The following is a 55,397-nucleotide window of genomic DNA, read 5'->3' as shown; positions in this document are numbered from 1 at the left end:
TCGGCGAGCCGTGCGAGAGATGGGTGTGGGTCACCAGGCCGAGCCGTTCCAGCAGCTCCAGCGTGCGGTAGATGGTGGTGATGTTGACGCCGGCGGCGACCTCCCGGACCGCGGTGTGCACCTGCTCCGGGGTGGCGTGGCCCAGATCGAGCACCGCCTGGAGGACGAGCTGCCGCTGGGCCGTCAGCCGCAGCCCACGGGCCCGGAGCATTTCCGCGAGGGAGGATTCGGACACGGTCCGATCATAGTTCGGCAACCATGCCGACCCCGCACGCCGACGGACCGCCGCTAGGCTCGACGGTCATGGTGATGTCGTCCGTCGGAAAGGTCGCGGCCGATCCGACCGCGCGGATCGCCGTGCTCGGGCGCGGCCCGGTCCCGGCCGGCGAGGCCGTGCTCCGTGGCGACGACCTCGGCGTGCTCCGCGGCGACGGCCTCTTCGAGACCATGCACCTGCGCCAGGGCCGGCCGTGGCTGCGCGACGAGCACCTGGCCCGGCTGGCCGTCGCGGCCGCCGCCGTCGAGCTGCCACTGCCACCCACCGCCGCGCTGATCGAGCTGCTCGACGCGGTGCGCGCGGGGTGGCCGGCGCAGGTGGAGGGGGCGCTGCGGCTGGTCTGCACCCGCGGGCCGGAGACCGGTGGCCCGCCCACCGTCTACACCACCCTGACCGCGGTGCCGGCCTCGTCCCGGGCGGCCCGCCGGAACGGGATCAGCGTGGCCACCCTGCCGCTGGGGGTGCCCGCCGACGCGCGCACCGGGCTGGACTGGCTGCCGGCGGGGATCAAATCCACGTCGTACGCGGTCAACAGCGCCGCCCGCCGCTGGGCCCACCGGGCCGGGGTGGAAGACGTGCTCTGGGTCTCTTCCGACGGGTACGCGCTGGAGGGGCCCACGGCCAACGTGGTGTGGCTCACCGGCGGCACGCTCTGCACGGTGCCCGCCGCCACCACCGGCATCCTGCCCGGCACGACCGTCGCCTGGCTGCTCCGCCACGCCGGCGAGCTGGGCCTGACCGCCGCCGAGCGGATGGTCACCCCGGCCGAGCTGCACCGGGCCGACGGCATCTGGTTCAGCTCGTCCGTGCGCGGGATCACCGAGGTGCACACGCTGGACGGGGTGCGCCGCGACCGTAGCCCGCGCACGCCCGCCCTGCACGCCCTGCTGGGCTTCTCCGTGTCCTGAGGGTCAGCCGCCGACCCGGACGAGCCGGGCGGAGAGGTGGGGGCTGAGCGGGTGCCCCATCGCGGCCATCTCCTGGGCGTAGAGCAGCGCACCCTCGACGATGCCGAAGAGCCGGTGCCCGCCGGTGACCTCCTTGGCGGTCGCCGTACGGACCACCGCGTCGGTGGCGAACTCGACCTGGGTGCCGGTGCGCTTGCCGAGGTGCAGCTCCATCACCCCGCTCGGGGTGGTCAGCAGGGCCTCCAGCTCGTCGGTGGCCCGACCGTCCACCAGCACCGGCCGCCACCAGCCGACCTCGCGCCCGGCCGGGCGGACCGGCTGGCTCTGCTCGTCGAGGATCCAGGCCCGCGACTCGTAGTGCAGGAACGGCCGGCCGTCGTGGCTGATCCGGATCTCCTGCGCGTAGTCGAAGTCCTCGATGGTGGGGAAACCCCCCTTACCCCGGCCGCGCCACAGCCCGATGTAGGGCAGCAGGCCGTCCAGCGCGGGGTGCAGCTTCGGCCCGACCCGCAGGTCGTGGCTCTCCTCGAACGGGTACTCCTCGACCGGCGGCGCGTTCAGCCACGGGGGCTGCAGCGGGTTCTCGTCGCTCACCAGCGTCCTCTCGAAATGCGTACGGCGAGGTAGACCAGGCCACCGGCGAGCCCGCCCAGGCCGGCGACCAGCAGGCTGACGAACCCGATCTCGGTAACCATCCCGGCCATCCTATGCTGGGCCCCATGGCCCGCACTCTCGTCGTCAAGGCCACCGCTGGGGCGGACGCCCCGGAGCGGTGCGCGCAGGCGTTCACGGTCGCCGCGACCGCCGTCGCGGCCGGGGTGGACGTGTCGCTCTGGCTGACCGGCGAGTCGACCTGGTTCGCGCTGCCCGGCCGCGCCCAGGAGTTCGAGTTGCCGCATTCCGCGCCGCTGGCCGAGCTGCTGCACGTCATCCTGACCGGTGGCAGGGTGACCGCCTGCACCCAGTGCGCGGCCCGCCGGGAGATCGGCCCGGACGACGTGCTGCCCGGCGTCCGGATCGCCGGCGCCGCGGTCTTCGTGGAGGAATCCCTGGCCGAGGGAGCGCAGGCGCTGGTCTACTGACCAGCGGAGCGGCTCGGTGACCGGTCCGGGCGGAGTGCGGATACCGACCCGACATCTCGGACGGCTGCCTACGATTCGGTTGTGACCGAGGTGACGGAGAGGTTCTTCGAATCACTGCCGGCGCGCGCCCCGGACGTCCTCGGTGGCCTGGCAGACGGGACCCTTCAGATCGACCTCACCACCGACGACGTGACCGAGCACTGGCAGGTCCGGATGCGCCCGGGATCGGTCCACGTCAGCCGGCACCGGGGGCCGGCCGACGCCATCTGGTACAGCAGCGTGGCCCTGTTCGACCGGCTGGTGACCGGCGAGGCCCAGGGGGTCGCGGCGGTGCTGCGCAACGAGAGCACGTTCAGCGGGAACGTGGTGCTCTTCCTGGCCTTCCGGCGGTTCTTTCCGGACCCACCGGGCACCCGCGACCCCCGTGAGGTGGCTCGGAAGCAGGCCGGGCGGCAGGCGTGAGGGATCTCGTCAGCATCCTGGACGGCAACACGTTCATGGTCAGCGACCGGACGGGGGACATCGAGCCGTCCTACGACTTCCCGACCGGGCTGTTCTCGTTCGACACCCGCTTCCTGTCGAACTGGGTGCTCACCCTCAACGGCCAGCGGCTGCACGCCCTCTCGATGGACAACTCCGAGTCGTACCGGACGAGGTTCTTCCTGGCCCCCGGTGAGCCCACGCACTACCTGGACGCCAAGGCATCGGTGCTGCGCCGCCGGGCGATCGTCGGCAGCTTCCAGGAGGAGCTGACCTTGCTGAACCACTCCGGTGAGGAGGTCGAGTTCACCGTCCGGGTCGAGATGGGCGCCGACTTCGCCGACCTGTTCGAGATCAAGAACGCCCTGCAGAAGCGCGGTCGGACGACGGTCACGGTGGCCGACCGCGAGCTGCGGCTGACGTACCGGCGGGAGGCGTTCCACCGGGAGACGGTGATCACCTCCAGCATGCCGGCAATGGTCGACGCCAGCGGGATGACCTTCCATATCCGGGTCCCCCGCAACAGCGAGTGGACCACTCGGCTGCACGTGTCCACCGTCGTCTACGGAGCACGGGGCGAGGACATCCGGGCCACCCTGCCGTACGGGGGCAGCCGGAGCGCGGACGCCATCCGCGCCGAGCAGCAGGAGCTGATCGACCGCGCCCCGAAGCTCGGCTGCGACTGCGAGCCGCTGGCCGGGGCGTACCGGCGCAGCCTCAACGACCTGGCCGCGCTGCGCTACGAGTCGATCGCCCTGGGCGTGCGGCTGCTCGCCGCCGGGCTGCCCTGGTTCATGACCCTGTTCGGCCGGGACAGCATCATCACCTCGTTGCAGGTGCTGCCGTTCCTCCCCGAGCTGATCCCGCCGACCATCCTCATGCTGGCCGGATTGCAGGGGCACCGGGTGGACGACTTCCGCGACGAGGAGCCGGGCAAGATCCTGCACGAGCTGCGGTACGGGGAGACGGCCGGTTTCGAGGAGCAGCCACACTCGCCGTACTACGGGTCCGCCGACTCGACGCCGCTGTTCATCATCCTGCTCGACGAGTACGAGCGTTGGACCGGCGACACCCAGCTGATCCGGCGGCTGGAGCCAAACGTGCGCGCCGCGCTGAAGTGGATCGACACCTACGGCGACCTGCTCGGCACCGGGTACCTCTGGTACCAGACCCGCAACCCGGAGACCGGCCTGGGGAACCAGTGCTGGAAGGATTCCCCGGACGCCATCTCGTACGCCGACGGCCGGTTGCCCGACTTCCCGCGAGCCACCTGCGAACTCCAGGGCTACGCGTACGACGCGAAGATCCGGGCCGCGCGGATGGCCCGGAGGTTCTGGGGCGACCCGGCCTTCGCCGACCGGTTGGAACGGGAGGCCGTAGCCCTCAAGCAGCGGTTCAACCACGACTTCTGGATCGCCGACCGGGAGTACTACGCGCTCGCCCTGGACGCCAACGGCCAGCAGGTCGACGCGTTGTCGTCGAACATCGGGCACCTGCTCTGGAGCGGCATCGTCGACGAGTCACGGGCCGGCAAGGTGGTCGAGCACCTGCTCGGGCCGCGGCTGTTCTCCGGCTGGGGGGTACGGACCCTCGCCGAGGACCAGAGCCGGTACAACCCGATCGGCTACCACGTGGGCACCGTCTGGCCGTTCGACAACTCGATCATCGCCTGGGGGCTGTGGCGGTACGGCTACCGGGACGAGGCCGGCCGGATCTGCGACTCGATGCTCGCCGCGTCCCGCTACTTCGACGGGCGGCTGCCGGAGGCGTTCGCCGGGTACGCCCGTGACCTCACCGACTACCCGGTGGAGTACCCGACCGCGTGCAGCCCGCAGGCCTGGTCGACGGGCACACCGCTGCTGCTGCTGCGGGTGATGCTGGGCCTGGAACCGCAGGGCGAGCACCTGATCATCGATCCGGCCGTGCCACCGGGCATGGGTCGGATCGAGTTGCTCGACATTCCCGGCCGGTGGGGCCGGGTCGACGCGCTGGGCCGCAGCCGCGGCCCGGAGGAGGCGCCGGGCCGCTGACCGGGCGGATCGCCGGGCTCAGCCCGGGCAGCCGACGGTGGCGGCCAGCCGGGCGGCGTCCGGCGTGAGTTCGGCCAGCACGGTGACCGCGCCCGCGCGGTACGCGTACACCGGCGGGTTGTCCAGCAGCGGGGTGCCGCCGGCCAGCGTGGTGAGCCCGCCCGTCGAAGCGGTCGGGCCGGGACCGGCGGCGGACCGCGCGGTACGGGCCAGCACGCCGCCCGGGCAGGGCGCGGTGACCAGCTCCGGCGCGGCCTCGGCCGGCCGGCCGAGCGCCCGCAGCGCGGCCGTGAGGGCCACGGCCTCCGGGCCCGCGGCGGTGGCGGGTGCCGGGGTGTAGCCGGAGCCGGCCGGCCGGCAGCCGGTGTCGACGGTCAACCGGACCCGACCGTCCCCGGTCGGCCGGCCCTCGACGGCGACGAACTGCCCGGCGTCGGCGCGCAGCTCCGGGCCGTCCAGCCCCGGCCCGACGCCGGCACGCCAGCTCGTGGGCAGTCGATCGGCGATCCCGGACAGCACGGACCGCTCCGTGCCGGCGGGCGCGAGCACGCCGACCTCACGCCGCAGCGTGGCCCCGTCGGCGAACGGGGTGAGGCGACAGCCCGACTCGATCCGCGCCGGACCCAGCTCCAGCAGCCCGGCCGCGCCGGACGCCCGGGCCAGCTCCCCCACCGCCCGGTCGACCACCGGACCGGCCTGGTCGAGTGACCGCTGCTCCCGCACGGTCGGCCGGTCGTCGCGGACCGACGTCCAGGCGAGCGCCGTCAGCAGCACGGCCCAGAGGGCGGTCGCGACCAGCAGCCAGCGCCGCCACCGCCGGGCGGGTGCCGGCGCGGCGGGACCGGTGGACGGGGCCCACCCCGTCCGGACAGCTCCGCTCACCCGGCCATGGTGTCACGCGCAGTCCCGAGGCGATCGGCGGCGTCGGGCGCGCGGAACGACCGCCCGACGCTCAGGCCGGCGAGGGCGGCGGGTCGATGCGGTAGCCGACCCCCCGCACGGTGTGCACCTGCGGGCCGCCCGGCAGCCTGCGCAGCTTGTGCCGCAGCCGCTTGACCGCCGAGTGCAGGATCGCCGTGTCGCCCAGGTACGCGCCGCTCCAGACCGCGGCGAAGAGCTGTTCGTAGCTCCACACGACCAGCGGCGGGCCGATCAGCCGGGCGAGCAGCTCCCGCTCGGTGCGCGTGAGCGGGAGCGGGTCGCCGCACCAGGTGGCCAGGTGCCCAGCGCGGTCGATGACCAGCTCGCCCCACCTGACCGGCCCCTGCTCGGCCGCCGGTGGGCGGACCGGCGCGGCGGCCCCGGTCGCCTCGCCCGGCGGCGACGGGCACAGCATCGCCCGCAGCTCGGTCAGGTCGGCGCAGCTCACCACCGGGCCGACCCCGTCGAGCTGGCGCACCACCCGCTCCCGCACCGAGACGTCCGCGCTCACGCAGACGACGATCGGGACCTCTCCACCGGACACGCCGCCTCCACCCGCACCAACCGTATTGAGCGTGACTTCCACCCGACGATAGTGACGCATGCCGATGGATTACGGGGGGCCGGCCCGCACCCAGCGCGGCCTACGCTCGCTGCTGACGACTCGACTTCGGGCTCGACCCCGCCTCGTCCTGCACGAAAGCCACCGGCATGTGATCAACCGCCGGACGACCGGGGCCGGTCACCCGTGTGGGTGACCGGCCCCGGTCGATCAGAGGGTGGGTTGTCAGGCGACGGTGACGCTGACCTCGTTGATGCCCCGGCCGGCGGTGACGGCGGTGTCGCCGTTGCCGTGCCGGGAGAGCGCCCGCAGCGTCCAGGAACCCGGCGCGGCGAAGAACCGGAACTGGCCGGCCGCCGAGGTGACCACCTCGGCGGTGAACTCACCGGTCGAGTCGAGCAGCCGGACGTACGCGCCCGGCACGACCTCGTCCGCTTCGGAGCGGACGATCCCGGTGATCACGGTTTCCTTCTCCAGGTCCAGGCTGGCCGGCAACGGCGCGGCCTGATCCGGTGCGGCGCAGCCCGCAGCGGTGGGAGCGGTCATGATCAGGCCTCCCCGGGCTCGTCGCCGAGCGCGACCGGCACGCCGATCAGCGAGCCGTACTCGGTCCAGGATCCGTCGTAGTTCTTGACGTTGCGGTGGCCGAGCAGCTCCTGGAGCACGAACCAGGTGTGCGAGGAGCGCTCACCGATCCGGCAGTAGGCGATGGTGTCCTTGCTGTCGTCGAGGCCGGCGTCGCCGTAGATCCTGCGGAGCTCGTCGTCGGACCGGAAGGTGCCGTCCTCGTTGGCCGCCTTGGACCACGGGACGCTGATCGCGGTGGGGATGTGACCCGGGCGCTGCGCCTGCTCCTGCGGCAGGTGGGCGGGGGCCATCAGCCGGCCGGCGAACTCGTCGGGGCTGCGCACGTCGACCAGGTTCTTGGTGCCGATCGCGTCGACGACCTCGTCGCGGAAGGCCCGGATGGACGTGTCCGGCTCCTGCGCGACGTACTGCGTCGCCGGACGGGTCACCGTGTCGGTGACCAGCGGTCGGGCGTCCAGCTCCCACTTCTTGCGGCCGCCGTCGAGCAGCTTCACGTCGCGGTGGCCGTAGAGCTTGAAGTACCAGTAGGCGTACGCGGCGAACCAGTTGTTGTTGCCGCCGTACAGGATGACGGTGTCGTCGTTGCTGATGCCCCGCTCGGAGAGCAGCGCCTCGAACTGGGTCTTGTTGATGAAGTCCCGGCGGACCGGGTCCTGCAGGTCGGTCTTCCAGTCGATCTTGATCGCGCCGGCGATGTGGCCGGTGTCGTAGGCCGAGGTGTCCTCGTCGACCTCGACGAAGACGACGCCCGGGGCGTCGAGGTTCTTCTCGGCCCACTCGGCCGAAACGAGTGCGGTGTCGCGACTCATCGAATCACTCCCTGGTGAGGATGGATGGTGAGCCAACGCGCGAGATCGATGGATTGAACTGTCGCACCACGCGCGGGACCCAGCGGAAGGACGGGATCACGGGTTCGTGCGACGGCGCCGCTGCCGGGCTTTCGGTGGGATCACCGGAGGGTACGAGGACCCTGCGTGCCGGTGGCCGCCGTCAGGCGGCCGGAAACAGCCCCGCCGTCAGATGACGGGGCGACACAGGCAGGTGGCCACGCGGCACAGGTCGACCGCGCGCCGTTTGGTGAGGTGGGTCCCCATGGCCAGGGAGCCTACCAGCCAGTGACCGGGCTGCCACCAGGCCGACCAGCATCCGGGAATCGCCGGAGGGCCGGCAGCGGGCCGCTCAGCCGGCGGAGTTGATGGGCACGTTCTTCGCGTCGGCGGTGACCGCCAGCCCCTCGGGCAGCGGCCGGACCTCCCGAACGGCAAGCTGGAACGGCAGGTCGGGCAGGGGCACGTCGACGGAGATGCCCTTGGCGTAGTTGTTCAGCAGGGTGCGGGCCAGCGGCAGGTTCGGCAGGCCCGCGGCGTCCAGATCGTTGAAACGCAGGGCGACGGCACCGCTCTCGGCGACGGTGACGTCGGCGGTGCCGCTGACGGTGAGCTTCTGGCCGAGGATGTCGACCGGGGCGGTGACGGCGAGCTTGCCGCCCTGCTCGCCGAGAGTGAGCCCGGGCCGGTCCAGCAACGCGGCGAGACTCTCGTAGCTGATCGTGCCGGTGCCGTTGACGGTGTCCGCCACGACGTCGCCCTGCCCGGTACGCAGAGTGTCCAGCGAGGCCCGCACGTTACGGGCGTCCACGTCCAACACCGGCAGCCGGACGGCGTCGCCCTCCACCGAGGCCTGCACGTCCCGCAGCTTGATGGAGATCCGCTGGTAGCGACCGTCGAGCACCTGGGTGAGGAACGGCGTCCCGCCGACCTGCACGTCGGGCTCGGCGGACTGCGCGCCCTGCTTGGTGACCTCCTGGCTGACCCGGTCGGCGATGGCCCGCTCGGCCACCCCGACCGCCACCCGGTCGGCGACCACCAGCAGCCCTGCCACCACCAGGAGCAGGACGACCAGGCCGATGAGCAGCTTACGACCGCGCCGGCGGGGCCGGGCCTCGTCCGCCGGATACTCCTGGGCCACGCTGCCTCCTGTCTCCACCCGTCGCGGCGCGACGGGCCGTCCGTACCGGCGCCGCGGCGCGGCGCACCCGTAGGTACCCGACCGGCTCCGGGCTCAACCGTGGCTCAGAGGAAGAGCATGCACATGGCGTACGCGGCCGGCGCGGCCAGGGCGAAGCCGCCGAGTGGTCCCTGCATGTGCCGGGCGACCCACATGGTGGGTGGCTCGCCGGCCATCAGCCGGCCCGCCTCCGCGTACCCGACGGCGAGGTCGGAGAGCACGGCGGTGACCGCCGCGACCAGGCCGATCACCGCGGCCCGGGTTGGCGTGAAGGGTGCCACCAGGTAGCTGCCGAGGAGCGCGCTGACCAGCGTGCCGACCATCGCGCCCCCGACCACGCCGGCGGCGCCCCGGGGCACCTGCGGGGCCAACCGGGGCCAGGGCAGCACCGCGTCGGTGAGCCGGGCGACGGTCAGCGCCACCCCGCTCGCGGTCAGACAGACCGTGATCGCCTGGGTGCCGGCCGGGATCCGGCTGAGCACGATGAGGGTGCCGAACGCGACCACCCCGACCACGATGAGCAGCGTGGCGCCGAGTGAGTCGGTGACCCGGACCCGGTCGACCCGGCGGACCAACTGACCGAGGATCGCGGCGAGGAACCCGCCGGCGGCCAGGTAGCCCAGCGGCGCCAGGCCGGCGATGTCGGTCTGCACCGCGGCGATGTCGGCGACTGCGGCGACCGCGGCGCTCACCCCAGCGACCAGCAGCAGCGCGGGTGGTCGCATGGCCATCGTCCAGGCGAGCACGAACAGCAACTGGACGCCGAAGATGATGAAGGCGAACGGAAGCCGGTGGCCGGGGCCGGAGGTCTGCGCACCGAGCACCAGGCCGATGCCGAGCAGTGCCGCGAAGCCGGCGATGGTCAGCGCCAGCGGGCGATGCACCGCGACCGGGGGTACGACCTCCTCCTCCGGCTCGTCGGTGTCGTCCTCGGAGCGGCGGGCCGGCTCCCCGGCTCGGCGGGCACGGCGTGGCCCACCCCGTTCACGGCGTTCGCCGTCGACGACGGGTGGCCCGGTGCGCGGCGCGGGCGGGTGGCCACGGGTCGGGGCGGCGGGGCCCGGACGGGGCCCGTCGGGCCACGATTCGCGGCCGGCGTCAGGCGAGGTGGAGGGAAACACGCCCCGATCGTGCCAGACCGACCGCCCGACGCGGTGGTCACGGGTTTCAGCGCCGTTAAAACCTGCGCCACGATCAGGGGCAAGGTGGACAAACGGGAAATGGTCTGACGGCGCAACCGAGGCGATCGGTTACGCTCAACCCGTTACCCGCCCGTCAGCGACGCCGGGACCACGCAATTTCTCAGCGCACTCCCCGCGGGTGCGTCTGGTCGCGTGCGGCCACGCGCCGCCGGGACGGAGGTGATCGTGGAGATCCTGTTGCTGGTGACGACACGCGCAGGGGAACCGTCCGCTGTGCTGCCGGCACTCGACCTGCTGCCGCACTCGGTCCGCACCGCGCCGCGCGACGTCCGCACCCTGGTCGCCGGTCCCAGTCCGGACGCGGTGCTCGTGGACGCCCGGTCGGAGCTGAGCGAGGCCCGCGCGACCTGCCGCATGCTGCACGCCACCGGGCTCGGGGTGCCGCTGGTCGCGGTGGTGACCGAGGCCGGTCTGATCGCCCTGAACGCCGACTGGGGGGTCGACGACGTCATCCTCGCGTCGGCCGGCCCGGCCGAGGTGGAGGCGCGGCTGCGGCTGGCGGTGGGCCGGCTGAGCAACGCGACGGCCGGCGCCGGCGGCTCCATCCGGGCGGGCGAGCTGACCATCGACCCGGACACCTACGCCGCCAAGCTGAAGGGCCGCCCGCTCGACCTCACCTACAAGGAGTTCGAGCTGTTGAAGTTCCTGGCCCAGCACCCGGGCCGGGTCTTCACCCGGGACCAGCTGCTGCGCGAGGTCTGGGGGTACGACTACTTCGGTGGCACCCGGACGGTGGACGTGCACGTCCGGCGGCTGCGCGCCAAGCTCGGCTCGGAGTACGAGTCGATGATCGGCACCGTCCGCCAGGTGGGTTACAAGTTCGTCGTTCCGCCGTCGCGGTCGCTGCCCGAGGCGGAGCACGCGCCGCTGCCCGTCTGACCTGAGGGTCACCTGCGGACGACGATTTCCTATATGCCCTTTTCGCGCATCTCGTCAGTTCTATTCTGACTGCCGGGTTTGTCGGAGGAAGGGGCGACGGTGCGCGCAGTGACCACGGGGGCGACAGGCCGGCATGACCGGTCAGCCGGGCGGAAGCCGTGACGCGGATCAACTCGACAGCCCGCGCAGCGGGAATCGTGGTTCTGGTGGTGACGGCTCTGCTCGGCTCGGCGTACGTGCTGGGCCGCAGTCTCATCCCCGATCAGCCCAAGCGGGCCACCGGGGTCACCGCGAACGCGGACGGTCCGCACTACGCCGATCAGACCAGCGGCGACGAACCGAGCGCGACTCCGACCGCCGGCGGCACCGGTGGCCCCACCGTCGCAGGCCAGGACGGGTCGGAGCGGGACGCCCAGGGCGACCAGTTCTTCGGCGCGCACTCCACCACCGGCACCCAGCGGCTCGCGCTGACCTTCGACGACGGGCCCGACCCGCGCTACACCCCGCAGGTCCTCGCCACGCTGCGCGAGTTCGACGTCAAGGCCACGTTCTGCGTGGTCGGCGAGAACGCCCAGTACCATCCCGACCTGATTCAGGCGATCGTGGCCGACGGACACACCCTGTGCAACCACTCGTGGCACCACGACGTCACGCTGGGCAACCGGTCGCCGGACGTGATCCGAGCCGACCTGCTGCGCACCAACGAGGCGATCCGGGCGGCGGTGCCGGACGCGCCGATCGTCTGGTACCGCCAGCCCGGCGGCGCCTGGACCTACCCCGTGGTGTCGGTGGCGCGGCAGCTCGGGATGACCTCGCTGCACTGGTCGGTCGACCCGTCGGACTGGGAGACGCCCGGCGCCAGCAGGATCGCCACGTCGGTGGTCACCCAGGTCGAACCGGGCTCGGTGGTCCTGCTGCACGACGCTGGTGGGGAACGGCAGGGCACCGTGGACGCACTGCGCCGGATGCTGCCCGACCTGACCCAGCGGTTCGAGCTGGGGGCACTGCCCAACGATCCGACGTGAGCCGGCCCGCAGCGCGGCCGGGGATCACGAAGGACCGACGTTGCAGGCGGCTACGGTGACGGGATGAGCAGCGTCGAGCCGACCAGCGACCAGGTGACCCGGACCGACCGACTGACGCCGACGGAGATCGCCGACGTGCTGGCTCTGGCCCGTTCCGCGGGCGACACCGACGGCGCGGACCCGCTCGACGAGCACGTCCTGCTCCGCCTGCGCGACCCGGACGCACCCGCCGTGCACCTCATCGCCCGCGGCGACGACGACACCCTCACCGGGTACGCGCACCTGGACACCACCGACCCGGTCGGCGGGATCGGGGTGGAACTGGTGGTGCACCCCGCGTACCGGCGACGGGGCACCGGGCGGGCGTTGGCCCGGGGCGTGCTCGCCTCGGCCACCGGGCCGCTACGGGCGTGGGCACACGGCGACCACCCCTCCGCCGCCGCGCTCGCGGTCGACCTCGGGTTCACCCGGGCCCGGGTGCTCTGGCAGCTGCGCCGGCCGCTGACCGCCCCGCTGGCCGAGCCGCGGTTGCCCGACGGAGTGGTGCTGCGTGCGTTCCGGCCGGGGGCGGACGACGACGCCTGGCTGACCCTCAACGCGCGGGCCTTCACGGAGCACCCGGAACAGGGTCGGTGGACCTTGGACGACCTGCGGGTCCGCCTCGCGGAGCCGTGGTTCGACCCGGCCGGCTTCCTGCTCGCCGAGGAGACCGCGACCGGTCGGCTGCTCGGCTTCCACTGGACCAAGGTGCACGAGCGCCCGGGGTCGGCCCGGATCGGCGAGGTCTACGTGCTCGGCGTGGAGCCGACCGCGCACGGCGGCGGGCTCGGCCGGGCGCTGACCACGGCCGGGTTGGCGCACCTGCGGGACCGGCGCGGGCTGGACCGGGTGATGCTCTACGTGGACGAGTCGAACACCGGGGCGGTCGCGCTCTACGAGCGGCTGGGCTTCGCCCGCTGGTCCGCGCACATCAACTACCACCTCGGCTGACCCCCGGACCCGCGGCGACCGGGTCACCGGCGGGTAACGGCCGCGCGTCGGCGGGATAACACCGTACCGGAAATATCACCATACTTCCGACAGGTGTACCCGAGTTCACTTAACGGACAACTCACCCTCAGCAAGCGGTCACCTCCGGGGCCGTACGTGTTCACCCTGCGTTCACTTGCGACCGGCGAACCGGCTACCTGGCACTTCTAACTTTCGTGTCAGCCGGTCAGTGCCGGTCCTCGGGCCCCGGGATCGGGGCGCCAAGTCAGACGCGAAGGGAAACCCCTCAGGTGAAGCTCCAGCGGTACGGCACTATTGCCTGCCTCGCTCTTGCCGCGACGCTCGGCCTCAGTGCATGCGGCTCGGACAACAACGAGCCCGCCACCGGCGCCAGCGCTTCGGGCTCGGCCGCCGCGGTCGACTGCGCTACCGGAACGCTGAACGCCCAGGGCTCGTCGGCGCAGAAGAACGCCATGGCCGAATGGATCAAGGCGTACCAGCAGAAGTGCCAGGGCACCACGATCAACTACGAGCCGACCGGCTCGGGCGCCGGCATCCAGGCGTTCACCGCCGGAACCGCCGACTTCGCCGGCTCCGACTCCGCGCTCAAGCCGGAGGAGCAGCCGGGTGCCGACGCCAAGTGCGTCGGTGGCAAGGCCATTCACCTGCCGATGGTGATCGGCCCGGTGGCCGTCGCCTACAACGTCAGCGGCGTGGACAACCTCCAGCTCAAGCCGGCCACCCTGGCGAAGATCTTCGCCGGCAAGGTCACCAAGTGGGACGACGCGGCGATCAAGGCCGACAACCCGGACGCCAAGCTCCCGGCGACCACCATCCAGACCGTCCACCGTTCGGACGAGTCGGGCACCACCGACAACTTCACCAAGTTCCTCTCCAAGACCGCCGAGGCGGACTGGACCCTGGGCAACGCGAAGGCCTGGAAGGCTCCGGGCGGCACCGGCGCCAAGGGCTCGGACGGCGTGGCCAGCTCGGTCAAGGGCGCCGACGGTTCCATCGGCTACATGGAGTGGTCGTTCGCTGAGAACGCCGGCCTGAAGATGTCCAAGATCGGCAACGGCAACGGCGAGTTCGCCGCGCTGACCGCCGAGGCCGCCGGCAAGACCATCGCTGGCGCCAAGGTCGACGGCCAGGGCGACGACCTCAAGCTGTCGATCGACTACAACACCAAGGAGGCCGGGGCCTACCCGATCGTCCTGGCGACGTACGAGATCGTCTGCAGCAAGGGCCTCGCGGCCGACAAGCTCAAGCTGGTCAAGGGTCTGCTGGGCTACGCCGCCAGCGCCGAGGGCCAGAACTCGCTGACCGAGCTGGGCTACGCCCCGCTGCCGGAGACCGTCCGCACCAAGGTCGAGACCGCGGTCAAGAACCTGTCCTGACCCGACCCCACCACCTCCGCAATCGAATCGAGCGAGCAGATGGGTGAAACCCCCCACCGCTCGGCCGACGCCGGCACCGGCGGGACCCGCGTGACGCAGAGTCACGAGTGGCCCGCCGGTGCCTCGGCGCGTGTGGCCGAGGCACCAGTCAGCACCCGTTCCCCGGGCGGCACCGGACTGGGCGGGGGCGGCGCGCTGCCCCGGTCCCGCAAGTTCGGCGCCGAGCGGGCCTTCCGCGGTCTCACCCTGGCCGCCGGCACCGCCGTTCTGGTCATCATCGCCGCCATCGCGATCTTCCTGATCGCCAAGGCGGTGCCGGCCCTGCGCGCCAACACCGAGAACTTCTGGTCCTACGAGGGCTGGAGCCCCAACGAGGCGCAGCCCAAGTTCGGCATCGGCACGCTCGCCTTCGGCACCGTGCTCAGCTCGGCGCTGGCGCTGCTCATGGCGGTGCCGGTGGCGCTGGGCATCGCGCTCTACCTCTCGCACTACGCGCCCCGCCGGCTGGGCACCACACTCGGCTTCCTGATCGACCTGCTCGCCGCCGTGCCGAGCGTGGTCTTCGGCCTCTGGGGGCGGGACATCTTCATCAACCCGGTCCGGGACTTCTCGGTCTGGCTCAACGAGTACTTCGGCTGGATCCCGATCTTCGGCGGCGACGGCCCGTTCGGTAAGTCGATCATGCTGGGTGCCCTGGTGCTCGCGATCATGGTGTTGCCGATCATCACCTCGCTCTCCCGCGAGGTGTTCCTCCAGACGCCGACCGCCAACGAGGAGGCCGCCCTCGCCCTGGGCGCCACCCGCTGGGAGATGCTCCGCACCGCGGTGCTGCCCTACGGCCGTCCCGGCATCATCGCCGCGGTGATGCTCGGCCTGGGCCGCGCTCTCGGTGAGACCATCGCCCTGGCGCTGACCCTCGGCATCACCTTCGGCGTCTCGTTCAACCTCATCCAGAACGGCGGCAACACCATCGCCGCCAACATCGCCAACGCGTTCGGCGAGGCGAACGAGACCGGCCGTGGCGCGCTGATCGCCTCCGGCCTGGTGCTGTTCACCATCACGCTGATCGTCAACATCACGGCGCGGGCGATCATCTACCGCCGCCGGGAGTTCACGGAGTCGGCCGCATGACCACCACCGTCACCTCCCACCGCACCGGCCCGCCGGCCCAGCCCGCCTCGCTGCGGGCCCGGCGGCTGCCCTGGTACGTCGCACCGGCCATCGCCGTGGCGGCCCTGGCGCTCTCCACCGCGATCGTCTACGGCACCGACATCGGCGGCCCGGTCCTCGTGGTCGTCCTCGGCGCGGTCCTCTACCTGGTCGGGCTCTTCGCGGCGGCCAACGCCGTCGAGGGGCGCCGGTCGGCCCGCAACCGCACCTGGAGCGCACTGATCCACTCCGCGTTCGTGCTGGCGGTGCTGCCGCTCGTGTCGGTGGTCTGGACACTGGTCAGCAAGGGCGCCGAGCGGCTGGACATCAACTTCTTCCAGACCTCGATGAACAACATCGGGGCCCGCGACGCCAACGGCGGCGCCTACCACGCGATCCTCGGCACGCTGGAACAGGTCGGCATCGCCACCCTGATCACCGTGCCGCTCGGCATCCTCTGCGCCATCTACATCGTCGAGTACGGCCGGGGCAAGTTCGCCTTCGCGATCCGGTTCTTCGTGGACGTGATGACGGGCATCCCGTCGATCGTCTCCGGCCTCTTCGTGCTGGCGTTCTGGGTGCTGATCGTGTCGCCGTGGTTCAACGACGGCCGGCCGAGCTTCTCCGGCTTCGCGGCCGCGCTCGCGCTGAGCGTGCTGATGCTGCCCACCATCGTCCGGTCCACCGAGGAGATGCTCCGCCTCGTCCCGGCGCCACTGCGCGAGGGCGCGTACGCGCTCGGCGTGCCCAAGTGGAAGACCATCCTGCGGGTGGTGCTGCCGACCGCGCTGCCCGGCATCGTCACCGGCGTCATGCTCGCCATCGCCCGTGCGGCCGGCGAGACCGCGCCGGTGCTGCTGGTCGCCGGCGGCGGTGCCGCGATCAACACCAACCCCTTCGAGAACAACCAGTCGTCGCTGTCCCTCTTCGTCTACCAGCAGGCCGGTGACGCGTCGAGGTACGCGCCGGCACGGGCGTGGACGGCGGCACTCACCCTGGTCGCCCTCGTGCTCATCCTGACGATCGCGGCGAAACTGCTGGCCCGCCGTAACCGGCTCAGCCGATGAACCCCGGAGGTACCACCATGGCCAAGCGCATCGAAGCCTCGAACGTCACCGCCTACTACGGTGCCTTCAAGGCCATCGAGAACATCAACCTGACCGTCGAGCCGAAGACGGTCACCGCCCTGATCGGCCCGTCCGGCTGCGGCAAGTCCACCTTCCTGCGGTCGATCAACCGGATGCACGAGGTGCTGCCGGGTGCCCGGGTCGAGGGCAGCCTGACCATCGACGACCAGGACATCTACCACCGGGACGTGGACGTCACCGCGGTCCGGCGCACGATCGGCATGGTCTTCCAGCGGCCGAACCCGTTCCCCACGATGAGCATCTTCGAGAACGTGGTGGCCGGGCTGAAGCTCAACGGCGTCCGCCGCAAGTCGATCCTGGAGGACGCGGCCGAGAAGGCGCTGCGTTCGGCGAACCTGTGGGACGAGGTCAAGGACCGGCTGGGCAAGCCCGGCGCCGGCCTCTCCGGCGGTCAGCAGCAGCGGCTCTGCATCGCCCGGACCATCGCGGTCGAGCCGCAGGTGGTGCTGATGGACGAGCCCTGCTCGGCTCTGGACCCGATCTCCACCCTGGCGATCGAGGACCTGATGTTCCAGCTCAAGGACAAGTTCACGATCATCATCGTGACGCACAACATGCAGCAGGCCGCTCGGGTCTCGGACCGGACCGCCTTCTTCTCCATCGAGAAGACCGGCGACCCGGGCCGACTCATCGAGTACGACAACACCCAGAAGATCTTCAGCAACCCGAGCGTGAAGAAGACCGAGGACTACATCACCGGCCGCTTCGGCTGAGCCGCTGGAACCTGGTCCGCGAGGGGCGTCGGTCGAGCTGACCGGCGCCCCTCGGCGTACCCGTGGGCGGCTCAGCCGAGCACGAAGCGGGCCGTGCCGTCGGGCGGCAGCTCCAGGCGCGGGGTGACCGGGGTCGCTGCGTCCCGGTCGGCCGCCGCCCGCGCCACCCCGGCGAGGTCGCCGGCCGCCGCCACCTGGGCCAGCGTGACGAGGGTCGGCGGCAGCATGGTCAGCTCGCCCGCCTCGGCCCGGGCCAGCGCGTCCGCCGGGCGGATCCACAGGGTGTGGTCGGCCTCGCCGGAGACGTCCCGCGTCCGCTGCCCCTCCGGCAGCAGGGCGACGAAGAAGTACGTGTCGAAGCGGCGCGGCTCGAACTCCGGGGTGATCCAGCGGCTCCACGGCAGCAGCAGGTCCGACCGCAGCGTCAGACCCCGGTCGGCGAGCAGGGCCGCGAAGCCCAGCCGGCGCCCCTCCAGGTCCTGCCGAGCCGCCTCCCAGTCGTCGCCGCTGACGTCGCCCACCACGGTCGCCTGGTCCGGACCGGCGAGCAGCACGCCGGCCTCCTCGAAGACCTCCCGGGCGGCGGCGCACACCACCGCCTGCGCGGCGTCCGGCGCCACACCCAGGCGGCCTGCCCACTCGCTCGGCGCCGGGCCGGCCCAGTCCAGGTGTGCCTCCGAGTCGGATCGGTCCACCCCGCCGCCGGGGAACGCGTACATCCCGCCGAAGGTCATCGCGGCGACCCGACGGATGACGTACACCTCGAAGTCGACGCCGGTCGGACGCAGCAGCAGCACGGTGGCCGCGACCCGGGGCACCGCCGGGGTGCCACCCTCGGCCTGGAACCGCCGCGCGTGCTCGACCAGGGCGGCCGGGGCGGCGAAGCCGTCACTGTCGATCGTCATGCCGCGAGCCTAGTTCCCCGACCGGCCGTGCCCGCCCGCCTGGTGTGCCGGTCGGCCCCCACTCGGGCCGCCCTTTGCTCTGCTTCAACCCACGCAACAGAAACGGCTGGTAACTGTTGCGTCCGTGTAAGCAGAGCAAAGGGGGGATGCACAGGGGTGGCCGGCCGGCGCGGCGAGGCGGCCAGGACCCGCCCGGGGTCCCGACGGATGAGCCGGCGGCGGCCGGACGATCGGTCGTTCACCCAGCTCGGCTAGCGTGCCGGCATGACTCGTTGGGGCATCCTGGCCACCGGCCACATCGCCAGCCGATTCGCCGAAGACCTCCGGCTGGTGCCGGACGCCGAACTGGTCGCGGTCGGCTCCCGCGCCGCGGACAGCGCGCAGCGCTTCGCCGACAAGCACGGCGCGAAGCGCGCCTACGGCTCCTGGGTGGAGCTGGCCGCCGACCCGGACGTCGACGTGATCTACGTGGCCACCCCGCACGCCGCGCACCACGAGGCGGCGATGACCTGCCTGACGGCCGGGCGGGCGGTGCTGCTGGAGAAGCCGTTCACCCTCGACCTGGCCACCAGCACCGAACTGGTGGACACCGCCCGCGCCGCCGAGGTCTTCCTGATGGAGGCCATGTGGATGCGGACCAACCCGCTCATCCTCCGGGCGGCCGAGCTGATCGCGGAGGGCGCGATCGGCACGGTGAGCAGCGTCCGGGCCGACTTCGGGGTGTCCGGGCCGTTCCCGCCGGAGCACCGCATGCGTGCCGTGGCGCTGGGCGGCGGCGCCCTGCTCGACCTCGGGGTCTACCCGATCAGCCTGGCCCACCTGCTGCTCGGCATGCCGCAGCACATCCGGTCGTGGGCGCAGCTCGGCCCGGAGGGGGTCGACGAGAACACCGGCATCCTGTTCGGTTACGACACCGGCGCGCTGGCCACCCTGAGCTGCGGCATGGTCGGCTCGAGCGGGGTGTCCGCCTCGATCACCGGCAGCACCGGCCGGATCGACCTGCCGGAGCCGTTCTTCCGGCCCGGGGCGCTGACCCTGCACCGGGACGGCGTCGAGCCGGAGACGATCGCCGCCGACCTGGCCGGCAACGGCTACCAGTACGAGGCGATCGAGGTGCAGCGCTGCCTGGCGGCCGGGCTCACCGAGAGCCCGCTGGTGCCGCACACGGTCACCCTCGAGGTGATGGCTCTGCTGGACGCGGTGCGCGAGCAGATCGGCGTGCGGTACATCTGATCCTGAAAGGGCCCCTTGTCAGCGCGAGGCGTCGACAAGGGGCCCTTCGCAGGATGCCGGGCCGGGTCAGCCGAAGAGCGGCCGGACCAGCAGGTAGGAGATGCAGGCGATCAGCGCGGCGGCCGGGAACGTGATGATCCAGGCGATCACGATGTTGCCGGCGACGTTCCAGCGGACCGCGGAGAGCCGCTTGGTCGCGCCCACGCCCATGATCGCCGAGGTGATCGTGTGGGTGGTGGAGATCGGCGCCTTCAGCACCAGGGCGTTGAAGTAGAGCACCGCGCTGGCCACCGTCTCGGCGGCGAAGCCTTCCGGCGGACCCAGGTCGATGATCTTGCGGCCGAGGGTGCGGATGATCCGCCAACCACCGGCGTACGTGCCCAGCGCCAGCATGGTCGCCGAGGTCCAGAACACCCAGCCGGGGATGTGCGTCTTGTCGTCCTGGAACCCGCCGGTGTAGAGCGCCAGCACCACGATGCCCATGGTCTTCGCGGCGTCCTGCATGCCGTGGCCGACCGACATGGCCGCCGCCGAGGCGGTCTGCGCCCAGCGGAAGCCCCGGTTGAGCTTGCCCGGCTGCCCCTTCCGGAACAGCCAGAGGATGGCCAGCATCAGCAGGTAGCCCAGGGTGAGGCCGACGATCGGCGACAGCACCATCGGCAGGAGGACCTTCTCACCGATGGTGACCCACTGCACGACACCGCCCGTGGAGAGCAGGGTCGCGCCGACCAGGCCGCCGAAGAGCGCGTGCGACGACGACGAGGGCAGGCCGAAGTACCAGGTGATCAGGTTCCAGACGATCGCGCCGAGCACCCCGGCGAAGACCACGCCGAGGCTGGTCACCCCGGTTGGCAGGGTGACGAGGCCGTCACCGACGGTCTTGGCGACCCCGGCGCCGAAGTGCGCGCCGACGAAGTTGCCGACGGCGGCGAGCAGCAGGGCGATCCTGGGTGTCAGCGCGCGTGTCGAGACGCTTGTCGCGATCGCGTTGGCGGCGTCGTGGAAGCCGTTGGTGTAGTCGAACGCCAGGGCCACCGCGATCACCGCCAGCACGGCGATGAGTTCGGGAGTCACTGGCTCAGGACTCCTTGACCGCGATGGTCTCGACTGTGTTGGCCACGTGCTCGAAGGCGTCGCAGGCGGCCTCCAGCTCGTCGGCGACCTCCTTCATCTTCAGCACCGTCAACGCGTCGTACTCACCGGAGAAGAGGCGGACGAGCAACTGCCGGTTGATCCGGTCGCCCTCGTTCTCCAGCCGGTTGCACTCGATCCAGTAGTCCTCGAGATCCTTCATCGACTTCAACCGCGGCATCGCCTCGGCGGTCAGCTTGGCCTGCTGGTCGAGCACGTTGACCATCTCGTGCAGCTCGCGGGGCAGCGCCGGGAGCTCGGTCAGCCCATACAGGTAGAGGAGGTCACCGACCGCCTCCAGGTGGTCCATCACGTCGTCGAGGAGCGAGCCGAGCCGGTAGATGTCCTCCCGGTCGAACGGCGTGATGAAGGTCGAGTTGATCTTCTTGAACAGCTCGTGGGTGATCTGGTCGCTGTCGTGCTCGACCTCGGTCAGCCGCTCGCTGACCGACTGCACGTCAACGCCGGGCAGGGCCAGCTCGTTCAGCAGCTCGGTGCCCCGGACCAGGTTCTGCGCCGCCCTGGTGAAGAGCTCGTAGAAGGCGCCCTCGGTGGGGCGGAAGGAAAACTTCACAGCACAGACCTCGTCGCGTCGGTGGAAGGGTGGCGGGCACCCGTCGGGCGGCCGCTCGGTGAATGCTAGGAAACGCCAGAACCGCGAATTCGTCGGCCCACCCCTGGCCAAGCCTCATTCACCGGTCGTTCACCTGCCGTTCATCTCGGGCGTCCCATCCGCCCCCGCTCCCCCAGCGCGGAGCCGTTCACGCTCGCGCGCCACGTCGAAATCGGCAGGCGGATACCCCAGATCGAGGGTGTCGAACGTCTCCCGCAGCAGGTGGGCCACCGCCCAGTCGCGGTACCACTTGCGGTCCGCCGGCACCACGAACCACGGCGCGGCGTCCGTGCCGCACCGGCTCAGCGCCTCGGCGTACGCGGCCTGGTAGTCGTCCCAGCGGGCCCGGGAGTCGACGTCCGAGGGGTTGTACTTCCAGTGCTTGCGGGGGTCGGTGAGCCGCTCCAGCAGGCGCTCGCCCTGCTCGGCGTACGAGATGTGCAGCATCACCTTGACCAGGGTCACGCCGCCCTCGAGCAGCTCCCGCTCGAAGGAGTTGATCTCGTCATAGCGGGCCCGCCAGGTCGCCTCGGGGACCAGCGAGCCCACGCGGGCGATCAGCACGTCCTCGTAGTGCGACCGGTTGAACACCCCGACGTACCCGGGCGGCGGCAGTTCCCGGCGGATCCGCCACAGGAAGTCGTGCCGCAGCTCCTCCGGCGTGGGCGGCCCGAACGAGCGGATGTGCAGGCCCAGCGGGTTCATCGCGCCGGCCACCCGCTTGATCGTGCCGTCCTTGCCACCGCAGTCCATCGCCTGGAGCACCAGCAGCACCCGGTGCGCCGGCCGGTCCAAGCCGGCCTTGGCCCTCGCGAAGAGCATCTCCTGCTGCCGACCCAGCTCGCCGCCGACCAGCTCCACCTGCGCGCGGGCCCAGGCCTTGCGGTGGTCCCCGCTCGCCTCCGTCGCCGGCAGTCCCGGCGTGGACCGGGGGTCGATCGCGCCGAGATCCACCGGTGCGGTGACCCGCAGCAACTCCCGCACGGGGCCACCGTCGGGCGCCACGATCCGCGCTTCCTGGGGTGCGCTCATCCTCGGATCATCGCCCACCGGCCGCCCAACCGCCCGCCGAGCGCCCGCCTCCCGGCCGGGACGTCACGTTCGGGGCTGCCGGCGCGTCCGGTCGGCGGGAGGATGTACGCCGGGAAGGCGCCGACCGGGGAAGGGTGGTGGGGTCATGCGGGACCTGGCGACGGAGTTCGAAGCCGAGCGGGGCCGGCTGCTCGCGGTGGCCCACCGGATGCTGGGCAGCCGCAGCGAGGCCGAGGACGCGGTGCAGGAGACCTGGCTCCGCTATGCCGGGGCGCTCGCCGACCCGGCGGCCCGCGCCGAGATCCGCGACCTCTCCGCCTGGCTGACCACCACCTGTGCCCGGATCTGCCTGGACGTGCTCCGCTCGGCCCGGGTCCGCCGGGAGGCGTACCACGGGCAGTGGCTGCCGGAGCCGGTGGTGAGCCAGGTGGGCGGCACGCCGCCGACCGACGGGTACGCCCCCGACCCGGCGGAGCGGGCGGTACGCACCGACCAGGTCGGCACGGCGCTGCTGCTGGTGCTGGAGCGGCTCGCGCCGGAGCAGCGGGTCGCCCTCGTGCTGCACGACGTGTTCGCGGTGCCGTTCGCCCGGGTCGCCGACGTGCTCGGCACCACCGAGGTGGCCGCCCGGCAGCTCGCCTCCCGGGCCCGGCGGGCGGTCACCGCGCCCGACGTGCCCCGGCACACCGCCGACCCGACCGAGCAGCGGCGGGTGCTCGAAGCGTTCGTCGCCGCCACCGAGTCCGGCGAACTGGACCCGCTGCTCCGCCTGCTCGCGCCGGACGTCGTCTTCGTCGGCGACTCGGGTGGGCACTTCCCGGCGGCCCGCCGGCCGGTGGTCGGCGCGGAGGCGGTGGCCCGCTTCACGCTCGGCCTGTTCGGCCGGGCCGGGCGGTACACCGAACAGGTGCTGGCCCGGCCGGTGCTGGTCGACGGCGTGCTCGGCCTCCAGCTGGAGACGGTGTACAACGACGGCCGGCCGATCCGCATGGTCACCGCGTTCACCGTGCACCAGGGCCGGATCACCGGGCTGTTCAACCAGCTCAACCCGGAGAAGCTGACCGACCTGTCGCCGTTGGGCGACGACGACCGGTGGCCGCCGCGCTGGTGAGCCGGCCGGTCGGGCCGAGCCCGCGCGGGCTCAGACCACCAGGGCCAGCCACTTGCGGTACGAGGTGGCGAACGGTTCGCTGCCGTCACCCAGCGCGCCGTACAACCAGCGGGCTGCCGCCTCCGCCTCGACCACCACGTCCTCCGGGTAGCCGTACCGGGCCCGGTGCTCGGCGAACTCGTCCTCGTCGAGCAGCTCCACCAGGCCGGTGGCCCGGCGCCGGACCACGTCGAGGTCCAGGTCGATCAGATGGACGGTGTCGTCGGACTCCCAGTGCGCCGGGGTGGCGATGTCGCAGTAGACCTCGCTGGTCCGCGGTGGTGGGTTGAACATCCCGGTCCACCACGCGTGGTGCGGCACCAGCAGGACGAACGGGATCTTCTCCACCGAGGGGCGGCCGTGGTAGACCGACTCGGTGCCGGCCGGCACGCCGAGCCAGATGCCCAGGTCGTCCTCGGCCAGCCGGCGGGCCGGGTAGTCACGGTGGGCGCTGCCGTCGTACTTGCGGTAGATCACTCGGACCACGTCGCTCGGCATGATTCGCACCCTAACCGATACTGCCCACGCGTCGTAGCACGGCCGTAACCGGACGGCGCCGGACGCACCGGCAGACCGATCGGCACCGCGCCACGCGGACGGATGGGCGCAACCCGTGTCGGCCGCGGCGGGTACCGTCGCACGGTGACTCCGCCCCGCACCGCCACCGGTTCCGCCACCCCGTCGGCCCGTGCCGGGAGCCGGCGACGGGGCGCGCGGCCCAGCGGCGCGGAGCTGCTCGCGGCGGCGGTCGGCGCGGTGCCCGGTGGCGCGGCACGCCCCGGCCAGCAGGAGATGACCACGGCGATCGAGGAGTGCGTGACCAGCGGCGAGCACCTGCTCGTCCAGGCGGGCACCGGCACCGGCAAGTCGCTGGCCTACCTCGCGCCGGCGCTCACCGTGGACGGCCCGGTGGTGGTCTCCACCGCCACCCTGGCCTTGCAGTCCCAGCTGGTCGACCACGACCTGCCCCGGCTGGCCGACGCGGTCGAGCCGCTTCTCGGCCGCCGGCCCACCTTCGCGGTGCTCAAGGGCCGCCACCACTACCTCTGCCTGGCCCGGCTGGACAACTCCACCGCCGACGAGCCGGAGGACGCGCTCTTCGACGCCCCGGCCACCCGCCCCGGCGGCGGCACGAAATGGCTCGGCGAGGCGGGCCGGCTGGGCAAGCAGGTCGAGCGGCTGCGCGACTGGGCCGAGAAGACCGCCACCGGCGACCGGGACGAACTGGACCCGGGGGTCGACGATCAGGCCTGGCGGCTGGTGTCGATGCCGGCCCGGGAGTGCGTCGGGGCGACCCGCTGCCCGTTCGGGGCGGAGTGCTTCGCCGAGGCGTCCCGGGCGCGGGCCCGTGAGGCCGACATCGTGGTCACCAACCACAGCCTGCTCGCCGTCGACATGCTGGCCGACCGTCACATCGTTCCGCCGCACAAGCTGCTGATCGTGGACGAGGCGCACGAGCTGGCCGACCGGGTCTCCTCGGCGGCCCAGGCGGAGCTGGTGCCGGAGTTGATCGACCGGTCCACCCGCCGGGCCCGCCCGCTGCTGCGGCCGGAGACCGCCGACGCGCTCACCGCGGCCGGCGACGCCCTCGCGGTCGGGCTGGCCGAGGCGCCGGCCGGTCGTCTCACCGCCGGGCTGCCGACGCCGCTGCGGGAGGCGTGCACGCTGCTCGACGCGGCCACCCGCGCCGCGCTGGACGCGATCGGCGAGGTCAAGTCCGACGATCCCGACCCGGTCCGCAAGCAGCAGGCCAAGGCGGTGCTGGACGAGCTCTCCACGACCGCGCAGCGGCTGCTCGAGGAGGCCGACCACGACGTGGCCTGGGTGGAGAAGAACGACAGCGGCACCCGGCGGGCGCTGGTGGTCGCGCCGCTGTCGGTGGCCGGCACCCTCGCCACCCACCTGTACGACGAGCGCACCGTGGTCGCCACCTCCGCCACCCTGGCGCTCGGTGGCCGGTTCGACACGGTGGCCCGCGCTCTCGGGCTGGACGCGCCGCCGGCCCCGGCGTCCCCGGCCGCCGCCTCGCTGGCCGCCCGCACCGGCCCGGGCCGCCCGGCCGCCGAGACGCCGGGCCGCCGGCTGGCCGACGCCGCCACCGTCCCGCCGACCGAAGGCCCGGGTTGGCGGTCGCTGGATGTGGGGTCACCGTTCGACTACGCCCGGCAGGGCATCCTGTACGTCGCGGCGCACCTGCCCCGGCCCAGCGTCTCCGGGCTTCCCGAGGCCGCCGGGGAGGAGCTGCTGGCGCTGGTCGAGGCGCTCGGTGGTCGTACTCTCGGCCTCTTCTCCTCCCGACGGGCCGCGCAGCAGGCGGCGGAGCTGCTGCGCGCGCGGACCGACCTGCCGGTGCTGCTCCAGGGCGAGGAGGCGCTGCCGCTGCTGGTCCGCCGGTTCCGCGAGGAGCGCTCGAGCTGTCTGTTCGGGGTGATGTCGCTCTGGCAGGGGGTGGACGTGCCCGGCGACGCCTGTCAGCTCGTGGTCATCGACCGGCTGCCCTTTCCACGGCCGGACGAGCCGCTGGCGGCGGCCCGCGCCGCAGCCGTGGACGCGGGCGGCGGTTCCGGTTTCGCCGCCGTCAGCGTGCCGATCGCGGCGGTCCGGCTGGCCCAGGGCGTGGGCCGGCTGATCCGGGCGACCGGCGACCGGGGAGTGGTCGCGGTGCTCGACTCCCGGTTGGAGACCGCACGGGGCTACGGGCCCTTCCTGCGTCGCTCGCTGCCGCCGTTCTGGTACACCACCCGTCCCGAGGTGGCCCGGGGCGCGCTGCAACGCCTCGCCGGCTCCTAGAGGGGTCAGGGCGCCTGCGCGGCGACCACCACGGCGTCGGGCGGGGTGTCCGGGACGGTCCGGGCGGCCAGCCGGCGGACCGCCGTGTTCAGCACCGCGATCAGCGGCACGGAGACCAGCGCGCCGGTGATCCCGGCGAGCACCACCCCGGCGGCGATACCGATGATCACGGCGAGCGGGTGGAGTGCCACCGCCCGTCCCATGATCAGCGGCTGGAGCACGTGCCCCTCCAGCTGCTGCACGCCGATCACCGCACCCAGGATGATCAACGCGGTGACCGGACCGCTGTCGACCAGCGCCACCAGCACCGCCACGCCACCGGAGAGCGCCGCACCGACGATCGGGATGAACGCGCCGAGGAAGACCAGCGCGGCCAGCGGGAAGGCGAACGGGATGTCGAAGACGACCAGGAAGATGCCGATGCCGACGGCGTCGATGAAGGCGACCAGCACGGTCGCCCGGACGTAGGCGCCCAGCGTCTGCCAGGAGGCCCGGCCGGCGTCGTCGACCTTCCAGCGGGCGGCCACCGGCAGCAGCCGGACCAGGAAGCGCCAGATGCGGTTGCCATCGCGCAGGAAGAAGAACGTCGCGAAGAGCACCAGGATGGTGCCGGTCAGCACCTCGGCCAGCGTCGCGGCGGTGCTCAGCGCGCCGCTCGTGAGATCGCGGGTGTTGGAGTTGATCCAGCCCTGCGCCTCCTCGATGTAGCGGTCGAGCTGGGTGTCGGAGAGGTGCAGCGGGCCCGTCTTCAGCCAGTTCTGGATCTGCCGGACGCCCTGCGAGGACTTCTCGCTCAGCTCCGGCACCCCCTGGATGAACTCGTTCACCACCAGGGTCAGCGTGCCGATCACCCCGGCCAGGCCGCCGACCAGCACCACCGCCGTCGCCAGCGACCGGGGCAGTCGAGCGCGCAGCAGCCAGCCCACCGCCGGTGCGAGCAGCGCCGAGAGCAGCAGCGCGACGGCCAGCGGGATGATCACGATCTTGATGGTGCCGACGATCCGGAGCAGCGCCCAGGCCACCACGCCGATCACGATCAGCCGCCAGCACCAGGCGGCGGCGATCCGCAGCCCGTGCGGGACGTCGGCGTCGTCCCGGCTGGTGGTCGAAATGTGCACGTCCGCCGGGGGTGGCGCGCCGACCACCGTGGCCGACGGCGGCGCGGCCGGCCCCGGCGCGGCGGGTGAGGCCACCAGGGGCGACTCCGGGCTGTCGCTCGACGCGCTCTGATCGGCGCGTACCGACTCCCGTGACGACTGGTAGGCGCGGCGGAGCCGCCCGCGTACCCGCTCGAAGCGGCTCAAGCGCACCTCCTGGCAGAAACCGGTCCGCCCACAGCGACAGGTCGGACAGCTTACGTCCGCTCCCGACACCATAGGGCAGTTCCGCCACACATTGCCCCGACCGCCTCTGGCGTAACCACCGTCGGCTCGGCCGCCGGCGACCCGGTAGCGTCTGCGGCGTGACCGCCGACCAGGATCTCGACAACGGCCTGCCGATCCGCCTGCTGCACGATCGTGTGCTGGTGCGGATGGAGGGCAGCGAGGGTGAGCGGCGCTCCACCGCCGGCATCGTCATCCCGGCGACCGCGGCGGTCGGCAAGCGCCTCGCCTGGGCCACCGCCGTCGGAGTGGGGCCGAACGTCCGCGCCATCGTCTCCGGTGACCGGGTGCTGTTCGACCCGGACGACCGCTCCGAGGTCGAGCTGCACGGCCGCGGCTACGTGCTGCTGCGGGAGCGCGACGTACACGCCGTGGCCGCCGAGCGGATCGAGAACGACTCCACCGGCCTCTACCTCTGACGCACCTCCCCCGGCCACCAGGCCCCGCCGCGCGCCGTTTGCCGGGCCGCACGAAGGGAAGCCATCCGGCGACCGTGGCCCTGGGGAGGGACGATGCCGGTATTCGTGAAGAAGCTGCTGGCCTGGGGCAGCGTCGCGTTCCTGATCTACTTCATGGCGTTCCGGCCGGACGGCGCCGCGCAGATGTTCAAGGCGATCGGTGCCGCGCTGATGGCCATGGCCCAGGGCCTCGGTGACTTCCTCACCACCCTGATGACCTGAGCGCCCGCCGACCGTCAGTGCTGACCTGGTGGCCAGGGCGCCGGCGGCCGAGGGCCGTACCAGCCGGGCGGGGCGTGTCCCACCGGGGGCGGCGGCGCGGCCAGCACCACCGGGATCGGCACCACCGGCTCCTCCGGGGCGGACACCGGACGCTGCGAGCCGTCCGGGAAGCGCAGGTGGTAGCGGCCGCCGTCCCAGACTCCCGCCGGGGCCTGCGGGTCCCGCCCCACGAAGAACGACCGGTACGCGGTGATCGCCTCCAGCAGCTCCCGCTCCTCGCGGGCCGTCCGCTCCCGGTCGGCGGGCTTGCGGTCCAGGCCGCGCAGCGACCCGTCGCGCAGCAGGGCCAGCCGTGTGGCGGCGAACTGGTAGCCACGCATCGCCCGCACCCCGGCGTCCCCGGCCACCCGGCGCGCCCAGCTGCGGGCCGCATGCCGGCGGCCGAGGCTGCTCAGCGCGGCCACCTCGGGCGGGCTCAGCCAGCCGGCGCGCACGTAGTCCGGCAACGTCCGCTCGGTCAGCCGCCCCTCCCACGCGCGCAGCCACACCGCCAGCCCCACCATGCCGAAGAAGATCGGCACCATCAGGCCCAGGAAGCCGTACAGCATGATCAGTGCCTCGCCGGTGGCCTGGGTGAGCGTCGGCAGCAGGTTCCAGGTGCCGTGCAGCATCATCGCCAGCAGCAGACCGGCGACCGGGGCGAGCACGCGCACGCGCCGGTCGGCGGTACGGGCCGCGACACCGAGCCCCACACCGGTCATCGAGGTGAAGAGGGGATGCGCGAACCCGAACAGCAGGATCCGGACGATGAAGATGGCGATGACCTGCTGGGTGCCCGTGGCCGGACCGTACCGGTCGGCGCCGGTCGCGTAGCCGTACCCGCCCAGGTAGAGGATGTTCTCCACCATGGCGAAGCCGACCGCGGAGAGACCGCAGTAGACCAGGCCGTCGGTGATCCCGGACCACTCCCGGCGGCGGAACACCAGCAGCAGGATCGGCCCGAGGGCCTTGGTCAGCTCCTCGATGAACGGCGCCACCAGCACTCCGGTGAGCGCCGCCGGCAGCCCCCAGTCGGAGAACCGCGCGGCGGCGAACTCGTTCACGGTGAGCGAGGCGGCGGTGGAGACGAAGGCCCCCCAGGCGAAACAGAAGATCAGATACTTCAGCGGCTCCGGCTCGTACCGGTCCAGCCAGAGGAAGCAGGCGACCAGCACCGGCACCGGCAGGATGGCGGCGACCACCCCGATCAGCAGCGCCCGCACGCCGAGCGACTGGCCGAGCGTGAAGACCATGAACACCGCGCACGCGGCGATGAACAGCACCACCCCGGCCAGCACCAGGAACCGCCGCCAACCCAGTCGGCGCAGCGGCATCCGGGGTGCCTCGCCCGCGGGCGGGGCTGCGGGCGCGGGCGGCGACGGCAGGGGTGCACCGGACGGGGTGTCGGCCATGTGGTCAGCGTAGCCATCCGCCGCCGGCTGGTCCGGGCGCATCCGCAGCCGCTATGCTGCCGGCAGGTCACGAGCGCCAGCGTCAAGCCCCGGCTTGCTGGCCGGCAACCCTCGTCGAGTTCGCGGTGGGGTGCCCCGGGTGATGACCGGGCCCAGCCCGATCGGCGTGCTGGGCAAGCGCGGACCCCGTCCCGACATCGCACCCGGGGTCCCTGACCCCGGAGGTTCCGGCGTGTCCGTCACCCTCGTACCCTCGCTGCCCACCCTGCCCGGCGCGACGCCCGCGCCGGCCCCGTCGCGGCCGCTCGACGTGCTCGGCGTGCCGGGTCAGATCAACCTGGACTACGCGGCCAGCGCACCGTGCGCGCGGGCTGCGGCCGACGCGGTGGCCGAGCTGCTGCCCTGGTACGCGAGCGTGCACCGCGGCGCGGGAGCGCTGTCCCGGCGCTGCACGCTGGCCTACGAGCGGGCGCGGCAGACGGTGGGCGACTTCGTCGGCGCCCGCTCCGACGACCACGTGATCTTCACCCGCAACACCACGGACGCGCTCAACCTGCTGGCGCGGGCGGTGCCCGCCGGCACGACGGTGGTCACCTTCGCCGGCGAGCACCACGCCAACCTGCTGCCCTGGCCGCGCGGCTCGGTACGGCTGCCGGTGCCGACCGATCCAGCCGGGGCGGTACGCGCCCTCGCCGCCGCCCTGACCGAGCTGCGCCGGGACAGCAACCCGGCGCTGCCGGTGCTGGTCGCGGTGACCGGTGCGAGCAACGTGACCGGCGAACTCTGGCCGGTGGCCGAGCTGGCCCGGGTGGCACACCGGCACGGCGCGCGGATCGTCGTCGACGCCGCACAGCTCGCCCCGCACGTCCCGGTCGAGCTGCTCGCGCTCGACGTGGACTACCTGGCCGTCTCCGGCCACAAGCTGTACGCGCCGTTCGGCGCCGGCGTGCTGGTCGGCCGGGCGGACTGGCTGGACGCCGCCCCGCCGTACCTGGCCGGTGGCGGCGCCACCAGCCACGTCGGGCCGGCGACCCACGACGTGACCTGGGCGACCGGCCCGGCACGGCACGAGGGTGGCACCCCGAACCTGCTGGGCGCGGTGGCGCTGGCCGCGGTGTGCGCGGCGCTGGCCGGGGCGGACCGGGCCGCGCTGGCCGCCAGCGAGCAGGCGCTGCTGGCCCGGCTGCGGACCGGCATCGCCGCCCTGCCGCACGTGGTGGAGCTGCGCACCTTCGGCCCGGACACGCCCCGCGTCGGCATCGTCTCGTTCGTGGTCGCCGGGTGGGACTCGGCCGAGGTGGCGGCCCGGCTCGCCGCCGACCACCGGATCGGCGTACGGGACGGGCTGTTCTGCGCCCACCCGCTGGCCCGGCGGCTGCTCGCCGAGGCCGCGGGGCGCACCGGCCGGCGGGATCTGCCGCCCACCGCGCTGCGCGCCAGCATCGGCCTGGGCAGCACCGCCGCACAGGTGGACCGGCTGCTCGCCGCGCTCGCCAGGCTGGGCTGAGCCGGGCCGTCCAGCGGATAGCGGCCCCGGTCAGCCGATCGGCGGGGCGGTGGGGGGTTTCGGCGCCTCGCTCGGCTCGGCCGGTTCGCCGATCGGCCGCTCCTGCTCCCCGAAGGTGGAGCGGATACAGCGGTTCGCCTCCTCCTGATCGATCCCGGAGGCCACCAGCAGGTCGCTCGCCGTGGTCCGGATCTGGGCGATCACCACGCTGCCCGAGAAGCCGACCCCGGCGGCGTACGCCCGACCGGCCTCGCTGACCGCCCGCAGCGACCGTTCCCGGGCCTTCTGTGGCTCCTCGCCGACGGCGAACTCGTGCTTGAGCAGCCGGACCGACTCGGCGAGGTGGTTGACCGCGTCCGGCATCGGATCCGGCACCGGCTCCTCGTCCTCGACCAGCGTGACCGAACGGCGGATCAGCGTGCCGCTGTTGCGCATCGCCCGGTCGATCGGGTCGGCCGCCTCCGCGTAGTGGGTCAGCTCGTCGCGCCGGTGCCAGCGGGCCGGGGAGAGGGTGGCGGTCTCCTTCGCCCCCTGGATCGCCTCGGCCAGCGTGGCCAGCTCCTCCTTGTTGTTGCGCAGCCGCTCCAGCGCCTGCTGGATGAGGGTGCGGTCCCGGTTGCGCAACCCGTCGGCGGTGGCGTCGAGCTGGGCGGCGAGCAGGTCCAACGCCGGCCGGGCGGCGCGGTTGAGCACCCGGAGCGGGTTCAGCGGCAGCAGCACCGCCGTGACCAGCAGCGCGATCCCACCGCCGAGGAACGCGTCGACGAAGCGCGGGATCTCCAGGTTCTGCGTGGACGGGCTCAGCGTGACGATCAGCACCGCCGTGGCCGCCGCCTGGATGACGATGGCCACGCTGGCCCCGGCGAAGATGGTGAGCAGGATCGCCACCGTGACCACCAGGCCGAGCTGCCACGCCCCGGTGCCCAGCAGGTAGATCAGCAGGTCGCCGATGGCGACCCCGATCCCCACCCCGATGATCAGCTCCACGGTCCGGCGGAACCGCTGGCCGACGGACGCCGCCAGGGTGCCGACCGCGGAGATCGGCGCGAAGACCGGCTGCGGGTTTCCGAGCACGCGGTGCGAGATGAAGTACGCCAGCCCGGCGGCGAGCCCGGCCTGCACCGCCAGCCCCCCGGCCATCCGCACCCGGTGCAGCCGGTCGTGCAGGGTGGCCCGGCCGCGGTGCCGCAGTTCCTCGGTGGCCTCGGCGATCCGTGCGCGGTCGACGTCCATCAACCCTTCACGCAGCGCGGTACGCCGCACCAGCGGAGCTCGCTTGTCCCGGGCCACGGCCATGGGCGCGACTACCCATGGCGGGCCTGCTGAATCCTCCCGATCCGCGCCGCGACGGCCGGATGCGGCAGACTCGGGCGGTGGCCGATCTGCTGGACCGGTGGCGGGCGGCGGCCCGGGGCGCCGGGGCGAAGGCCGGCGCGGGCTCGACGCGGGCCGGGGAGCACCTGCTCGCCCGCTGGCGGGAGCCGCACCGGCACTACCACACGGTGGCCCACCTGACCGCCGTGCTCGACGTGGTGGACCGGCACGCCGGGCTGGCCGACCGGGCCGACCTGGTCCGGCTGGCGGCCTGGTGCCACGACGCGGTGTACGACCCGCGGGCGGCGGGCGACGCCAACGAACGCGACAGTGCCACGCTGGCCGGGAGCGTGCTCACCGGGCTCGGCGTGCCGGCGCCCGCGGTGGCCGAGGTGCGGCGGCTGGTGCTGCTCACCGCCGGGCACGCGGTGGCGCCGGGCGATCCGGACGGCGCCCTGCTCTGCGACGCGGACCTGGCGGTGCTGGCCGCGCCGCCGGCCGCGTACGACCGCTACGCGGGTGCCGTCCGGCGGGAGTACGCGCACGTGCCGGAGCCGGCCTTCCGGGCCGGGCGGGCCGCGGTGCTCACCGGCCTGCTGGCGCTGCCCGCGCTGTTCCGGCTGCCGCCGCTGGCGAGCCGGTGGGAGCAGCCGGCCCGGGCCAACCTGCGCCGCGAGCTGGCCACGCTCAGCGGTCCCCCGGCCGACTCGGACTGACGAGGTGCTTCGGGCGGCGCAGGCCGGCGTCGCGGAGCAACCGGACCAGCTCGCGGCTCGGCACCACCCGGGCCCCGAGCCACACCGCCGCCGCGAACCGGTCGGCCGGGATGTCGTAGTGGTCCCGGTCGAAACCGCGCCGGGGCGCGCCGAGCGCCTCGGCGAAGGCGTGCAGCTCGGCATACGAGACGTCGCTGATCAGATGCGACCAGAGCCGACCGCGCCACGGCCAGGCAGGCCGGTCCAGGTAGAGCATGGCGCCCAAGCTAGCCCGCCCAGTCGATCATGTTGATGATCGGCGGCCGGCGACCTAGCCTCAGCTGCATGGCCCCCACTCCACTCATCGACGACCTACGCGCCGCGCTGGGCGAGAACGCCGTGCTCACCGACCCGGACCTGCTGCGCATGCACGAGCGGGACGAGGCCGACCTGTGCGCCGCCGGCACCCCGCTCGTGGTGACCCGCCCGCGCAGCACCGAGCAGGTGGTGGCGGTGGTGCGGGCGGCGGCGCGGCACGGCGTACCGGTGGTGCCGCAGGGCGCGCGGACCGGGCTGGCCGGCGCGGCGAACGCGGTGGACGGCGCGGTGGTGTTGAGCACCGTCGCGATGGACGAGATCCGGGAGATCGACCCGGTGAGCCGGATCGCGGTGGTCCAGCCCGGGGTGGTCAACGCGACGCTGGCCGCGGCGGTCGCCAAGCAGGGGCTGTGGTATCCGCCGGACCCCGGCTCCTGGGAGTCGTCCACCATCGGCGGCAACGTGGCCACCAACGCCGGGGGCATGTGCTGCGTCAAGTACGGCGTCACCACCGAGTACGTGCTCGGCCTGGAGGTGGTGCTCGCCTCCGGCGAGGTGCTGCGCACCGGCCGGCGTACCGCCAAGGGAGTGGCCGGCTACGACCTGACCCGGCTCTTCGTCGGCTCGGAGGGCACCCTCGGCGTGATCACCGAGGTGACCGTGGCGCTTCGGCCCGCCCCGGCCGACTCGCTGACCCTGGTGGCGGTCTTCCCGTCCACCGCGGCGGCCGGCACGGCGGTGGCCGAGATCGCCGCCCGGGGGCTCACCCCCAGCCTGCTGGAGCTGCTCGACCAGACGCACCTGCGGGCGATCGAGGCGTACCAGCCGATGGGGCTGCGGACGGACGCGCAGGCCCTGCTGCTGGCCGCCGCGGACACCGGCAGCCGGGCCGCCGACGACCTGGCCGGCCTGGCCGAGGTGTGCGAGGCGGCCGGCGCCGACGAGGTCTACGCGGCCACCGACGCGGTGGAGGCGGCGGCGCTGTTGCAGGCCCGGCGGCTCGCCCACCCGGCCATGGAGAAGTTCGCCGCCGACGCGTACCCGGGCGGCAACGGCGGTCTGGTGATCGACGACGTGGCGGTGCCGCGCGGTTCGCTCGCCGCGCTGCTGGACGGCGTGGCCCGGATCGCGGCGGACTGCGACGTGCCGATCGGCGTGGTGGGGCACGCCGGGGACGGCAACATGCACCCGAACATCGTGGTCGACCGGGCCGACCCGGCGAGCGTGGAGCGGGGTCGGCGGGCCTTCGACGAAATCATGCGGCTCGGCCTGGACCTGGGTGGCACCTGCACCGGCGAGCACGGGGTGGGGTTGCTCAAACGCGACTGGTTGGCTCGGGAGATCGGCCCGGTCGGGGTCCGGGTGCACCAGGCGATCAAGTCGGCGCTGGACCCGGCCGGCCTGCTCAACCCCGGCAAGGTGCTCTGACCGGGGACCGGGCGCCCCGTGCGGGGATCAGCCGACGACCTCGGCCGGGGTCGCCTGGGTGAGCAGCAGCAGGATCTCCCCGGCGACCGGCGGGCGCTCCTCGCCCGGGCAGTCCTGCGAGGTGATCAGCCCGGCGGAGGTGAGCAGGCTGGAGGTCAGCGCGTCGATGCAGGTGACGCGGTACTGCCGGACCTGATCGGTCTCCCCGGGCAGTCTCGGGTCGGCGAGCAGCACCTGGAGCCGTTCGGTCTGCTCCGGGGCGAGCGTGCCCCGGGAGGTGACCCCGTCGCCGGCGCAGTCGAGGCACTGCCAGGTGCCGTCCCGCTCGACGCTCAGCGTGCGTAGCGGGCCGTCGGCGCCGAGCCGCTGCAGGAGGCTGACCTGACCCGCGGCGACGGTCGTCGGGATCTCGGGGGCCGGCCCGCCGGCTGCCGCACCGACCTGCGGTTGTGCCGCCGGTGGGTTCCGGGTGTCGCCGTCGAACAGCGAGCATCCGGTGAGGGCGGCGGCGAGCGTCGTGGCGAGAAGCGGAATGAGCAGGCGGGTGCGCGCGCGGGAAAGCACGCGCGGAAACCTACCCCACCGTAGATAGCAGCCGAAACCACCAACCGGGCCGGTATCGATGGTTACCCTTCGGTAACGTTTCTTTTCGTCACCGAGCGGACGGACGCAGCTCCGCCTGATCGTCGTCTCCCCGATCGGCCGCGTAGCCCCGTACATCCGGGGCGCCCAGCCGGGCCGCGTCCGCCGCCGCGTCGTCGGGCATCAGCTGAGACTGCCGTTCCGCCTCCACCCGGGCGCGGTAGTGCTCGACCTCGCGGGCCCGGGTCGCCGCGTCCCAGCCGAGCACCGCGCCCATCAGCTCGGCGGCGTGCTCCGCCGACTCCAGCCCCCGGTGGCTCGTCTCGAAGGAGATCCGGGTCCGCCGGGTCAGCACGTCCTCCAGGTGCAGCGCGCCCTCGGCGCGTGCGGCGTAGGCGACCTCCGCGGCCAGGTACTCCGGGGCGCCGGCGAGCGGGGAGGCGAGCAGCGGGTCGGCCTCGATCAGCGCGAGCAGATCCAGGGTGAGGGTGCCGTACCTCTCCAGCAGGTGCTCCAGCACGCCCACCGGTACGCCGTGCCGCCGGGCCAGGTCGGCCCGGTCCCGCCACATGGCCGGGTACCCGTCCGCGCCGAGCAGCGGCAGGTCGGCGGTACGCGACGGGCGGGCGCCGCCCAGCCGGCGGGCGGCCCGGTCCACCACGTCGGAGGCCATGACCCGGTACGTCGTGTACTTGCCACCGGCGACCAGCAGCAGCCCGAGCATCGGCTCGAAGACCGCGTGCTCGCGGGAGAGCTTCGAGGTGGAGTCGGCCTCACCGGCCAGCAGCGGCCGCAGCCCGGCGTAGACGCCCTCGATGTCGGCGGTGGTCAGCGGCCGGTCCAGCACGGCGTTGACCTGCTGCAACAGGTAGTCGATGTCGCTGGCCGAGGCCGCCGGGTGGGACCGGTCGAGTCGCCAGTCGGTGTCGGTGGTGCCGATGATCCAGTGCCCGCCCCAGGGGATGACGAAGAGCACCGAGGTCGCCGTGCGCAGGATGAGCCCGGTCTCACCGGTGATCGCCGAGCGGGGCACCACCAGGTGCACCCCCTTGGAGGCGCGCACCCGGATCCCCGGTCGCAGGCCCACGTCGTTGAGCATCCGGGACATGTCGTCGCTCCACACGCCCGTGGCGGCGATGACGGTGCGGGCCTGCACCTCGAACTCGGCGTCCGGAGAGCCGGCCGGCGCCTCCAGGTCCCGGACGCGGACGCCGGTGACCTCGCGCGCCTGCCGGATCAGGCCGACCGCGCGGGCGCTGCTCACCACCGTGGCACCGAGGCTGGCCGCGGTGCGGGCCAGGGTGACCACCAGCCGGGCGTCGTCGACCTGCCCGTCGTAGTAGCGGATCGCTCCGGCCAGCGCGTCGGCGCGCAGGCTCGGGAAGATCCGCCGGGCGCCCTCGCGGGTCAGGTGCCGGTGCAGCGGCATGCCCCGGCCACCGCCGAAGACCCCGGCGAAGGCGTCGTAGGTGGCCACGCCGGCGCCGTAGTAGGAACGGCGGAAGATCCGGGCGGGCAGACCCCGCAGGCCCGTGCCGGCCGGCAGCGGCACCAGGAACGGCACCGGGCGGACCAGGTGCGGCGCGAGGCGGGTGGCCAGCAGGCCGCGCTCGGTGAGCGCCTCGTGGACCAGATGGAACTCCAGCTGCTCCAGGTAGCGCAGGCCACCGTGGATCAGCTTGCTGGACCGGCTGGAGGTGCCCGCGGCGAGGTCACGCGCCTCGACCAGTGCCACCTTGAGACCCCGGGACGCCGCGTCCAGGGCGGCGCCGGCACCGGTCACCCCACCCCCGATGACCAGCACGTCGAAGCGCTCAGCGCGGAGTCGGCGCAGGTCGGCGGCCCGGCGCACCGGTGAGAGCTGCCCGGCGACGGAGCGGGAGATGTTGGGGTCTCGCACCTGTCCACCGTAACCGCCGTGGCCGACGTGTCGACATGTGCCGCCCGACCCGTACTGTGCGAGTCATGCAGGTCGGCTTCCCGTCACCCGCTGGTCAACCACCGCCCTACCAGCCGTCACCGCCGGGCCGGTCCAACCCGTGGCCGGTGGTCGCGGCCGTGCTGGCCGGTGGCTGGACGGTGGCCGTGACCGTGGGCACCCAGGCGGGTGGCTGGCTCACCGACCAGGTGCTGCTGGGCTTCGGGCGGGACCGGCTGGGCTGGCTCTGGCCGCTGCTGGGCCTGGTCACCGTCGTCCTGGTGGGCACGCCGGCGCTGCTGCTGGCCATGCTGCCCCGGTCGGCCGCGGTCCGGGCCACCGGGCGGGCCTGGCTGGCTGCCGTGCTCGCGCTCGGGGCGCTCACGCTGCTGCGGATCGTGCCGCCGGTGCACCACGAGGCGTACCTCGCCGCGCTGGCCGGCACGGCGGCGCTCACCGCGTTCGTCCTGCGCTGGTGGGCACGCCGGTCGGTGTCCACCGGGCCGGCCGGCTCGGCGGTCCGCGCGACGACGCGCCCGGTGCCGCTGCTCGCGATCGCCGCCGGGCTGGCGCTGCTGCTGCCCTGGGCCTGGCTGGGCGCGCTCGGCGGGCTGCTGGAGACCACGCTCGCCGTGCTGGCGGCGGCGGCGCTCGGTGCGCTCGCCGCGACGCTGCTGGATGCCACCTTCTGGTCCCGGTTCGCGGTCGGCGAGCCGCCCCGGCCGGCCCGGTTGGTGCTGGTCGGCGGCCTGGTCGCCGGGGTGGCGCTGCTGCTGCTCTCCGCCGGTGCCGGCCAGTCCGGTGCGCAGTTACCCGCGCTGCTGACCCTGCCACCGGCTGGTTTCGCGCTGGCCGCCCTGTGGGCCGCGGCCTGGCGTCCGGCCGCCGGCGTGACGGACACGCCCGACCGGACGACCGACGCCGTGCACGCCGGGCGGGCCGCGACCGGCTGGCTGGTGGGCCTGGCCACGCTCGGCCCGCTGGCCTTCACCGATCCGGAAGAGATCACCCTGCTGCTGGTCGGCACCCGCGACGTGCCGTTCTGGGTGGCGGCCGCCGCCGGCGCCGGGTTCGTCGTCGCGGTCCTGGTCGCCATCGGGTACGCGGTGCTGCTCGGCCGGCCGTCGGCCCGTACCCCGAACCGACGGGTCGCGGCGCTCAGCGCGGCGGTGCTGCTGGTCGCGGTGGGCGTGGTCGACCTCGGGCCCGGTCAACCCGGCCTGCACGGCGAACGGCTGCTCGTGGTGCTGCGCGAGCAGGCCGACCTGACCGGCCTGCCGGCGGGCGCACCGGGCCGGGCCGGACGGGACGCCCGGGCGGCGGAGGTCTACCGGCGGCTCGTGACCACGGCCGACCGGAGCCAGGCCGACCTGCGCCGCGAGCTGGGCCGGCTGCGGCTCGATCCGGTGCCGTACTACCTGGTGAACGCGGTCGAGGTGGACGGGGGCCCGGCGGTGCGGGCCTGGCTCGCGCGCCGTCCCGAGGTGGCCCGGGTGCTGGTCAGCCAACGGCTGCGGCCACTGCCGGCCCCGGCCGGGCAGACCCGGGGTACGGCGGCCGCGCCCACCGGCCCGGAGTGGAACATCCGCCAACTCGGCGCCGACCGGGTCTGGTCGCAGCTCGGCGTGACCGGCGCGGGCATCGTGGTGGGCAGCTCGGACTCGGGTGTGGACGGCACCCACCCGGCGCTGCGGGCCGGGTTCCGGGGCGGGGACGACTCCTGGTACGACCCGTGGGACGGCACCCGGACCCCGACCGACCAGGGCGGGCACGGCACCCACACGGTGGGCAGCGCGGTCGGGCGGAACGGCATCGGGGTGGCGCCGGACGCGCAGTGGGTGGGCTGCGTCAATCTGGACCGCAACCTGGGCAGCCCCGGGCTCTACCTGGACTGCCTCCAGTTCATGCTGGCGCCCTTCCCCGCCGGCGGGGACCCGTTCACCGACGGCCGGCCGGAGCGCGCCCCACAGGTGCTGACCAACTCGTGGGGGTGCCCGCCGATCGAGGGCTGCGACCGCAACGTGCTGCGGCCGGCCACCACCGCGCTGGACGCCGCCGGGATCTTCGTGGTGGCCGCCGCCGGCAACACGGGCCCGTGGTGCGCGTCGATCGACGACCCGCCCGCGCCGTATCCGGACGTGCTGACCGTCGGCGCGGTGGACGCGCAGCGGCGGGTGGCGGAGTTCTCCTCGCGCGGCCCGGTGCCGGGCAGCCCGAACAAACCGGACGTGCTGGCGCCGGGCGTGGGCGTGGTGTCGGCCATGCCGGGCGGCGGGTACGCCGCGCTGGACGGCACCTCGATGGCGACGCCGCAGGTGGCCGGGGTGGTCGCGCTGATGTGGTCGGCGAACCCGGCGCTGGTCGGCGACCTGCCCCGGACCCGGCAGATCCTGCGGGACACCGCGACGCCGGCCGTGGCGACCTACCGGTCCAGCAATCGGAGCGACGCCTGCGGCGGCCCGGCCAACGTCACGGGCGCCGGCCAGGTCGACGCGTACGCCGCCGTCCAGGCCGCTCGGCGGTAGGCAAGGGCGGGAGCACGAACCGACACCCGGTGATCTAGGGTCGGCGACCATGGACGCCGAGATCACCGTCACCGAGCTGACCTCTGACCTGGCCCCCGCCGTGGTGCGGCTCTGTGCGCAGGCGCTCGACCTGCCCGAGGACGCCGCAGAGGCAGCGCCCATCGTGGACGTGCTCTGGCCCCGGGCCGCGGCCGACCGTCCGGTGGTCGGGCTGGGCGCGTACCGGGGGGCGGACCTGATCGGGGTGCTGCTCTGTTCGGTGTCGCAGGCCGACCCGGCTCTCGGGCACGTGGACCTGGTCGCGGTGCTCCCCGAGCAGCGTCGACGGGGTGTCGGCCGGGCACTGCTGGAGCGGGCCGAACGGGTGCTCGCCGAGCGCGGGGTGACCGAGGTGCTGCTGGCGGGGAACCCGCCGTACTACGCCTGGCCGGGCATCGACGTGCGCTACACGCCGGCGGTCTGCGCCGCCCTGGCGCTCGGCTACCGGCAGGACCGGACCGCGTGGAACATGACCGCCGACCTGTCGTACGACGGGTCGCCGGCGTTGCGGTCGACGGAGGCGGCGGAGCGGCGGCTCGCCGGGGCGGGAATCACGGTACGCCGGGCGGAGCCGACGGACCTGCCCGCGCTGACGGAGTTCGCCCGGTCCACCTTCGGTGGCTCCTGGGACGGCGAGTTGGCCGGGTCGGTGGGTCGTGAGGGGGCCGGTTGCCACCTGGCGGAGCGGGCCGGTGAGGTGCTCGGCTTCGCCGCCTACGGGTCGTCCCGGCCGAGCTGGTTCGGGCCGATGGGCACCGCGCCGGCCGCCGAGGGCTCGGGCATCGGCGGGGTGCTGCTGCGGCGCTGCCTGCGCGACCAGCGGGAAGCGGGGCTGGACCGGGCGGAGATCGGCTGGGTGGGGCCGGTGCCGTTCTACTCCGGCAGCGCCGGCGCCCGGATCGAGCGGGTCTTCTTCCTCTATCGGCGGACGCTCGACACCAAATTAGGGCGAACAGGATATAGACCCAGATAATGCCATTCGCCCGCGTCAGGCATCGACGCCCCCTACCGTTTCGGTAGAGGAGGCAGCCATGACCACGGATGACGACCAGACCGAGGACGGCCCGCAGGTCACCTGGAAACCGGTCGGCGAACTCCCCGGCCAACTGCCGTTCGACCGGCTCGACTACGGCGACGCCGAGCAGCTGGCCGAAATGACCACCAACGGCGAGCCGGCGCTCGACGAGCCGCAGGAGATGGTGGACGCTCCGATCCAACTGCCCCCGCCGTACGACCGGGCGCAGAAGCGGCGCAACCAGCGTCCGCTACCCACCTGACGACGAACGGGGCGGACCGCGTCAGCGGCCCGCCCCGTCACGTGTCGGAACTGGACTCAGAAGTCCATGTCCCCGCCACCCGGGCCAGCCGGGGCAGCCGGGGTCTTCTCCGGCTTGTCCGCGACGACGGCCTCGGTGGTGAGGAAGAGCGCCGCGATGGAAGCGGCGTTCTGCAGCGCCGACCGGGTCACCTTGGCCGGGTCGATGATGCCCGCGGCCAGCAGGTCGACGTACTCGCCGTTGGCGGCGTTGAGGCCGTGACCCGCTTCGAGGTTACGGACCTTCTCCACCACGACGCCGCCCTCGAGGCCGGCGTTGACGGCGATCTGCCGCAGCGGGGCGTCCAGCGCGACCTTGACGATGTTGGCACCGGTCGCCTCGTCGCCGACCAGGTCCAGCTTGTCGAAGGCGGTCTTGCCGGCCTGCACCAGCGCGACGCCACCACCCGGGACGATGCCCTCCTCGACGGCAGCCTTCGCGTTGCGAACGGCGTCCTCGATGCGGTGCTTGCGCTCCTTGAGCTCGACCTCGGTGGCCGCGCCGACCTTGATGACCGCGACGCCGCCGGCCAGCTTGGCCAGCCGCTCCTGCAGCTTCTCCCGGTCGTAGTCGGAGTCGCTCTTGTCGATCTCGGCCCGGATCTGGTTGACCCGGCCCTGGATCTGCTCGGCGTCGCCGGCACCGTCGACGATGGTGGTCTCGTCCTTGGTCACCACGACCTTGCGGGCGCGGCCCAGCATGTCGACGCCGACGGCGTCCAGCTTGAGGCCGACCTCCTCGCTGATGACCTGGCCACCGGTGAGGATGGCGATGTCGGCGAGCATGGCCTTGCGGCGGTCACCGAAGCCCGGCGCCTTGACGGCGACCGACTTGAAGGTGCCCCGCACCTTGTTGACGACCAGGGTGGCCAGAGCCTCGCCCTCGATGTCCTCGGCGATGATCAGCAGCGACTTGCCCGACTGCATGACCTTCTCCAGGATCGGGAGCAGGTCCTTGACCGACGAGATCTTGCTGTTGACGATCAGGAGGTAGGGGTCGTCGAAGACGGCCTCCATGCGCTCCGGGTCGGTCATGAAGTAGGCCGAGATGTAGCCCTTGTCGAAGCGCATACCCTCGGTGAGCTCCAGCTCCAGCCCGAAGGTGTTGCTCTCCTCGACGGTGATGACGCCTTCCTTGCCGACCTTGTCCATCGCCTCGGCGATGATCTCGCCGACGGTGCTGTCGCCAGCGGAGATGGAGGCGGTGGAGGCGATCTGCTCCTTGGTCTCGACGTCCTTGGCGAGCTTGGACAGCTCCTCCGAGACGCTCGCGACCGCGGCCTCGATGCCCCGCTTCAGGGCCATCGGGTTGGCGCCAGCGGCCACGTTGCGCAGGCCCTCGCGAACCAGGGCCTGGGCCAGGACGGTCGCCGTCGTCGTGCCGTCACCGGCAACGTCGTCGGTCTTCTTGGCGACCTCCTTGACCAGCTCAGCGCCGATCTTCTCGTACGGGTCCTCGAGCTCGATCTCCTTGGCGATGCTCACACCATCGTTGGTGATGGTGGGGGCACCCCACTTCTTCTCGAGCACGACGTTGCGGCCCTTCGGGCCGAGGGTCACCTTTACGGCGTCGGCGAGCTGGTTCATGCCCCGCTCGAGGCCGCGGCGCGCCTCTTCGTCGAACGCGATCATCTTGGCCATACGGCGTTGTCCTCCTGGACACTCACGGGCCACCCGAGATGTGCCCCGGATGGGCCGCCTGGTGTACGCACCTTGGGACGTCGCCACCTGGCGACGACGACGTCCTTCGGCCGGGCCGGATAGCCCGCGACGACCGGCCATGTGTCACCCCGGCGTCTCCGCGCCGGCGCGACCCTGGCCCCACCGTCCCGACCATTGGCACTCACGGTATGCGAGTGCCAATGACTTGTTTAGCACTCTCCCCTGCCGAGTGCAAGCACGACCGCCTCGGTCAGCCGAGTTCCGCAGCCAGTCCGGCAGCGTTCACCGGCCTCTCATGGGCACGCTGCTCGGCGTACGTCACCAGCAGCCCCACCAGTTGCGCGAGGTGGGCGGGGAGGGCCAGCACCGCGCTGACGGCGATCACCAGCACCACGCCGATCGCGGAACCCGGGGAGGCCAGCGGGTCGACCCCGAACGGGGCGCTGCCGACCCCCTCCAGCACGCTGGCGACCAGGGTGCCGACGATCACCGCGGCCGCCACCAGCGCCACCCGACCGAGCAACAGCCCCAGCCGGTCGTGGAACATCCGGAACGACCGGCCGATCGGGTTCTCCCGCTCGAAGAGGTAGACCGGCCCGACCATGCTGAGCGCGAAGGCGAGGTAGATGCCGGGCAGGACGCAGAAGCAGACGCCCAGGCCGATGATCACGCCGGTCAGCAGCGTCCAGCCCCAGAGCCCGAGCGCGCGACGCAGGCCGTAGCGCAGCGCCGGACCCAGGCTGACCGACTCACCGACCGCCTGGCGGGTGATCACCCAGGTGCCGGCGGCCCAGCCCACGGCCTGCACCAACCCGATCAGCAGACTGCCGCCGATCAGCACCAGGAACACGGTGGCCAGGTCGGTGAGGAACGTGTCCGGCAGCGCGGCCGACTCCCCGACGGCGGTCGTCTCCCACTTCGCGGTCGGGTCCAGCCCGAGCGAGAGCACCGACAGCACCGCCGCCGGCAGCACCTGGGTGAGCAGGAGGATGGGCAGCAGCAGTCTCCAGCCGCGCCGGACCGCGCCCACGCACCGCTCGAACCAGCCACTCAGCCCGGCGCCGGGCAGGGTGACCAGCCGATCGGCCGGATCGACCCCGGGCGGGTACCACCCGGTGCTCGGCGGCCCCGGGTACCAGAGCTGCCCACCGTACGGACCGGCACCGACCGGGTAGCCGCCGGTGGGCGGGAACACCCACCCCTGCGGGGGCGGGCCCGGTGGCGGCCCCCACGAGGGCGGCACGCTCGGGTCCCAGCCGGGGGGTGGCGTGCCCGGCGGAGGGCCTCCGGCCGTGGACACGGTCGGGTCCCAGCCCGGCGAGGTGGCCGGCGGCGGGCCCCAGGGGGACGGCGCGGTCGGGTCACCAGCGGGAGGCGGACCGGGCTCGGCCGGGTGCGGGCCGGACGGGTTGACGCCGCCCGAGTGCGGACCGGACGGGTCGGGCTGACCCGGGGGTGGGGCGGCCGGGGGCGGCTGGTCGGACATGAACCCTCCTCAGCGACGGCTGGAATGGTTCACGATCTTCCAGGGTCCGATCGTGTGGCGCAGCCCCGGCCCCTCAGGGCCTTACCGGCGGCCCACTCAGGCGATGACGCGCACCCGCTCCGCCTGCGGACCCTTCTGGCCCTGGGCGATCTCGAACTCCACCCGCTGACCGTCGTCGAGCGCCTTGTAGCCGTCCATCTCGATCGCCGAGAAGTGGACGAACACGTCCTGCCCGCCGTCGACGGCGATGAAGCCGTAGCCCTTTTCCGAGTTGAACCACTTGACGGTGCCCTGTGCCACGGTGCACTTCCTCACTCTGTGCGGCGTCGCCTGCCCCGGCGCACGGCACGGCCGACGCCTTCGGGCCACCGCTCCGGCGATCGATGACGGCCGCTGAAACGGGTGACCGAAATCGCACGCTACACGAGGAGTGACGGCCACGCACGACCACAAATCGGGCATATTCCGGAGCCGTGACGGGTACGGCGGCATCGCCATCCGTCGCTGTGATAGGCATGCCGCATGACGAGCGCGCCCGGCCGGGCTCACGGCAGCGCCGGCGCGCCCGAGCGGCGCGACGACACCGGGGCACCGACGCCGCGTGTCCCGATCCGGCGGGTACGCCCCGCGGACGCGGCCCGGATGCGGGCACTTCGGCTGGAGATGCTGGCCGACGCCCCGCTGGCCTTCCTGGAGACGATCGCCGACGCCGCCGCCCGGCCGCACGCCGAGTACGCCGCCCGGGTGGCGTACACCTCGCGTGGTGCGGAGACCGCCCAGTTCGTGGCGGATCCCGGCGGGCGGTTCGTCGGGCACGCCGGCGGCACGGTCGCGCCGCGCGAGGCCGGGCTGACCGTGATCTACGCCGTCTACGTCACGCCGGCCTGGCGGGGCAGCGGGTTGCTCGGCGAGCTGATCGACGAGGTGGCCGCCTGGTCGCGGGCCTGCGGCCGCCCGGAACTCCTCCTGGAGGTGGTGGTCGGCAACGACCGCGCCTACCGGGCCTACCAGCGACTGGGCTTCGTCGACACCGGCGTGCGCGTCCCCCACCCCACCATCCCGGCCCTGACCGAACTCCAGATGCGCAGACCAGCCTGAAACAGAAGAACGACCGCGCCGACCCGCCGCGCCGGTCATGGCCGCGCCGCGCCGGTGGCCATGATCGTGCTGCAACCAGGATCTAGTGGTAACCCACCAGCGGGAGGCCCCTACATCCTGGATCGAGCACGATCATGGGGTGGTGCGGCAGGGCTCCGGGCCGGACACGTGGACGACCACCGTGCCCACGGCGGGTTTCCGGGGCAGCCCGACCCGCGCAGGGATCAAGCCTGACCGCCCGGAGTGGGGCGGGCTGCCCCGGAAACCCCTAACCGCGACCAAGGATCAGACGTGCCGCCGCGACTGCACGATCCGGAACCGGTTGGCCACGTACGCCCCGTCGGTCAGCGCCGAGTTGGCCGCCGCGTTGGCGCCGCTGCCGTGGAAGTCCGAGAACGCCGCCGACTGGTTCACGAAGACCCCGCCGGTCAGGTTGCAGGACAGGTGCACCCCGACCTCGACGGCCACCGCCTCGGTCGCGTCCAGCACCGTCTCGTCGGTGGAGTAGACACCCGCGGTGAGGGCACCCTTCTCGCCGACCGTCCGGCGCAGCAGCTCCAGGCTGTGCGCCGTTGACTCGGTGGCGATGGCGAACGAGATCGGGCCGAACCACTCCCGGCCGTAGGTCTCCGCGTCGTGCGCGCCCAGCTTCACGATCGTCGGCGTACGCACCACCGCGTCGGCGTACGACGGGTGCGCCACGGCCCGGGACTCCAGCACCGGCTCGCCGACCTTGGTCACCTCGGCCAGCCGCTCCAGCACCCCGTCGTTGACGATGGCGCCGGTCAGCTCCACGCCCCGGGCCGGGTCGGCGGTCAGCTTGCCGACCGCCGCCGCGATCCCGCCGGCCACCTCGTCGAAGCTCTTGTGCCCCTGGTCGGTCTCGATGCCACCGGCCGGGATGAGGATGTTCTGGGAGGTGGTGCACATCTGGCCGCTGTACAGCGTCAACGTGAAGCCGAGGTTGCGGCACATGCCGGCGAAGTCGTCGGTGGAGTCGATCACCACCGTGTTCAGCCCGGCCTTCTCGGTGTAGACCGCCGCCTGCCGGGCGTGCGTCTCCAGCCAGTCGCCGTACTCGGTGGAGCCGGTGAAGTCGACGATCTTCACGGAGCGGTGCAGGGCCAGGTCGCTGGCGAGCTTCTCGCCGGGCGCCTCGGCCGCCAGCATGATCAGGTTCGGGTCGAAGCCCGCCTCGGCGAGCACCTCCCGGGCGTACTTCACGGTGATGGCCAGCGGCAGCACCGCGCGCGGGTGCGGCTTGACGATCACCGGGTTGCCGGTGACCAGCGAGGCGAACAGCCCCGGGTACGAGTTCCACGTCGGGAAGGTGTTGCAGCCGATCACGAGCCCCACACCGCGCGGCACCACGTGGAACGTCTTGGTCATCCGCAGGGGGTCGCCCTTGCCGGCGGCCTTCTCCCAGCCGGCCGTCCCCGGGTGCCGGGTCATCTCGGCGTACGCGTACGCCAGCGCCTCCAGCGCCCGGTCCAGCGCGTGCGCGCCGCCGGCCTGGAAGGCCATCACGAACGCCTGCCCGCTGGTGAACTGCACAGCGTTGGCCAGCTCGAAGATGTGCTTGTGCAGCCGGTCGAGGATCTCCAGGCAGACGCCCACCCGGGCCTGCGGGCCGGCGTCGCGCCACGCCGGCAGCGCGGCGGAGGCGGCGGTGACCAGCTCGTCGGCGCCGGCGTGCGGGTAGCGCACCGCCAGCTCCACCCCGAACGGGCTCGCCTCGGTGGCGACCCGGTCGCCGGTGCCCGGCTGGTCGAGCGGGAAGTCGCCGCCCAGGTACGCCTCGAAGGCGGCCTTACCGTCGGCGGCGGCGGTCTCGCCGTACACGCGGGGGCTGGGGGACTCGGGATAGGCGGACCAGTAGCCCCGCTCCGTGATCGCGGTCAGCGCACGGTTGAGGGTGTCGGCGTGCCTGTCGTACAGGGGATGCGGGGTCTCCGTCATGCCCGCCATCATGCCGCAGCCGTGTCCGGGAGCAGAAGCGCCAATGCCCGACAGCGCGGCAGGCCGGGTCAGAGGGTGAGCTGCCAGTTGTTCCAGGAGTCCACGGGGCGGAAGCCGAGCCGCTCGTTGATCGCCACCATGTAGCTGTTGCTGGCCGCGTTGAAGGTGTCGATGACGCGTACCGCCTGCTCGTGGGTGAGCAGGTGGTGCAGGTTTTCGATCTTGGCGAGCAGACCGAGCCGGCGCCCACGGTGGGCCGGGTCGACGATGGTGATCTGCTGGAACGCGTGCCAGTCGGCGGACGCGCCCACGTCCAGCAGGGTCCAGGCGACCAGCCGGCCGGACTCCTCGTGCCGCACGCCGAGGTGGTAGCGCCGCCGGCCCCGGGCGTCCAACGCCCGCTCGGTGCCCCGGACCCGCTCGGCGTCCACCTGCTCCGGTTCCCACTGCACGTCTCCCATGGGGGCGTCCATGAGCAGCCGGCCGTCCAGGTAGGCGACGTCGGCCACGTACTCCTGCGGGGTCGCCCCCTGCCAGCAGACCGACCGGTAACCCTCGGCGAGGGCGTGGGCCTCGGCCAGCGCCGCCCGCAGCGCCGTCCGGTCGATGGCGCCGACCTCCAGCCGGCGACGCACCTCGGCCAGCGCCGCCTGAGCCCCCGTCGCGGCGGCGAACGCGTCGCCCGCGCCCGATCGGGCCGCCCCGTCGGGCAGCGCCGAGACGGTCATCGCGACCACCCGCTTGCGTCCGTGCTCGCGCAGCAGGCGCACCCCGTACTCGTGCAGTGCCCGGCCGACGCCGCGCCGCCGCAGCTCGGGATGCACCACCAGCTCGACGGTGGCGTTGTCGGTGTTGTCCAGCTGCGGCAGGTCGAGCTGGAGGTAGCCGGCCGGCACGCCGTCCAGCCGGGCCAGCGCCCAGAGCGTGGCGGTGCCGGGCATCGGCGTGTGGAAGAACGCGTCGAAGCGCCGCCGGCAGAAGGGCGGGAAGTCCGGCAGGTCGGCGTCGTTGGCCGCCGCCCCGATTCGGTACGCCTCGTCGACCGCGGCCAGGTCGGCGCCGTCGAACGACGCGATGCTGATGCTCATGCCGCCGAGCGTGCACCCCGGAAAAGCGATCGGGCCAGCGAATTTGTCGCTGGCCCGATCGGACGTGGTCGGGAGGGACACTCGCACAACGCCTCCGGCGCTGGGTCGCAAGAACTTCAAAAGTCTCCGGCGAAATGCCCTCCCGCACGGAGCATCTTGCGCCGTCCGGTTCCTGCCGTCAAGTCCAGAGCGGCGGGTTTTCCACACTCACTGCTAAAAGCCAGTTACCCGGCGGATCGGCCCGATCCCCCATCCGGGCGATCCCCCCTCCCCCACCCGACCCATCCCGCGCCGGCTCCGGCGGCACCCGGCGGGGTTGATCATGAAGTTAGCGACGCCGACACCGGCGTGTCGCGCCGCTAACTTCATGATCAACGGGAGGGGAGCCCCGGGGGGTCAGGCCAGGAGGCCTGCGTCTCGGGCTGCTCGGAGGGAGGGCTTGATGTGGTGGGTCGGGCCGACCTGGTTGGCTACCGCGTCGATGGTCTTCAGGCCCTCGCCCGTGTTGAACACGACGGTTTCCGCCGTGGGGTCGAGCCGGCCGGACTCGACCAGCTTGCGCAGCACCGCCACGGTGACGCCGCCCGCGGTCTCGGCGAAGACCCCGGTGGTCCGTGCCAGCAGTCGGATGCCGGCGCGGATCTCGTCGTCGTCGGCGTACTCCATCCAGCCGTCGGTGCGGCGGACCGCCTCCAGCGCGTAGAGGCCGGCGGCCGGGTCGCCGATGTTGAGCGACTTGGCGATGCCGGTGGGCCGGACCGGGGTGATCGTGTCGGTGTCGGCGTGCAGGGCGGTGGCGATCGGTTTGCAGCCGGCCGACTGGGCGCCGAAGACCTTCCAGCCGCCGGCCGGCGCCTCGACCAGACCGATCTCGACCAGCTCGGAGAACGCCTTGTCAATCTTGGTGAGCAGCTCGCCGCTGGCCATCGGGATGACCACCTGGGCCGGGATCCGCCAGCCGAGCTGCTCGGCCACCTCGTACCCGAGCGTCTTGGAGCCCTCGGCGTAGTACGGCCGGACGTTGACGTTGACGAACGCCGTGTCCTCGAACTCGTCGGTCTCCACCAGCTCGCCGCAGAGCCGGTTCACATCGTCGTACGAGCCGTCGATGGCGACCAGCTCACCGCCGTAGACGGCAGTGGTGATGACCTTGCCCTGCTCCAGGTCACTGGGGATGAAGACCACCGAGGGCACCCCGGCGCGGGCCGCGTGCGCGGCCACCGAGTTGGCCAGGTTGCCGGTGGAGGCACAGGCGAACCGGGTGAAGCCGAGCGCCCGGGCGGCGGTGAGCGCCACCGAGACGACCCGGTCCTTGAACGAGTGGGTCGGGTTGGCGCTGTCGTCCTTGACCCACAGCGGCGCGGTGATGCCCAGCTCGGCGGCGAGGTTGGGGGCCGCCACCAGCGGGGTGAGCCCCGGGTCGAGGGTGACCCGGGTGGCCGGATCCTGACCGGCGGGCAGCAGCGCGGCGTACCGCCAGATGCTGTTCGGGCCGGCCTCGATCTGCTCGCGGGTGACCGTGGCCAGGGCCGCGGCGTCGTAGTCCACCTCCAGCGGGCCGAAACACTCGTAACAGGCGTGCTGTGCGGCGAGCGGGTAGCGGGCCGAACAGGCACGGCAGACCAGGGCGCGGGCGGGGCTGGCGGAGGTGTCGATGCCGGAGGCGGCGAGCGTCGACGTCATGTCGAGTCCTCTCATCTTTCCCCGCATCGCACGGTGCGGCGGGGACGGAATTGGCACCTGCCCCGCGGGGCGCTCAGCGGTGAGCGCGCGGGGTGGTTGCCGGGGCGTCGTCGGGCCGTATCCCTCAGCCCCTCTGGATGAGGTATGCAGTTGTGCCGTCGAGTCTAGGCAACGTCGGACGTCGCCTCCACCACGGATCCCAGGGAGTGGGTCAGCGGGCGGCCACCGCCGCCGGGTCGACTACCGCGACCGGGTCCGTCACCGCGCCCGGCCCGGGCACCGACGGAACCCGCGTCCGGGCCCGGGTGACGAGGTTCGCGGCGACCAGGGCGGCGATGGTGATCGCGGCCCCGACCACCTCGACCGGCGCCGGCCGGTAGCCGCGCGCGATCTGCACCGCGAAGGTGGTCACCGGGACCAGGTTCATGAACAGCGCGGCGTTGGCGGCACCGAGCCGCTGCACGCCGGTGTTCCAGGCCAGCACCGCGACAACGGCGCCCAGGATCACGGCGTACGCCAACTGCGGGGCGACCGCCACGAGGTCGGCGGCGGCCGGCGCGTGCTGCCAGCCGATGCCGTCGGCGAGCACGCTCGCGGCGAGCATGGCGGCCGTGCCGGCGAGCGCGGTCAGGGTGGTGTAACGCAGCGGCGACCAGTCGCCGAACCGGCTGGCGCCGTGGGTGTAGATGGCCCAGCCGAGCACGGCACCGACCATCATCAGACCGCCGAGACCGAACTGACCGAGCCCGTGCAGGCTCCCGTGGGTGATCACCAGGCCGACACCGAGCAGCGCCACCAGGGAGAGGGCCAGCAGGAGTGGCTTCGGGCGTACGCCGTCGCGGGCCCAGCGGACCAGCTGGGTGATGACCGGGGTGGTCGCCACGAACAGGGCGACCTGCTGCGGTGCGGCGTGCTCGAGTGCCAGGTTGGTGAGGACGTTGAAGCCGGCGAAGCCGACGACGCCGAGCACCGCCACCTCGACCGCTCGGCGGCCGAGCCGTAGCGCGCCGGCACCCTCGCGGAGCAGCAGGATGCCGACCAGGATGACGGCGGCCAGCAGGTAGCGGGCGGTGGTCAGGTTGAGCGGGTCGACCCGGGTCAGCGCGCTGGCCAGGATCGGGAACATCACTCCCCAGCTGAGCACGGCGAGCAACGGGTACGAGGCGGCGCGGGAACGCATCGGCGGCTCCAATGTTCGAGTATCGTCGAACCAACGTCACCGACCCTAGGAGGATGTTCGACGATTGTCGAACAAGGGTTACACTGGTCACATGGAGCCGCACGAACCCGACCTGGCCGCCGTACCGGTCACCGCCGTGCTGGCCGCACTCGCCGACGACGTGCGGCTGCAGATCGTGCGGGCACTCGCCGAAGGCGGCGAGTACCCCTGCGGCAGCTTCGAGTTCGGCGTCTCCAAGGCGACCCGCAGTCACCACCTGAAGGTGCTGCGCGAGGCCGGCCTGACCCGCACCCGGGCCGCCGGCACCAGCCGCTACGTCCGGCTCCGCCGCGACGAACTGGACCGGCTCTACCCCGGCCTGCTGAACGCCGTCCTCAGCCCCCGCACCCCAGCCTGACCCGGCCATTCGTGTGCGGTCGAGCTCAATCGTCTGCGACATCGCCAGGGACCGGAGCGACGCTCCGACCCGCCACGCCACCGTGCTCGCATGATCCACACACCAGACGATCTCGCGTAACCAGGCGGGCGATGTCCCGGACGATTCAGCTCCGAAGGAGCACCGGGAGCCGTGCCGAACGGCAGCGGGGCGCCGACGTGGGCAATGATCGGCGGGTGACTTCTCGGGGCACGGCAGTACGGCGACGGATCAGCGTGGCGGTCGGGACGGCTCTCCTGCTCGGCGCATGCGCTCCCGCCGACCATCGGGGCCAGGCCGGGGACGGCACGAGCCCGCTGCCCGGGCGCACAGCCGCGTCCAGCCCGACGCCGTCGGCGGGCACCGACCCGATGGCCGGGTGCCCGAAGTCCGGCGTGCGGATCCGCGCGACCGGGTCGGACGCCGCGATGGGGCTGCGCGCCCTCGGCCTGGAACTGGTCAACTGCGGCGACCGCCCCTACCAGCTCAACGGGTACCCGGTGCTGCGCGTGCTGGACGAGCAGCGCAAGCCGATCATCCTGCGGGTGGTCAACGGAGCGAAGGCGATCACCTCCGGCTTCGACCAGCCACCCCGGCCGGTCACCCTGGAAGCCGGTGAACGGGCCACCGCCGTGGTGCTCTGGCGCAACCTGGTCACCGATTCGACAGTGGTGGCCACCAACGGGGAGTACCTGCGGGTCGCACCCGCCGCCGGGCAGCCGGCCGAGGACGTCGACCCGGACGGGCCGATCGACGTGGGCAATACCGGCCGGATCGGCGTCAGCGCCTGGAAGAAGGCCGACCCGTCCACACCGGTGCCGGCTCAGCCCGCCCGGCCGCCGGCGCCGAGCGCGGTGCCGTCGTCGGTGAGCCCACCCGACAGCCGGCTATGACGTGATGTCCTTGCGGGTGAACCGCCAGAACGCCAACCCCCAGAACAGCGTCGCGTAGCTGATGGCCGAGATGCAGCCACGCACCACGTCGTCGGTCTGCACGGGGGTGGAGAGCAGCCCCAGCCAGGCGGTGCTGAAGTGGGTGGGCAGGAAGTCGCGCAGCGCGCCGAGGGCGGTGATCTGGTCCAGGATGCTGGAGAGGATCCAGAGCAGCACCGCGCCGCCCACCGCACCCAGCGCGGCGTCCGTGATCACCGACAGCAGGAACGCCAGCCCGGCCACCGCCAGCAGGACGACCGCCAGGTAGCCCAGCACGGCCAGCAGCCGGAGCAGCCCCTCGCCCGGCTCCAACTCGGCGGCGACCGTGCTGCGCAGCGGCGACCAGCCGTAGCGCAGGGTGCCCGCTGCCAGCGCGGTGCCGGCCAGCAGGAGCAGGGCCAGCCCCGAGTACGCGAGCGCGACCACCAGCTTGACGGTGAGCAGCCGGGCCCGGGGCACCGGGATCGCCAGCAGGTAGCGCAGGCTGCCCCAGCTCGCCTCACTGGCCACCGTGTCGCCGCAGAACAGCGCGACCACGACCACCAGCAGGAACGACGCCGACACGAAGATGGAGAACAGGGTGAAGTTCAGCCCGCCGGAGGTGGCCAGGTCGACCAGGCTGGCGAACTCGTTGTTGCCGTTGTCGTCGTCGCCGCCGGAGTTGAACTGGAAGGCGACCAGGATGATCAGCGGCAGCAGCACCATGAACCCGAGCGCCAGTTGGGTGCGCCGCCGGGACGCCTGCCGGCGGAACTCCGCGCCGAACGGCATCGTCGCCGACGGCCGGTAGCCCCGGGCCGCACCGGCCGGGTCGGTGACGCCCACCGGCGCCTCGACGGAAGATCCAGCCATCACCGGTCACCGCTTCCCCGAGAGTTCTCGCCCACCAGGGCGAGGAACGCGTCCTCCAGGCGCCGACGGGGCACCACCCGGTCCACCCCGATGCCGGCGCGCACCAGCTCGGCCACCACGTCGCTGCGGGCCGTGCCGTTGGTGTCGACCACCAGCTGACCGTCGCTCTCCGGCAGCACCCGCACCCCGTGCAGCCGGTCCAGCACGGCCCGCGCCGCCACCGGGTCGGTGACGTCGAAGAGGACACTCGGCGACTCGCCGACGATCTCCTCCACCGGCCCGGACGCCACGATCCGGCCCTTGTTCACCACCACCGCATGCGTGCAGGTCTGCTCCACCTCGGCCAGCAGGTGGCTGGAGACCAGCACCGCCCGGCCGTCGGTGGCGTACCGCTGGAGCACCCGGCGCATCTCGGCGATCTGTGGCGGGTCGAGGCCGTCGGTCGGCTCGTCCAGCACCAGCAGCTCCGGCAGGCCGAGCATGGCCTGGGCGATGGCCAGCCGCTGGCGCATCCCGTGGCTGTAGTTCTTGATCTTCCGGTGCACCGAGTCGCCCAGGCCGGCGATCTCCAGGGCGGCATCGAAGTGCGCGTCCTCCGCCGGGCGTCCGGTGGCCCGCCAGTACGCCCTGAGGTTGTCCAGGCCGGACAGGTGCGGCAGGAAACCGGGCCCCTCCACCAGCGCGCCGATCCGGGACAGCACCGGCGAGCCGGGCACCAACCGGCGCCCGAAGACGTAGATCTCCCCGGCGGTCGGCTGGGTCAGCCCCATCAGCACCCGCAGGGTGGTGGTCTTGCCGGCGCCGTTCGGGCCGAGCAGACCCACCACCTGACCCGGGTGCACCTCGAAGTCCACGTTCGACACCGCGACGAAGCCGTCCGCGTACTCCTTGCGCAGACGGCGCACGGCCAGCGGCGTGCCCGCGTACTCCGGATGCACGGAGCGGTCCTGCCGGCGGTGCCGGCGGCGGACCACGGCCACGACCACGACGAGGCCGATCACGATGGCGGCGAGCAGGCCGGCGAGCACCCAGCGCCAGATCGTCGCCGTGGTGGGGATCGGCTCGCCGCTGACCGTGGGCAGGCTGACCGCCCCGTCCGCCGCCACCGTGTAGACGGCGGGCTGGGCCGGCGTGGTGTACGCCTGGTCGGAGCTGGCGACCACCAGCCGCAGCCGGTGCCCGGCCTCGATCCGACGGACGATGCCGGGCAGCGTCACGGTGACCGGGCGGGCGTCCTGCACCCGCTGCGGCAGGCCGGTGAGCCGGACCGGGGCGACCAGCCCGTTCGGCAGGGTGGCCCCGCCTTCCGGGTCGACGTCGTAGAGCTTCACGAAGAGCACCGCCTCGCCGGTCGGCGACGCGGCCCGCAGGGTGACGGTGGGCGCACCCGCCACGTCGACCGCGTCGGCCAGCGGTGCCGACTCGAACCGGGCGTGCTGGCCGGGCACGTCGCCGGCCACCCCGTCGAGCAGCGACGCGAGCCCGCCGGCGAACGGCACCGAGGAGATGGCGGCCGGGCTGCCGTTCGGGGGGTTCGCGATCGGCTGGGCCGGGCCCGTGACCGCGACCTCCCGGCGGGCGTCACCGGCCACGCCCGGGTAGTCGGCGGCGCGGTAGCCGGTGGCGACCAGACCCCGGTCGAGCGCGTCGAAGCCGGCGATCCGCGACCAGGTGAA

The 55,397-nt window shown here is 73.0% G+C and carries 55 protein-coding genes and 2 riboswitches (2 of these 57 only partly in view); of the genes, 25 read left to right on the top strand and 30 right to left on the bottom strand.

The features are described 5' to 3' along the window. Nucleotides 1–235: the 5' portion of a Fur family transcriptional regulator gene (locus AB0K07_RS24585; RefSeq protein ID WP_363757918.1), read on the bottom strand. Its footprint begins 194 nt before the window's first position; only the first 235 of its 429 coding nucleotides appear in the window; the start codon lies at nucleotides 233–235; its stop codon lies off the left edge, out of view. Between the two features lie 68 nt (nucleotides 236–303). On the opposite strand from AB0K07_RS24585, the gene AB0K07_RS24580 reads away from it, so the two are divergent. Continuing rightward, on the top strand, nucleotides 304–1,185 hold the full coding sequence (locus AB0K07_RS24580; RefSeq protein WP_363757916.1) for an aminotransferase class IV: 882 nt from the start codon (nucleotides 304–306) through the stop codon (nucleotides 1,183–1,185). A gap of 3 nt (nucleotides 1,186–1,188) precedes the next feature. On the opposite strand, the gene AB0K07_RS24575 is transcribed toward AB0K07_RS24580, so the two are convergent. Next, the gene (locus AB0K07_RS24575; protein WP_363757915.1) at nucleotides 1,189–1,779 is read right to left on the bottom strand and encodes an FABP family protein; all 591 of its coding nucleotides are present in this window, start codon (nucleotides 1,777–1,779) and stop codon (nucleotides 1,189–1,191) included. Continuing rightward, on the bottom strand, nucleotides 1,776–1,880 hold the full coding sequence (gene mtfM, locus AB0K07_RS24570; RefSeq protein WP_030327764.1) for a small membrane protein MtfM: 105 nt from the start codon (nucleotides 1,878–1,880) through the stop codon (nucleotides 1,776–1,778). Before mtfM ends, AB0K07_RS24575 begins: the two co-directional genes overlap by 4 nt. A gap of 12 nt (nucleotides 1,881–1,892) precedes the next feature. Here mtfM and AB0K07_RS24565 point away from each other — a divergent pair, with 12 nt between their 5' ends. The 3 genes from AB0K07_RS24565 (at nucleotide 1,893) to AB0K07_RS24555 (ending at nucleotide 4,777) form a co-directional block, all read left to right on the top strand. Then, the gene (locus AB0K07_RS24565; protein ID WP_363757913.1) at nucleotides 1,893–2,267 is read left to right on the top strand and encodes a DsrE family protein; all 375 of its coding nucleotides are present in this window, start codon (nucleotides 1,893–1,895) and stop codon (nucleotides 2,265–2,267) included. A gap of 81 nt (nucleotides 2,268–2,348) precedes the next feature. Then, entirely contained in the window at nucleotides 2,349–2,729 is a 381-nt protein-coding gene (locus tag AB0K07_RS24560) for an SCP2 sterol-binding domain-containing protein (protein WP_363757911.1), read from the top strand. Further along, a complete protein-coding gene (locus tag AB0K07_RS24555; protein WP_363757909.1) occupies nucleotides 2,726–4,777 on the top strand; it encodes a glycogen debranching N-terminal domain-containing protein in 2,052 nt (683 codons plus the stop codon). The genes AB0K07_RS24560 and AB0K07_RS24555 overlap by 4 nt, the downstream gene beginning before the upstream one ends. A gap of 18 nt (nucleotides 4,778–4,795) precedes the next feature. On the opposite strand, the gene AB0K07_RS24550 is transcribed toward AB0K07_RS24555, so the two are convergent. The 7 genes from AB0K07_RS24550 to AB0K07_RS24520 all read right to left on the bottom strand — a co-directional run bounded on the left by AB0K07_RS24550 (nucleotide 4,796) and on the right by AB0K07_RS24520 (nucleotide 9,976). Further along, entirely contained in the window at nucleotides 4,796–5,659 is an 864-nt protein-coding gene (locus AB0K07_RS24550; RefSeq protein WP_363757907.1) for a hypothetical protein, read from the bottom strand. A gap of 70 nt (nucleotides 5,660–5,729) precedes the next feature. Next, entirely contained in the window at nucleotides 5,730–6,242 is a 513-nt protein-coding gene (locus tag AB0K07_RS24545; protein ID WP_363757905.1) for a winged helix-turn-helix domain-containing protein, read from the bottom strand. A 243-nt stretch (nucleotides 6,243–6,485) separates the two neighbouring features. Continuing rightward, nucleotides 6,486–6,806 carry a DUF1416 domain-containing protein gene (locus AB0K07_RS24540; RefSeq protein WP_363757903.1) on the bottom strand — a complete coding sequence of 107 codons (321 nt, stop codon included), beginning with the start codon at nucleotides 6,804–6,806 and terminating at the stop codon, nucleotides 6,486–6,488. 2 nt (nucleotides 6,807–6,808) lie between these two features. Further along, nucleotides 6,809–7,657: a sulfurtransferase gene (locus AB0K07_RS24535; protein WP_363757901.1), complete on the bottom strand. Its 849-nt coding sequence runs from the start codon at nucleotides 7,655–7,657 to the stop codon at nucleotides 6,809–6,811. A gap of 207 nt (nucleotides 7,658–7,864) precedes the next feature. Further along, a complete protein-coding gene (locus tag AB0K07_RS24530) occupies nucleotides 7,865–7,942 on the bottom strand; it encodes an Ms5788A family Cys-rich leader peptide (protein ID WP_310503780.1) in 78 nt (25 codons plus the stop codon). A gap of 85 nt (nucleotides 7,943–8,027) precedes the next feature. Next, on the bottom strand, nucleotides 8,028–8,816 hold the full coding sequence (locus AB0K07_RS24525) for a DUF2993 domain-containing protein (RefSeq protein WP_363757900.1): 789 nt from the start codon (nucleotides 8,814–8,816) through the stop codon (nucleotides 8,028–8,030). A 104-nt stretch (nucleotides 8,817–8,920) separates the two neighbouring features. Continuing rightward, a complete protein-coding gene (locus AB0K07_RS24520; protein WP_363757898.1) occupies nucleotides 8,921–9,976 on the bottom strand; it encodes a hypothetical protein in 1,056 nt (351 codons plus the stop codon). Between the two features lie 240 nt (nucleotides 9,977–10,216). Between AB0K07_RS24520 and AB0K07_RS24515 the strand changes: the two genes are divergently transcribed. The 7 genes from AB0K07_RS24515 (at nucleotide 10,217) to pstB (ending at nucleotide 17,358) form a co-directional block, all read left to right on the top strand. After that, entirely contained in the window at nucleotides 10,217–10,936 is a 720-nt protein-coding gene (locus tag AB0K07_RS24515) for a response regulator transcription factor (protein ID WP_363757981.1), read from the top strand. A gap of 158 nt (nucleotides 10,937–11,094) precedes the next feature. After that, nucleotides 11,095–11,961 (top strand): polysaccharide deacetylase family protein, encoded by an 867-nt coding sequence (locus AB0K07_RS24510; protein WP_363757896.1) that lies wholly within the window; start codon nucleotides 11,095–11,097, stop codon nucleotides 11,959–11,961. 63 nt (nucleotides 11,962–12,024) lie between these two features. After that, complete coding sequence (mshD, locus tag AB0K07_RS24505) at nucleotides 12,025–12,951, top strand: mycothiol synthase (protein WP_363757894.1); 927 nt, start codon at nucleotides 12,025–12,027, stop codon at nucleotides 12,949–12,951. A gap of 290 nt (nucleotides 12,952–13,241) precedes the next feature. Beyond that, nucleotides 13,242–14,348 (top strand): phosphate ABC transporter substrate-binding protein PstS, encoded by a 1,107-nt coding sequence (gene pstS, locus AB0K07_RS24500; RefSeq protein ID WP_363757892.1) that lies wholly within the window; start codon nucleotides 13,242–13,244, stop codon nucleotides 14,346–14,348. Nucleotides 14,349–14,387: 39 nt separating this feature from the next. Further along, nucleotides 14,388–15,479, top strand: coding sequence for a phosphate ABC transporter permease subunit PstC (gene pstC, locus AB0K07_RS24495; protein WP_363757890.1), 1,092 nt, complete (start codon nucleotides 14,388–14,390; stop codon nucleotides 15,477–15,479). Then, nucleotides 15,476–16,564 carry a phosphate ABC transporter permease PstA gene (gene pstA, locus AB0K07_RS24490; protein WP_363757888.1) on the top strand — a complete coding sequence of 363 codons (1,089 nt, stop codon included), beginning with the start codon at nucleotides 15,476–15,478 and terminating at the stop codon, nucleotides 16,562–16,564. Before pstC ends, pstA begins: the two co-directional genes overlap by 4 nt. A gap of 17 nt (nucleotides 16,565–16,581) precedes the next feature. Continuing rightward, entirely contained in the window at nucleotides 16,582–17,358 is a 777-nt protein-coding gene (pstB, locus tag AB0K07_RS24485; protein ID WP_363757886.1) for a phosphate ABC transporter ATP-binding protein PstB, read from the top strand. Nucleotides 17,359–17,429: 71 nt separating this feature from the next. On the opposite strand, the gene AB0K07_RS24480 is transcribed toward pstB, so the two are convergent. After that, nucleotides 17,430–18,263 carry an NUDIX hydrolase gene (locus AB0K07_RS24480; RefSeq protein WP_363757884.1) on the bottom strand — a complete coding sequence of 278 codons (834 nt, stop codon included), beginning with the start codon at nucleotides 18,261–18,263 and terminating at the stop codon, nucleotides 17,430–17,432. Between the two features lie 264 nt (nucleotides 18,264–18,527). On the opposite strand from AB0K07_RS24480, the gene AB0K07_RS24475 reads away from it, so the two are divergent. Then, the gene (locus AB0K07_RS24475; RefSeq protein ID WP_363757883.1) at nucleotides 18,528–19,496 is read left to right on the top strand and encodes a Gfo/Idh/MocA family oxidoreductase; all 969 of its coding nucleotides are present in this window, start codon (nucleotides 18,528–18,530) and stop codon (nucleotides 19,494–19,496) included. A 66-nt stretch (nucleotides 19,497–19,562) separates the two neighbouring features. Here AB0K07_RS24475 and AB0K07_RS24470 read toward each other — a convergent pair whose 3' ends face one another. The 3 genes from AB0K07_RS24470 to AB0K07_RS24460 form a co-directional block, all read right to left on the bottom strand. Beyond that, complete coding sequence (locus AB0K07_RS24470; RefSeq protein WP_363757881.1) at nucleotides 19,563–20,570, bottom strand: inorganic phosphate transporter; 1,008 nt, start codon at nucleotides 20,568–20,570, stop codon at nucleotides 19,563–19,565. Between the two features lie 4 nt (nucleotides 20,571–20,574). Next, on the bottom strand, nucleotides 20,575–21,201 hold the full coding sequence (locus tag AB0K07_RS24465; protein WP_363757879.1) for a DUF47 family protein: 627 nt from the start codon (nucleotides 21,199–21,201) through the stop codon (nucleotides 20,575–20,577). A gap of 129 nt (nucleotides 21,202–21,330) precedes the next feature. Then, nucleotides 21,331–22,272 carry a PPK2 family polyphosphate kinase gene (locus AB0K07_RS24460; protein WP_363757877.1) on the bottom strand — a complete coding sequence of 314 codons (942 nt, stop codon included), beginning with the start codon at nucleotides 22,270–22,272 and terminating at the stop codon, nucleotides 21,331–21,333. Between the two features lie 145 nt (nucleotides 22,273–22,417). On the opposite strand from AB0K07_RS24460, the gene sigJ reads away from it, so the two are divergent. After that, complete coding sequence (gene sigJ, locus AB0K07_RS24455; protein ID WP_363757876.1) at nucleotides 22,418–23,383, top strand: RNA polymerase sigma factor SigJ; 966 nt, start codon at nucleotides 22,418–22,420, stop codon at nucleotides 23,381–23,383. A gap of 30 nt (nucleotides 23,384–23,413) precedes the next feature. Here sigJ and AB0K07_RS24450 read toward each other — a convergent pair whose 3' ends face one another. Continuing rightward, nucleotides 23,414–23,920: a DUF402 domain-containing protein gene (locus tag AB0K07_RS24450; protein ID WP_363757874.1), complete on the bottom strand. Its 507-nt coding sequence runs from the start codon at nucleotides 23,918–23,920 to the stop codon at nucleotides 23,414–23,416. 102 nt (nucleotides 23,921–24,022) lie between these two features. Here AB0K07_RS24450 and AB0K07_RS24445 point away from each other — a divergent pair, with 102 nt between their 5' ends. Continuing rightward, on the top strand, nucleotides 24,023–26,212 hold the full coding sequence (locus AB0K07_RS24445) for an ATP-dependent DNA helicase (protein WP_363757872.1): 2,190 nt from the start codon (nucleotides 24,023–24,025) through the stop codon (nucleotides 26,210–26,212). Between the two features lie 5 nt (nucleotides 26,213–26,217). Here the strand turns inward: AB0K07_RS24445 and AB0K07_RS24440 are convergent, their stop codons facing one another. Beyond that, entirely contained in the window at nucleotides 26,218–27,516 is a 1,299-nt protein-coding gene (locus AB0K07_RS24440; RefSeq protein WP_363757870.1) for an AI-2E family transporter, read from the bottom strand. A gap of 158 nt (nucleotides 27,517–27,674) precedes the next feature. Here AB0K07_RS24440 and AB0K07_RS24435 point away from each other — a divergent pair, with 158 nt between their 5' ends. Further along, complete coding sequence (locus tag AB0K07_RS24435; RefSeq protein ID WP_363757868.1) at nucleotides 27,675–28,013, top strand: co-chaperone GroES; 339 nt, start codon at nucleotides 27,675–27,677, stop codon at nucleotides 28,011–28,013. A 93-nt stretch (nucleotides 28,014–28,106) separates the two neighbouring features. After that, the gene (locus AB0K07_RS24430) at nucleotides 28,107–28,274 is read left to right on the top strand and encodes a hypothetical protein (RefSeq protein ID WP_199723342.1); all 168 of its coding nucleotides are present in this window, start codon (nucleotides 28,107–28,109) and stop codon (nucleotides 28,272–28,274) included. 14 nt (nucleotides 28,275–28,288) lie between these two features. Here AB0K07_RS24430 and AB0K07_RS24425 read toward each other — a convergent pair whose 3' ends face one another. Next, entirely contained in the window at nucleotides 28,289–29,767 is a 1,479-nt protein-coding gene (locus tag AB0K07_RS24425) for a PrsW family intramembrane metalloprotease (RefSeq protein WP_363757866.1), read from the bottom strand. A 23-nt stretch (nucleotides 29,768–29,790) separates the two neighbouring features. Next, a riboswitch (SAM riboswitch) is annotated at nucleotides 29,791–29,911 on the top strand. Between the two features lie 46 nt (nucleotides 29,912–29,957). On the opposite strand from AB0K07_RS24425, the gene AB0K07_RS24420 reads away from it, so the two are divergent. After that, the gene (locus AB0K07_RS24420; protein ID WP_363757864.1) at nucleotides 29,958–31,232 is read left to right on the top strand and encodes an aminotransferase class V-fold PLP-dependent enzyme; all 1,275 of its coding nucleotides are present in this window, start codon (nucleotides 29,958–29,960) and stop codon (nucleotides 31,230–31,232) included. A gap of 30 nt (nucleotides 31,233–31,262) precedes the next feature. Here the strand turns inward: AB0K07_RS24420 and AB0K07_RS24415 are convergent, their stop codons facing one another. Next, nucleotides 31,263–32,465 (bottom strand): FUSC family protein, encoded by a 1,203-nt coding sequence (locus AB0K07_RS24415; protein ID WP_363757979.1) that lies wholly within the window; start codon nucleotides 32,463–32,465, stop codon nucleotides 31,263–31,265. A gap of 140 nt (nucleotides 32,466–32,605) precedes the next feature. Between AB0K07_RS24415 and AB0K07_RS24410 the strand changes: the two genes are divergently transcribed. Then, nucleotides 32,606–33,262, top strand: a complete 657-nt coding sequence (locus AB0K07_RS24410) for a metal-dependent phosphohydrolase (RefSeq protein ID WP_363757862.1) — start codon at nucleotides 32,606–32,608, stop codon at nucleotides 33,260–33,262. Here the strand turns inward: AB0K07_RS24410 and AB0K07_RS24405 are convergent. Further along, nucleotides 33,234–33,518, bottom strand: coding sequence for a DUF4031 domain-containing protein (locus tag AB0K07_RS24405; RefSeq protein ID WP_363757860.1), 285 nt, complete (start codon nucleotides 33,516–33,518; stop codon nucleotides 33,234–33,236). The genes AB0K07_RS24410 and AB0K07_RS24405 overlap by 29 nt on opposite strands. 68 nt (nucleotides 33,519–33,586) lie before the next feature. Between AB0K07_RS24405 and AB0K07_RS24400 the strand changes: the two genes are divergently transcribed. Continuing rightward, nucleotides 33,587–34,987: an FAD-linked oxidase C-terminal domain-containing protein gene (locus AB0K07_RS24400; RefSeq protein WP_363757858.1), complete on the top strand. Its 1,401-nt coding sequence runs from the start codon at nucleotides 33,587–33,589 to the stop codon at nucleotides 34,985–34,987. A gap of 27 nt (nucleotides 34,988–35,014) precedes the next feature. Here the strand turns inward: AB0K07_RS24400 and AB0K07_RS24395 are convergent, their stop codons facing one another. Beyond that, on the bottom strand, nucleotides 35,015–35,551 hold the full coding sequence (locus tag AB0K07_RS24395; RefSeq protein WP_363757856.1) for a hypothetical protein: 537 nt from the start codon (nucleotides 35,549–35,551) through the stop codon (nucleotides 35,015–35,017). Nucleotides 35,552–35,639: 88 nt separating this feature from the next. Continuing rightward, nucleotides 35,640–37,454, bottom strand: coding sequence for a glycerol-3-phosphate dehydrogenase/oxidase (locus AB0K07_RS24390; RefSeq protein ID WP_363757977.1), 1,815 nt, complete (start codon nucleotides 37,452–37,454; stop codon nucleotides 35,640–35,642). Nucleotides 37,455–37,534: 80 nt separating this feature from the next. Here AB0K07_RS24390 and AB0K07_RS24385 point away from each other — a divergent pair, with 80 nt between their 5' ends. From AB0K07_RS24385 to AB0K07_RS24375, 3 genes are read left to right on the top strand one after another with little or no spacing between them, the layout of a single operon-like run. Then, the gene (locus tag AB0K07_RS24385) at nucleotides 37,535–40,012 is read left to right on the top strand and encodes a S8 family serine peptidase (RefSeq protein ID WP_363757854.1); all 2,478 of its coding nucleotides are present in this window, start codon (nucleotides 37,535–37,537) and stop codon (nucleotides 40,010–40,012) included. Between the two features lie 49 nt (nucleotides 40,013–40,061). Continuing rightward, on the top strand, nucleotides 40,062–41,024 hold the full coding sequence (locus AB0K07_RS24380) for a GNAT family N-acetyltransferase (RefSeq protein ID WP_363757852.1): 963 nt from the start codon (nucleotides 40,062–40,064) through the stop codon (nucleotides 41,022–41,024). Nucleotides 41,025–41,082: 58 nt separating this feature from the next. Continuing rightward, nucleotides 41,083–41,328: a hypothetical protein gene (locus tag AB0K07_RS24375; protein WP_363757850.1), complete on the top strand. Its 246-nt coding sequence runs from the start codon at nucleotides 41,083–41,085 to the stop codon at nucleotides 41,326–41,328. Nucleotides 41,329–41,384: 56 nt separating this feature from the next. On the opposite strand, the gene groL is transcribed toward AB0K07_RS24375, so the two are convergent. The 3 genes from groL to AB0K07_RS24360 form a co-directional block, all read right to left on the bottom strand. Then, nucleotides 41,385–43,007 (bottom strand): chaperonin GroEL, encoded by a 1,623-nt coding sequence (groL, locus tag AB0K07_RS24370; RefSeq protein ID WP_109819752.1) that lies wholly within the window; start codon nucleotides 43,005–43,007, stop codon nucleotides 41,385–41,387. Between the two features lie 271 nt (nucleotides 43,008–43,278). After that, nucleotides 43,279–44,514 (bottom strand): hypothetical protein, encoded by a 1,236-nt coding sequence (locus AB0K07_RS24365; protein WP_363757848.1) that lies wholly within the window; start codon nucleotides 44,512–44,514, stop codon nucleotides 43,279–43,281. Nucleotides 44,515–44,610: 96 nt separating this feature from the next. Further along, nucleotides 44,611–44,814 (bottom strand): cold-shock protein, encoded by a 204-nt coding sequence (locus tag AB0K07_RS24360; protein ID WP_067305333.1) that lies wholly within the window; start codon nucleotides 44,812–44,814, stop codon nucleotides 44,611–44,613. A 342-nt stretch (nucleotides 44,815–45,156) separates the two neighbouring features. Here AB0K07_RS24360 and AB0K07_RS24355 point away from each other — a divergent pair, with 342 nt between their 5' ends. Beyond that, complete coding sequence (locus AB0K07_RS24355; RefSeq protein WP_363757975.1) at nucleotides 45,157–45,612, top strand: GNAT family N-acetyltransferase; 456 nt, start codon at nucleotides 45,157–45,159, stop codon at nucleotides 45,610–45,612. A 285-nt stretch (nucleotides 45,613–45,897) separates the two neighbouring features. On the opposite strand, the gene paaN is transcribed toward AB0K07_RS24355, so the two are convergent. The 4 genes from paaN to AB0K07_RS24335 form a co-directional block, all read right to left on the bottom strand. After that, a complete protein-coding gene (paaN, locus tag AB0K07_RS24350; protein ID WP_363757847.1) occupies nucleotides 45,898–47,571 on the bottom strand; it encodes a phenylacetic acid degradation protein PaaN in 1,674 nt (557 codons plus the stop codon). 68 nt (nucleotides 47,572–47,639) lie between these two features. Further along, nucleotides 47,640–48,659 (bottom strand): GNAT family N-acetyltransferase, encoded by a 1,020-nt coding sequence (locus AB0K07_RS24345; protein ID WP_363757845.1) that lies wholly within the window; start codon nucleotides 48,657–48,659, stop codon nucleotides 47,640–47,642. A 396-nt stretch (nucleotides 48,660–49,055) separates the two neighbouring features. Continuing rightward, nucleotides 49,056–50,342, bottom strand: a complete 1,287-nt coding sequence (gene thrC / locus AB0K07_RS24340) for a threonine synthase (RefSeq protein ID WP_363757843.1) — start codon at nucleotides 50,340–50,342, stop codon at nucleotides 49,056–49,058. Nucleotides 50,343–50,350: 8 nt separating this feature from the next. After that, a riboswitch (SAM riboswitch) is annotated at nucleotides 50,351–50,486 on the bottom strand. Nucleotides 50,487–50,553: 67 nt separating this feature from the next. Further along, nucleotides 50,554–51,522: a DMT family transporter gene (locus AB0K07_RS24335; RefSeq protein WP_363757841.1), complete on the bottom strand. Its 969-nt coding sequence runs from the start codon at nucleotides 51,520–51,522 to the stop codon at nucleotides 50,554–50,556. A 91-nt stretch (nucleotides 51,523–51,613) separates the two neighbouring features. Between AB0K07_RS24335 and AB0K07_RS24330 the strand changes: the two genes are divergently transcribed. Continuing rightward, complete coding sequence (locus AB0K07_RS24330) at nucleotides 51,614–51,919, top strand: metalloregulator ArsR/SmtB family transcription factor (protein ID WP_363757839.1); 306 nt, start codon at nucleotides 51,614–51,616, stop codon at nucleotides 51,917–51,919. A gap of 215 nt (nucleotides 51,920–52,134) precedes the next feature. Then, on the top strand, nucleotides 52,135–52,830 hold the full coding sequence (locus AB0K07_RS24325; RefSeq protein WP_363757837.1) for a DUF4232 domain-containing protein: 696 nt from the start codon (nucleotides 52,135–52,137) through the stop codon (nucleotides 52,828–52,830). Here the strand turns inward: AB0K07_RS24325 and AB0K07_RS24320 are convergent. Both AB0K07_RS24320 and AB0K07_RS24315 read right to left on the bottom strand, forming a co-directional pair. Further along, nucleotides 52,825–53,721, bottom strand: coding sequence for an ABC transporter permease subunit (locus AB0K07_RS24320; protein WP_363757835.1), 897 nt, complete (start codon nucleotides 53,719–53,721; stop codon nucleotides 52,825–52,827). The two genes, AB0K07_RS24325 and AB0K07_RS24320, sit on opposite strands and share 6 nt — an antisense overlap. Beyond that, nucleotides 53,721–55,397, bottom strand: the 3' portion of a protein-coding gene (locus AB0K07_RS24315; protein ID WP_363757833.1) for an alpha/beta fold hydrolase. 1,188 nt of this gene lie beyond the right edge of the window; 1,677 of the gene's 2,865 nt are visible here — the last part of the coding sequence; its start codon lies beyond the right edge, outside the window; it ends in the stop codon at nucleotides 53,721–53,723. The genes AB0K07_RS24320 and AB0K07_RS24315 overlap by 1 nt, the downstream gene beginning before the upstream one ends.

This window comes from Micromonospora sp. NPDC049301, from assembly GCF_040678715.1.
In the GTDB taxonomy this organism is placed as follows: domain Bacteria; phylum Actinomycetota; class Actinomycetes; order Mycobacteriales; family Micromonosporaceae; genus Micromonospora.
The sequence above is the reverse complement of the archived record's forward strand: the minus strand, read 5'-3'. Positions and strand labels throughout refer to the sequence as shown.

Bases quoted from the DNA above. Each gene is read 5' to 3' on its own strand.
- AB0K07_RS24385 (WP_363757854.1), top strand. From the start codon at position 37,535: ATGCAGGTCGGCTTCCCGTCACCCGCTGGTCAACCACCGCCCTACCAG.
- pstA (WP_363757888.1), top strand. From the start codon at position 15,476: ATGACCACCACCGTCACCTCCCACCGCACCGGCCCGCCGGCCCAGCCC.
- AB0K07_RS24475 (WP_363757883.1), top strand. From the start codon at position 18,528: ATGACTCGTTGGGGCATCCTGGCCACCGGCCACATCGCCAGCCGATTC.
- AB0K07_RS24565 (WP_363757913.1), top strand. From the start codon at position 1,893: ATGCTGGGCCCCATGGCCCGCACTCTCGTCGTCAAGGCCACCGCTGGG.
- AB0K07_RS24345 (WP_363757845.1), bottom strand. From the start codon at position 48,659: ATGAGCATCAGCATCGCGTCGTTCGACGGCGCCGACCTGGCCGCGGTC.
- AB0K07_RS24380 (WP_363757852.1), top strand. From the start codon at position 40,062: ATGGACGCCGAGATCACCGTCACCGAGCTGACCTCTGACCTGGCCCCC.
- AB0K07_RS24535 (WP_363757901.1), bottom strand. From the start codon at position 7,657: ATGAGTCGCGACACCGCACTCGTTTCGGCCGAGTGGGCCGAGAAGAAC.
- AB0K07_RS24430 (WP_199723342.1), top strand. From the start codon at position 28,107: ATGCCGGTATTCGTGAAGAAGCTGCTGGCCTGGGGCAGCGTCGCGTTC.
- AB0K07_RS24320 (WP_363757835.1), bottom strand. From the start codon at position 53,721: ATGGCTGGATCTTCCGTCGAGGCGCCGGTGGGCGTCACCGACCCGGCC.
- AB0K07_RS24450 (WP_363757874.1), bottom strand. From the start codon at position 23,920: ATGCCGAGCGACGTGGTCCGAGTGATCTACCGCAAGTACGACGGCAGC.
- AB0K07_RS24415 (WP_363757979.1), bottom strand. From the start codon at position 32,465: ATGGACGTCGACCGCGCACGGATCGCCGAGGCCACCGAGGAACTGCGG.
- pstB (WP_363757886.1), top strand. From the start codon at position 16,582: ATGGCCAAGCGCATCGAAGCCTCGAACGTCACCGCCTACTACGGTGCC.
- sigJ (WP_363757876.1), top strand. From the start codon at position 22,418: ATGCGGGACCTGGCGACGGAGTTCGAAGCCGAGCGGGGCCGGCTGCTC.
- AB0K07_RS24425 (WP_363757866.1), bottom strand. From the start codon at position 29,767: ATGCGCCCGGACCAGCCGGCGGCGGATGGCTACGCTGACCACATGGCC.
- pstC (WP_363757890.1), top strand. From the start codon at position 14,388: ATGGGTGAAACCCCCCACCGCTCGGCCGACGCCGGCACCGGCGGGACC.
- AB0K07_RS24580 (WP_363757916.1), top strand. From the start codon at position 304: ATGGTGATGTCGTCCGTCGGAAAGGTCGCGGCCGATCCGACCGCGCGG.
- AB0K07_RS24530 (WP_310503780.1), bottom strand. From the start codon at position 7,942: ATGGGGACCCACCTCACCAAACGGCGCGCGGTCGACCTGTGCCGCGTG.
- AB0K07_RS24445 (WP_363757872.1), top strand. From the start codon at position 24,023: ATGGGCGCAACCCGTGTCGGCCGCGGCGGGTACCGTCGCACGGTGACT.
- AB0K07_RS24405 (WP_363757860.1), bottom strand. From the start codon at position 33,518: ATGCTCTACCTGGACCGGCCTGCCTGGCCGTGGCGCGGTCGGCTCTGG.
- AB0K07_RS24400 (WP_363757858.1), top strand. From the start codon at position 33,587: ATGGCCCCCACTCCACTCATCGACGACCTACGCGCCGCGCTGGGCGAG.
- AB0K07_RS24480 (WP_363757884.1), bottom strand. From the start codon at position 18,263: ATGACGATCGACAGTGACGGCTTCGCCGCCCCGGCCGCCCTGGTCGAG.
- groL (WP_109819752.1), bottom strand. From the start codon at position 43,007: ATGGCCAAGATGATCGCGTTCGACGAAGAGGCGCGCCGCGGCCTCGAG.
- AB0K07_RS24330 (WP_363757839.1), top strand. From the start codon at position 51,614: ATGGAGCCGCACGAACCCGACCTGGCCGCCGTACCGGTCACCGCCGTG.
- AB0K07_RS24335 (WP_363757841.1), bottom strand. From the start codon at position 51,522: ATGCGTTCCCGCGCCGCCTCGTACCCGTTGCTCGCCGTGCTCAGCTGG.
- thrC (WP_363757843.1), bottom strand. From the start codon at position 50,342: ATGACGTCGACGCTCGCCGCCTCCGGCATCGACACCTCCGCCAGCCCC.
- mshD (WP_363757894.1), top strand. From the start codon at position 12,025: ATGAGCAGCGTCGAGCCGACCAGCGACCAGGTGACCCGGACCGACCGA.
- AB0K07_RS24540 (WP_363757903.1), bottom strand. From the start codon at position 6,806: ATGACCGCTCCCACCGCTGCGGGCTGCGCCGCACCGGATCAGGCCGCG.
- paaN (WP_363757847.1), bottom strand. From the start codon at position 47,571: ATGACGGAGACCCCGCATCCCCTGTACGACAGGCACGCCGACACCCTC.
- AB0K07_RS24460 (WP_363757877.1), bottom strand. From the start codon at position 22,272: ATGAGCGCACCCCAGGAAGCGCGGATCGTGGCGCCCGACGGTGGCCCC.
- AB0K07_RS24375 (WP_363757850.1), top strand. From the start codon at position 41,083: ATGACCACGGATGACGACCAGACCGAGGACGGCCCGCAGGTCACCTGG.
- mtfM (WP_030327764.1), bottom strand. From the start codon at position 1,880: ATGGTTACCGAGATCGGGTTCGTCAGCCTGCTGGTCGCCGGCCTGGGC.
- AB0K07_RS24365 (WP_363757848.1), bottom strand. From the start codon at position 44,514: ATGTCCGACCAGCCGCCCCCGGCCGCCCCACCCCCGGGTCAGCCCGAC.
- AB0K07_RS24355 (WP_363757975.1), top strand. From the start codon at position 45,157: ATGCGGGCACTTCGGCTGGAGATGCTGGCCGACGCCCCGCTGGCCTTC.